The organism is Pseudomonas sp. BS3767 (assembly GCF_900099665.1).
GTDB classification, from domain to species: Bacteria; Pseudomonadota; Gammaproteobacteria; order Pseudomonadales; family Pseudomonadaceae; genus Aquipseudomonas; species Aquipseudomonas cerasi.
This window is the reverse complement of record NZ_FNCX01000001.1, coordinates 912,998-970,668: the sequence shown is the minus strand read 5'-3', so window position 1 is coordinate 970,668 and position 57,671 is coordinate 912,998. Positions and strand designations below refer to the sequence as shown.

The 57,671-nt window shown below is 57.6% G+C and carries 33 protein-coding genes and 2 pseudogenes (2 of these 35 running past the window's edge); 29 read left to right on the top strand and 6 right to left on the bottom strand.

Features of this window, described 5'->3' with window-relative positions; translation table 11 throughout:
- Both BLR16_RS03695 and BLR16_RS03690 read right to left on the bottom strand, forming a co-directional pair.
- Positions 1 to 416: the 5' end (the start) of a sensor histidine kinase gene (locus BLR16_RS03695; protein ID WP_003435881.1), read on the bottom strand. 760 nt of this gene lie to the left of the window's left edge; 416 of the gene's 1,176 nt are visible here — the first part of the coding sequence; its start codon is at positions 414 to 416; its stop codon lies off the left edge, out of view.
- Positions 417 to 421: 5 nt separating this feature from the next.
- Entirely contained in the window at positions 422 to 1,111 is a 690-nt protein-coding gene (locus tag BLR16_RS03690) for a response regulator (protein ID WP_003435879.1), read from the bottom strand.
- A 98-nt stretch (positions 1,112 to 1,209) separates the two neighbouring features.
- Here BLR16_RS03690 and BLR16_RS03685 point away from each other — a divergent pair, with 98 nt between their 5' ends.
- The 26 genes and pseudogenes from BLR16_RS03685 to BLR16_RS03575 all read left to right on the top strand — a co-directional run bounded on the left by BLR16_RS03685 (position 1,210) and on the right by BLR16_RS03575 (position 49,823).
- A complete protein-coding gene (locus tag BLR16_RS03685; RefSeq protein ID WP_074806044.1) occupies positions 1,210 to 2,682 on the top strand; it encodes an efflux transporter outer membrane subunit in 1,473 nt (490 codons plus the stop codon).
- A 19-nt stretch (positions 2,683 to 2,701) separates the two neighbouring features.
- A complete protein-coding gene (locus BLR16_RS03680) occupies positions 2,702 to 3,550 on the top strand; it encodes a MipA/OmpV family protein (RefSeq protein WP_003435876.1) in 849 nt (282 codons plus the stop codon).
- 16 nt (positions 3,551 to 3,566) lie between these two features.
- Positions 3,567 to 4,700 (top strand): efflux RND transporter periplasmic adaptor subunit, encoded by a 1,134-nt coding sequence (locus BLR16_RS03675; protein WP_054081054.1) that lies wholly within the window; start codon positions 3,567 to 3,569, stop codon positions 4,698 to 4,700.
- Positions 4,697 to 7,750 (top strand): efflux RND transporter permease subunit, encoded by a 3,054-nt coding sequence (locus BLR16_RS03670; protein WP_074806047.1) that lies wholly within the window; start codon positions 4,697 to 4,699, stop codon positions 7,748 to 7,750. The genes BLR16_RS03675 and BLR16_RS03670 overlap by 4 nt, the downstream gene beginning before the upstream one ends.
- Before the next feature lie 73 nt (positions 7,751 to 7,823).
- Positions 7,824 to 9,065, top strand: coding sequence for a M20/M25/M40 family metallo-hydrolase (locus BLR16_RS03665; RefSeq protein WP_074806050.1), 1,242 nt, complete (start codon positions 7,824 to 7,826; stop codon positions 9,063 to 9,065).
- A gap of 183 nt (positions 9,066 to 9,248) precedes the next feature.
- On the top strand, positions 9,249 to 9,611 hold the full coding sequence (locus tag BLR16_RS27850; protein ID WP_129402479.1) for a hypothetical protein: 363 nt from the start codon (positions 9,249 to 9,251) through the stop codon (positions 9,609 to 9,611).
- A gap of 68 nt (positions 9,612 to 9,679) precedes the next feature.
- Entirely contained in the window at positions 9,680 to 11,389 is a 1,710-nt protein-coding gene (locus BLR16_RS03660; protein ID WP_074806053.1) for a ShlB/FhaC/HecB family hemolysin secretion/activation protein, read from the top strand.
- A gap of 39 nt (positions 11,390 to 11,428) precedes the next feature.
- The gene (locus tag BLR16_RS03655; protein ID WP_244618916.1) at positions 11,429 to 28,420 is read left to right on the top strand and encodes a two-partner secretion domain-containing protein; all 16,992 of its coding nucleotides are present in this window, start codon (positions 11,429 to 11,431) and stop codon (positions 28,418 to 28,420) included.
- Positions 28,421 to 28,423: 3 nt separating this feature from the next.
- A complete protein-coding gene (locus tag BLR16_RS03650) occupies positions 28,424 to 28,939 on the top strand; it encodes a hypothetical protein (protein WP_074806056.1) in 516 nt (171 codons plus the stop codon).
- A 620-nt stretch (positions 28,940 to 29,559) separates the two neighbouring features.
- Positions 29,560 to 35,004 (top strand): annotated as a pseudogene (locus BLR16_RS03645) (hemagglutinin repeat-containing protein); the annotation flags it as partial.
- A 34-nt stretch (positions 35,005 to 35,038) separates the two neighbouring features.
- Positions 35,039 to 35,296, top strand: coding sequence for a hypothetical protein (locus tag BLR16_RS03640; protein WP_129402480.1), 258 nt, complete (start codon positions 35,039 to 35,041; stop codon positions 35,294 to 35,296).
- A 417-nt stretch (positions 35,297 to 35,713) separates the two neighbouring features.
- A complete protein-coding gene (locus BLR16_RS03635; protein WP_065349632.1) occupies positions 35,714 to 36,001 on the top strand; it encodes a hypothetical protein in 288 nt (95 codons plus the stop codon).
- Positions 36,002 to 36,055: 54 nt separating this feature from the next.
- Positions 36,056 to 39,205 carry a DUF637 domain-containing protein gene (locus BLR16_RS03630; RefSeq protein ID WP_092194100.1) on the top strand — a complete coding sequence of 1,050 codons (3,150 nt, stop codon included), beginning with the start codon at positions 36,056 to 36,058 and terminating at the stop codon, positions 39,203 to 39,205.
- Positions 39,205 to 39,537 (top strand): hypothetical protein, encoded by a 333-nt coding sequence (locus tag BLR16_RS03625; protein WP_065349634.1) that lies wholly within the window; start codon positions 39,205 to 39,207, stop codon positions 39,535 to 39,537. The genes BLR16_RS03630 and BLR16_RS03625 overlap by 1 nt, the downstream gene beginning before the upstream one ends.
- A gap of 166 nt (positions 39,538 to 39,703) precedes the next feature.
- A pseudogene (locus BLR16_RS03620) lies at positions 39,704 to 40,520 on the top strand (DUF637 domain-containing protein); the annotation flags it as partial.
- Positions 40,521 to 40,529: 9 nt separating this feature from the next.
- Positions 40,530 to 41,399, top strand: coding sequence for a DUF4225 domain-containing protein (locus BLR16_RS27840; protein ID WP_371123449.1), 870 nt, complete (start codon positions 40,530 to 40,532; stop codon positions 41,397 to 41,399).
- The gene (locus tag BLR16_RS03615; RefSeq protein WP_074806067.1) at positions 41,386 to 41,616 is read left to right on the top strand and encodes a hypothetical protein; all 231 of its coding nucleotides are present in this window, start codon (positions 41,386 to 41,388) and stop codon (positions 41,614 to 41,616) included. The genes BLR16_RS27840 and BLR16_RS03615 overlap by 14 nt, the downstream gene beginning before the upstream one ends.
- Before the next feature lie 167 nt (positions 41,617 to 41,783).
- Positions 41,784 to 42,116 (top strand): hypothetical protein, encoded by a 333-nt coding sequence (locus tag BLR16_RS27835; protein WP_074806071.1) that lies wholly within the window; start codon positions 41,784 to 41,786, stop codon positions 42,114 to 42,116.
- Positions 42,117 to 42,569: 453 nt separating this feature from the next.
- Complete coding sequence (locus BLR16_RS03610; protein WP_074806074.1) at positions 42,570 to 43,481, top strand: LysR family transcriptional regulator; 912 nt, start codon at positions 42,570 to 42,572, stop codon at positions 43,479 to 43,481.
- Between the two features lie 277 nt (positions 43,482 to 43,758).
- Positions 43,759 to 44,787 (top strand): aldolase catalytic domain-containing protein, encoded by a 1,029-nt coding sequence (locus tag BLR16_RS03605; protein ID WP_058396290.1) that lies wholly within the window; start codon positions 43,759 to 43,761, stop codon positions 44,785 to 44,787.
- A complete protein-coding gene (locus BLR16_RS03600; RefSeq protein ID WP_092194098.1) occupies positions 44,784 to 45,974 on the top strand; it encodes an isocitrate/isopropylmalate dehydrogenase family protein in 1,191 nt (396 codons plus the stop codon). The genes BLR16_RS03605 and BLR16_RS03600 overlap by 4 nt, the downstream gene beginning before the upstream one ends.
- Positions 45,958 to 46,677 (top strand): RraA family protein, encoded by a 720-nt coding sequence (locus BLR16_RS03595; RefSeq protein WP_074806080.1) that lies wholly within the window; start codon positions 45,958 to 45,960, stop codon positions 46,675 to 46,677. Before BLR16_RS03600 ends, BLR16_RS03595 begins: the two co-directional genes overlap by 17 nt.
- 34 nt (positions 46,678 to 46,711) lie before the next feature.
- Entirely contained in the window at positions 46,712 to 47,074 is a 363-nt protein-coding gene (locus BLR16_RS03590) for an antibiotic biosynthesis monooxygenase (RefSeq protein ID WP_003315407.1), read from the top strand.
- A 77-nt stretch (positions 47,075 to 47,151) separates the two neighbouring features.
- Positions 47,152 to 48,123 (top strand): NAD(P)H-dependent flavin oxidoreductase, encoded by a 972-nt coding sequence (locus BLR16_RS03585; protein WP_074806087.1) that lies wholly within the window; start codon positions 47,152 to 47,154, stop codon positions 48,121 to 48,123.
- A gap of 72 nt (positions 48,124 to 48,195) precedes the next feature.
- Entirely contained in the window at positions 48,196 to 48,969 is a 774-nt protein-coding gene (locus BLR16_RS03580; protein ID WP_074806090.1) for a hypothetical protein, read from the top strand.
- Positions 48,966 to 49,823, top strand: coding sequence for a DUF6282 family protein (locus BLR16_RS03575; RefSeq protein WP_074806095.1), 858 nt, complete (start codon positions 48,966 to 48,968; stop codon positions 49,821 to 49,823). The genes BLR16_RS03580 and BLR16_RS03575 overlap by 4 nt, the downstream gene beginning before the upstream one ends.
- A 50-nt stretch (positions 49,824 to 49,873) precedes the next feature.
- Here the strand turns inward: BLR16_RS03575 and BLR16_RS03570 are convergent, their stop codons facing one another.
- The 3 genes from BLR16_RS03570 to BLR16_RS03560 all read right to left on the bottom strand — a co-directional run bounded on the left by BLR16_RS03570 (position 49,874) and on the right by BLR16_RS03560 (position 53,674).
- Entirely contained in the window at positions 49,874 to 51,052 is a 1,179-nt protein-coding gene (locus BLR16_RS03570; protein WP_092194096.1) for an LLM class flavin-dependent oxidoreductase, read from the bottom strand.
- Positions 51,053 to 51,134: 82 nt separating this feature from the next.
- Positions 51,135 to 52,112: an LLM class oxidoreductase gene (locus BLR16_RS03565; protein ID WP_003364632.1), complete on the bottom strand. Its 978-nt coding sequence runs from the start codon at positions 52,110 to 52,112 to the stop codon at positions 51,135 to 51,137.
- Positions 52,109 to 53,674, bottom strand: a complete 1,566-nt coding sequence (locus tag BLR16_RS03560; protein WP_004413863.1) for an MFS transporter — start codon at positions 53,672 to 53,674, stop codon at positions 52,109 to 52,111. Before BLR16_RS03560 ends, BLR16_RS03565 begins: the two co-directional genes overlap by 4 nt.
- A gap of 159 nt (positions 53,675 to 53,833) precedes the next feature.
- On the opposite strand from BLR16_RS03560, the gene BLR16_RS03555 reads away from it, so the two are divergent.
- Together BLR16_RS03555 and BLR16_RS03550 are read left to right on the top strand one after the other, a co-directional pair.
- Positions 53,834 to 54,730 carry a LysR family transcriptional regulator gene (locus BLR16_RS03555; RefSeq protein ID WP_054081039.1) on the top strand — a complete coding sequence of 299 codons (897 nt, stop codon included), beginning with the start codon at positions 53,834 to 53,836 and terminating at the stop codon, positions 54,728 to 54,730.
- Positions 54,731 to 54,772: 42 nt separating this feature from the next.
- Positions 54,773 to 55,399: a glutathione S-transferase N-terminal domain-containing protein gene (locus BLR16_RS03550; protein WP_060707921.1), complete on the top strand. Its 627-nt coding sequence runs from the start codon at positions 54,773 to 54,775 to the stop codon at positions 55,397 to 55,399.
- A gap of 121 nt (positions 55,400 to 55,520) precedes the next feature.
- Here BLR16_RS03550 and BLR16_RS03545 read toward each other — a convergent pair whose 3' ends face one another.
- On the bottom strand, positions 55,521 to 56,849 hold the full coding sequence (locus BLR16_RS03545) for a sensor histidine kinase (RefSeq protein WP_024662335.1): 1,329 nt from the start codon (positions 56,847 to 56,849) through the stop codon (positions 55,521 to 55,523).
- 464 nt (positions 56,850 to 57,313) lie between these two features.
- On the opposite strand from BLR16_RS03545, the gene BLR16_RS03540 reads away from it, so the two are divergent.
- A protein-coding gene (locus BLR16_RS03540) for a M10 family metallopeptidase (protein ID WP_060707920.1) crosses the window boundary here: on the top strand, positions 57,314 to 57,671 show its 5' portion. The gene runs 1,250 nt beyond the window's last position; only the first 358 of its 1,608 coding nucleotides appear in the window; the start codon lies at positions 57,314 to 57,316; its stop codon lies off the right edge, out of view.

Sequence of the window (57,671 nt, the reverse complement as noted above, 5' to 3'; positions counted from 1 at the left end):
TTGAAGTCACCCTGGGCGACCTGACGTGCGCCTCTGGCAATCGAGGAGAACTGGCTGGAAAGCGGACGGGAAAACAGAAAGCCGAAGAATATGATGATCGGTATCGCGATCGACACCAGCGCTGCCAGCACCCACCATTCCTTGTTGGCAATGCCCGGCAGCAGGTTTTCGATCGGGTAATACTCGAAGAACAGTTCGCGCAGCTTGACCATGTCCAGGGTGGGCTCTGCCTGCAGCCGCAGGAACTCCATGCGCACGTCGGCCGGCATTGCCTGCAGGGTGAGCCAGTCAGAGACTGTGACGTGTAGCCACATGCAGAACGCGATGACGATGACCGCACCGACGGCGAGCATGCTCATGCGCATGCCGACCCAGTGCCACAACGGTTTTTGTCTGTGCCTGAAAAAATCTCGCATGAAGATCACCTGAACCGATAGCCGACCGAACGGACGGTGACCAGCACATTTTCCACGCCATGGATCTCCAGTTTGCGCCGAAGGTTATGCACATGCGCATCGACAACCCTGGCCAGCGCCTCGCTGTCGGGAAGGCAGATTTCCAGCAGTTCTTCGCGAGTGAAGGCCTTGGACGGCGTTTTCAGCAGCGTTGAAAGGATCTTGAACTCGGTAGGTGTCAGGTCGAGTACGGTCTCTGCGCCATCCTGACCTTCAATGATCGCGGTGACCGCATCCAGCTCCACCAGCAGGTTCTGGTAGCGCAAATGACGCTCGTTGTTGCCGTTCTGCTGGGAGCGCCGCAGAACCGCATGCACGCGGGCCACCACTTCTCGCGGGTTGTAGGGCTTGACCACGTAATCGTCGGCCCCATAGCGCAAGGCGCCGAGTTTTTCCGGTTCGTCGCCCATGGCGGTGACCATGATCACCGGCGTGTCGCTGCAGCGCCGGACGGCCGACAGCACGTCGGTACCACTGACAAGCGGCAGCATGACGTCCAGCAGAATCAGGTCGGGTTTCCACTGACGGTGCATATCGATACCGCGCTGACCGTTTTCGGCCAGCCCGACGTTGAAACCGTCACGACGCAGGTAAGCCTCGAGAATGCTGGCACTGTCGGCGTCGTCTTCAACGATAAGAATGCGTTTTCCTGACACGAGCGCACCTCTTGATCAAATCTTGATAATTCACGAACGGTTTGTTGAAAGTCGACGTTCAGGATGCTGTCCAGAGCCCACTGTCGCGGACAGATCCTATGCCGATGAGTACACCGCTGTCCAAGCGTATCCGCAACCGCCGCTGGCGTTGCCTGGCCATGCTGGCGAGCCTGACTCTTTCGGGCTGCTCGTTGATACCGGCCTATCAGCGTCCGGCGTTGCCGGTCCCGGTCGATCAGGCGTCCGCTGTGGTCCCGGCCTCGAATACCTCCAGCGCCGTCGTGCTCAGTGCCGACGAAGAAGCGCTGGCTGGCGAGTTGTCGCCAAAAGACGAACTGCGCCGGTTGCTGCAATCGGCCCTCGCGTTCAATCGCGATTTTCGTGTGGCGGTGCTGCGTGTGGAGGAGGCCAGGGCAATGCGCGGCATTACCCGCGCCGATCGCTTTCCGACCCTCGCTGCAGGTGTCGAGCGCGATCGTCAGCACTTCGATAATGCGGCCGCCGACGAGCGTTATGGCCAGGACATTTCCATCGCGTCGGTGGGCGTCTCTGACTTTGAACTGGATTTCTTCGGGCGCGTGCGCAGCCTGTCAGAGGCGGCGCGGCACGATTATCTGGCCAGCACCTACGGCCAGCAGGCGGCACGCAGTGCGTTGATTGCGGAAGTCGCCCGCGCCTGGCTGGCCGAGCGTCTGGCCGCTGCCGTGCAACAGGATGCGCAGGCGGTTCACGAGGCCCGGCTGATGCTGATCAAGACGGCCGAAGAGCAGCAGCGTCAAGGTGCGCTTTCGCTGGATGATCTGATGGCACAGCGCCTCGACACCCTGAGCGCGCAACAGCAGGTACAGGATGCGGCCAGCGATCACGCCAACGCGTCGCAGGCCTTGTTGTTACTCACCGGCTATTCGACGGTATTGCCCGTCAGCACGCCAGACACCCCTGCGCTCACCACCGCGCTGGTCGAGACGCCGTCCTGGCTGTCGAATCTGCCGTCTCAGCGTCTGCTGGAACGCTTTGACATCCGTCAGCGCGAAGAAGCCCTCAAGGCCAGCAATGCCAACATTGGTGCTGCCCGTGCGGCGTTCTTTCCGTCCATAAAACTCAGTACCGGCGTGGGCTTGCAGAGCGACAGCCTGCGCACCTTGTTCAGCAACGGCAGCGGGGCCTGGCTGTTTACGCCGCAGTTGAATCTGCCGCTGTTCGACGGCGGGCGTAATCAGGCCAACCTGGACCTTGCCAAGGTGCGTCAGCAGATCGCGGTGGCCGAGTATGAAAAGGCTGTGCAGAACGCATTCCGTGAAATGTCCGCTGTGCTGACCCGCCGTCAGCAGGCCCTGAACCATGTCCGCAACGAGGTCGAGCGGGTTGCGCTGGTCCAGGAAAAAGTGCGGCGCCTGTCCTTTGAACTCAATGCGGGCGCCGTCGAGCGCACTGCATTGCTGGTTTCCACTCTCCGTATTGCTGAAGCCGACGCAGCCGCTCGCCAGTCCCTCGATGCGCTGCAGCAAAACCGCATCGATCTGTTTCGAGTGCTGCACGGAGCAGAACCGACAACCCCACCCCAATCCTGAATGACACCGGAGTATCCCCATGAGCCCTGCAATCTCTCGTACTCACCTGCGGTCTGCGCTGCTTAAACCTGTGCTGACCGTGTTGATCACCTCTGCGGCCATGACCCTGGCAGGTCAGGCCTGCGCCCAGGACAGCACTGCCGAAGGCCAGTCGATGCTGGGTGACCGGTTCAACGTCAATTTCGGGCTCGGCATGGCCGTGCTGCCGCGCTACATGGGGGCCGATGAATACCGCAGTCAGGTGGTGCCCATGCTGACGGTCCAGCGCGGTATCTTCTTCGCCGACACCACGCGCGGTCTGGGGCTGCAATGGCAGTCGGATTCCGGGTTCGGTGCCAGCGCTGCACTCAATTACGATTTCGGTCGTACCGAGAAAAACAGTACGAATCGGCCTGGTTCCAACGAGCTGAGAGGGATGGGCACTGTCAAGGGCGCGACCGTTGGCGACTTCATGGTTTCCCAGCAACTCATGCCGTGGCTGTCCGTCAGTGCCGAGGCCGAACTGCGGGTGGCTGGTGAAAAACGTGGCAATCGTTACCGGTTGGGTTTCGAGGGCATCGCCTACCACAGTCAGACCGATACGGTGACCCTCGACATCGATGCGCACGCTGGTGACGGCCGTTACAACCAGACCTATTTCGGCGTGAGCCCGATCCAGAGTCAGCGCACCGGCTTCTCCAGTTTCAGCGCAGACAGCGGCATTTACGCCTACTCGGCGGCGCTCGCCTGGCAGCATACCTTCGACGCCCACTGGTCAACCGTCGCAAGCGTCGGGGTAACGCATTACACCGACCAGACCCGCGGCAGTCCGCTGGTCGAGACCGATGCCGAAGGCAGTGGCCTGATTGCCTTGAATTACGCTTTCTGAAGAGTTGAAGCCTGCCATGCGATTGAATCCTGATGCGTTTCCGGCCCTACGGCGGTGTGTGTCGCGCGCTTGCGGCGTCGTGCTGATCACTCTGATGATCAGTGGCTGCGGTGATAAACAGACGGCCAGCGTTCCGCCTGTCCGGGCTGTCAAGGTTGAGACGGTCCGGGCAGGAGAGGGCGCTGCGTTGCGCTTCATTGGCACCGTTCGGCAGCAGGATCGCGCCAGTCTGGCGTTTGAATCGGCAGGCACCCTGACAGAACTGCGGGCCGACATTGGTGATAGCGTCAAGCCGGGCCAGGTGCTCGCCCGCCTTGATCCGCAGCCTGCGCAATTGCGTCTGCAGGAGGCGCAGGCCGCTTTGCGGCTGGCTCGGGCTCAGGCGCTGGAGCGCCAGCGTAACTACCAGCGTCAGCAAAACCTGCTCGCAGCGGGCAGTGTCGCCCAGAGCGTGGTCGAGTCGGCCCACTCGTCCAGTGAACAAGCCAGCGCCGAGCTGATGCGCACGCAGGCCGAGCTGGACCTGGCCCGTCGCGAACTGGATCGCACCCGCTTGATCGCACCCTTTGCCGGGCGCGTGGTGGCCCGTCATGCACAACCGCAGAGCGTGTTGCCCGCCGGGCAGGTGCTGCTGGATATAGAGTCCGCCGCAGAGCAACAAGTGGTGGCGGCTGTTCCGTTGGCACTTGCCGAGTCGCTTGAGCCGGGCGACCTCGCCAGGGCCTCCAGCAGCGCAGACGGTACGGTAGGGTTTGATCTCGCCCTGGAAGGCATTTCGCCCCGCGCTGATGACGGGCTGGTCAGAACGGCTGTGTTCCGAGTGCTGCGGCCTGCCGGCAGGCTGCCCAGTGGCGTCACGCTGCTTGTGCAAATGCATCCCGCTGCCGACGCACAGTCGCTGTCGGTTCCAGTGCAAGCGTTAAGGATGGGTGCCAACAGCCACCTTGCTGAAGTCTTCGTTTACCAGGCGGGAGGAACAGTCGCCGTACGCTCCGTGACGCTGGGTATGGTCAGAGAAGGTCGGGCACTGGTCGTCAGCGGGCTGGTCGCAGGTGAGCAGGTGGTCACTGCCGGCACCGCTTTTCTGCAGGACGGTCAGCCCGTCACGCTGTTTCATTCAGACACTCGCCTGACCGGTGACGCGCAATGAACCTTACCTCCCGCGCCATGGGCGCAAGCCGCCTGACCCTGTTCGCTGCCTTGCTGATTTTGCTGGCCGGTGTTGTCACGTTTTTGAGCTTTCCTTCTCAGGAAGAACCTTCGGTGACCGTTCGCGACGCATTGGTCAGCGTGTCTCTGGAAGGGCTGTCCGCAGAGCGCACCGAGGAACTGCTCGCCAGGCCGCTCGAAGAGCGTATCCGTGAACTGGCCGAGATCAAGAACGTGCTCACCACGGTCCAGCCTGGCCGAGTGATCGTGCAGGTTACGGCGTATGACAACGTCAAGGATCTCGGGCTGCTGTGGCAACGGCTCCGGGCGAAGGTGAGTGAAACGAGCGGTGGTTTTCCGTCCGGCACCCAAGGGCCTTTTGTCGATGATGATTTCGGTCGCGTCGCCGTGGCTTCGATCGCGCTGACCGCGCCGGGCTTCACCATGGGCGAGATGCGCGGCCCGATCAAGCGCTTGCGTAATCAGCTTTATGAGCTCAAGGGCGTCGATCAGGTCCAGCTGTATGGGCTGCAGGATGAACGCATTTACCTCGACTTCAATCACCAGACGCTGGCCGCCGCCGGACTTTCTCCGCAACAGCTGCTTCAGCAACTGCAGGCCCGCAACCTGATCGCGACGGGAGGCAACCCGGTCATCGGGCAGCAGAGCACTACGCTTTCGATCAGTGGCGAGGTGCTTTCGCCGGAGCAGCTTCGGCAGTTCCCGGTGCAGTTGCCCAGTGGTCAGAAGGTCGCGTTGCAGAACCTGAGCAGGGTATCGGTGAGCCCTGTCGACCCGCCGGAAACCGAAGCGATCTATCAGGGAAAGAATGCTGTGGTACTGGCCGTTTCGATGCAGCCAGGCCTCAATGTGCAAACCTTCGGTGATGCCTTGCGCAAGCGACTCGCTGAGCTGGAGCAGCAACTTCCGACGGGTTTTACCTTGCACGTGGTGACCTTCCAGTCCAGCGTGGTCGAGCACGAGATGAGCAAGATGTATCACGTCATGGCCGAGACGGTGGTGATCGTGATGTGCGTGGTCATGCTATTTCTGGGCTGGCGCACCGGGCTGGTGGTCGGGGTGATTGTGCCCTTGACCATCCTCAGTACGCTGCTGGTCATGCGCGCACTGGGGATCGAGCTGCAGACGGTGTCGATTGCCGCGATCATCCTGGCGCTGGGCTTGCTGGTGGACAACGGCATTGTCATCGCCGAAGACATTGAGCGACGCCTGCATGCGGGGGAGGATCGACAGCGCGCCTGTGAGGAGGCCGGGCGCACCTTGATGATCCCTCTGCTGACTTCTTCACTGGTCATCGTCCTGGCGTTTTCGCCTTTCTTTCTGGGGCAGACCAGTACCAACGAATACCTGCGTTCGCTGGCGGTTGTGCTCGCCACGACGCTGATCAGCTCCTGGCTGCTCAGCATCACGGTGACGCCTCTGTTGTGCTTTTACTTCGCCAGGGTGCCGGCCGGCAAAGCGTCGGCGGATGATGCCGATGAGTATGCATCGCTGTTCTACCGTGGCTATCGCAAGGTCATCGAGCGTTTGCTGAATCACTCGCTGCTCTTCATCGCCTGCATGATGGGTTTGCTGGCGTTGGCGGTCGTGGTGCTGACCCGGGTGCCGTACGATTTTCTGCCGAAGTCGGACCGTATGCAGTTCCAGATTCCGCTGGTGCTCGAGCCCGGCAGCAGCTCGCGAGACACGTCTCGAGCGGTGCGTGATATCAGCCAGTGGCTGAGCAGCGATCAGGATGTGGAACACAGCATTGGTTATGTCGCCAGTGGCGGGCCGCGGATCGTGCTGGGCCTCAATCCCCCGTTGCCCGCGCCGAATATCGCGTATTTCACTGTCAGCGTGCGTGAAGGTGCCGACCTCGATGCGGTGATCGAGCGCACACGGCAGTTTATCCTCGCGCAGCACCCCGAAATCGAAGCGCAGCCCAAACGATTCTCGATGGGCACCACCGAGGCGGGGATTGCAGTCTACCGGGTCATCGGTCCTGATGAGGAAGTGTTGCGCGGTATTGCCCGACAGATCGAGCAGGCGTTGTCGGCGTTGACCGGAACCCTGGACGTGCACGATGACTGGCGGACCCGATTGCTGCGTTACGACGTTGTCGTCGATCCGTACAAAGCCCTGCAGGCCGGTGTTGCCACTCAGGACGTCGCCCAGGCCCTGCAACTGAGAAACAGCGGGCTGTCCGTGTCGTCGCTGCAGGATGGCGATACTGCTGTCGCTATTGTGGCACGCGAGCAGAGCACCCTGAGCAAACCGGGCAATGATCTGGACAGCACATTGATTTATCCGGCTTCCGGGGGCGCGCCGTTGATGTTGTCGGCCATTGCCACTGTCGAGCCCAGGGCCGAGGCATCGACTATTCAGCGGCGTAATCTGCAACGCGCAATCACGGTGGTGGGGCACAATCCGTCAATGACGGCGACCTCGATCGTCGAACAGTTGGCACCGCAGATAGCTGCAATCAGCCTGCCGGCGGGTTACCACATCGAACCGGGTGGCGAAATTGAAGACTCGGCCGAAGCCAATCAGGCGCTGTTGCAGTACATGCCGCATGCACTGGTCGCGATGCTGCTGTTGTTCGTCTGGCAGTTCAATTCGTTCCGCAAGCTGCTGATCGTCATCTCCAGCGTGCCCTTCGTGCTGATCGGCGTGGCGCTGGCGTTGGTGCTCACCGGCTATCCGTTCGGCTTCATGGCCACCTTCGGGCTGCTGTCGCTGGCCGGCATCATCGTCAACAACGCCGTGCTGCTGCTCGAGCGTATCGAGGCTGAGCGCGAGCAAGGCCTGGCGGTGCGTGACGCAGTGGTCCATGCCGCGATCAAGCGCTTGCGGCCGATCGTGATGACCAAACTGACCTGCATCATCGGGCTGGTGCCGCTGATGCTGTTTGCCGGCCCGCTCTGGGAGGGCATGGCGATCACCATCATGGGTGGCCTTGCGTTGGGTACGCTGGTGACACTGGGCCTGATTCCGATCCTCTACGCGCTGCTGTTCGACCGCTTCGAGCGCTGGCGCAAGGCGAGCTGAGCCATGACGGCCGGTGCGTGTGTAGGGTATGGTCCTGAGAAAACCTCGATGATCGAACACAAGGACGAAACACATGCGCTCATTTACCCGCTCGCCACTGGCCGCCCATCTCGCCCTGGCGCTTGCGTTGACAGCTCTTGCACCGGCGGCCATGGCCGAACCGCACAAGGCCATCCAGGCCGATGCCGAGCAATACAAGGACGAAGCCTTGAAGCTGCTGGAGCGTCTGGTGAACATCGACTCGGGTTCCGGGTATGTACCGGGCCTGACCAAGGTCAGCGACATCGCGATCGAAGAACTGAAAAAGCTCGGTGCCACCATCGAGCTCGTTCCAAATACGCCAGAGGCCAGCAACCACGTCATCGCCACCCTGAAAGGCACCGGCAAGGCGAAGATTCTGCTGATGGCGCACATGGACACCGTGTTCAAGGAAGGCTCCGCGGCCGAGCGTCCGTTTCACATCAAGGACGGGCGTGCCTATGGCCCAGGGGTGATGGATGACAAGGGCGGCATCGTTGCAGCTATCTATGCACTGAAGGTGCTGCACAACTTGAAATTCACCGACTACGCGCAAATCACGGTGTTGCTCGACGCCAGCGAGGAGACCGGCTCAGGCGTTGCTACCGAGCTGATCAAGAAAACCGCGAAGGAGCATGACGTCACCCTCAACCTCGAGCCGGGTCGTCCGGCCGACGGTCTGGTGGTGTGGCGCAAAGGCTCGGCAACCGCGCTGGTCGAAGTCAAGGGCAAGGCCTCGCATGCAGGCGTTGCGCCTGAGCTGGGACGTAACGCCGCGACCGAAGTTGCCCATCAGATCCTGCAACTCGGCAAGCTGGGTGACGAGGAGAAGAAAACCACCGTCAACTTCACCGTGCTCAAGGCGGGGGATCGCACCAACGTGATTCCCGATCAGGCCAGCGCCAAGGCCGATGTGCGCGCTGCCGTACCGGAAGAGTTCGACCGCGTCGAGCAGGACCTGGCCAGGGTGTCGGCCAACAAGCTGGTGCCCGATACCGAGGTCAAGACCAGTCTGGTCCGTGGCCTGCCACCGATGCCGCAGACCGCGCAGTCCGATGCATTGGTCGCGATGGCGCAAGGCATCTACGGCGAACTGGGTCGCACCCTGACCATCGAGGGCAGCGGCGGGGCGGCAGATTCAAGCCTGTCTGCCAGCGTGGGTACACCAACGCTGGACGGCTTCGGGATTGTCGGCGGCAATATCCATACGCCCGAAGAGTATGCCGAAGTGGGCAGCGTGGCGCCGCGGATCTACTTGCTGTCGCGAATGATCATGAAGTTGTCCGGGCAACAGTGATTCGATAGGCCTCCCGTGCGTGGCGCGGGAGGCTGTAGAGTCGATGACTCGCTTTTAAACAAATGCAGGGCTGCACACCTCGCGATACTGCATACAGCGGGAGACGGCACTGATTCTGGCATAGCGGTTCATTGTCGAGTGTTGGCCGACAACTAGTTGTTATTGCTCATCCCCGTTTTGCTCATGCGCCACACCACAGGGTTTGATCGAAACCTGCTGCCTCTGTTTTACACCCTGTCCATGCAAAAAAGGACCGTCGGCGCCGCTCCAGAGCCCTGGAAGGTCAGCATGCTTGCGCCTGTTTCCTTAGACCATAGTCATTTTACTAGTGTATCTGCGGCCTTGGCACGAGCCGGTTTTCGCGTGCTAGCCGATCAGCATTTCTGCATATATTTAATTATGACCTTAATACTATGTCGAAAAGATACGCTGTCCCCTATCAATACTAAGCACATGCCCCTTGGGCGCTGGCTAAAGGTCAGTGTTGTAAAAATCAACTTCAAAAAAGTTCAACAAATCGGATACAAGGTCGATACAAATATTTGACGCCGCTATGATGGCGTTCTAGTATTGCCCACCTTTTTGATATCAATATGCTACCGCAAGGACGCGCCGTGTATCCTCATGCCCTAAAACTGGCTTTGCTGCTACTGCTCGCCCTCGCGCCAGCTACCTTGCTTGCAGCCACTGCTCCCGCCAGTTTGCCAGGTGACCAGGATCTTATTCGTGACCGTCAGGATCGCCTGCTCGAAGAGCAGCGCCGCCGTCTTGAAGAACTCAAGGACCTGCCGGGCAAACAAGCCGCACCCGCTGCCCCGAGTTCTCCGGCCGATACACGTTGTTTTACCATCAATCGTATTGAGCTCAAGGGCGCCGACTCGCTGTCGGCCGCCGAGCGCGATGCGCTGACCAAGCCCTATATCGGCAAGTGCCTTGGTGTCGCGCAGCTCAATGAGCTGCTTAAAGTCATCACCGATCACTACCTCGAAAAAGGCCTGGTGACGACTCGCGCCTACCTGCCGCAACAGGACCTGTCGACAGGCGACCTGCAAGTGCTGGTCATCGAAGGCAAGCTGGAGCATCTGCGTGGCGATGCCGCCAGCGGCCTGTCGGCGCGTGAGCTGGCCATGACGTTTCCCGGTAAAGAAGGCCAGATGGTCAACCTGCGCGAAATCGAGCAGATGGTCGATCAGCTCAATCGCCTGCCATCCAATCAGGCGCAGATGGAACTGACCCCCGGCCAAGTCGTCGGCGGCAGTGACGTAGTGGTCAAGAACACTCCGCAAAAACCATGGCGGGCCAACCTGTCGCGTACCAACGAAGGTCAGCGCAGCACCGGCGAGCAGCAATGGAACGCTGGCCTTGAGTGGGATAATCCGTCGGGGCTGGCCGACCAGTTCAGCCTGCGCGGCGGCCACGATGCGATCAGCGATCGGCAGAAAGCCTCCCGCAACGCCTCGCTTGCCTACAGCCTGCCGTGGGGCTGGTGGACGTTCAGCTACCTGTACAACACCAGTGAATATCGTTCGGTGGCGCAGGCCTCGAACGTCAACTTCAAGCAGGACGGCGATAGCCAGAACCACCAGTTCAAGGCCGAGCGGGTCGTGTATCGCGACGCGCTGAGCAAGACCTCGCTCAATACCGGTCTGTCCTACCTGCGCACCAACAATTATGTCGAAGACAGCAAGCTGGCGGTCAGCAGCAATCGCATCACCGAGGCGCAGTTCGGTATCAACCATGGGCGGCGGGTTGGCTCGGCGTTCGTCAACATCGATCTGGGCATGCAGCAAGGCATCGGTGCACTGGACGCGCAGGGCAACCACGATCCTCGCCCGGGTGAGGCTGATGCACGGTATCGCAAATACACCGGCACCCTCAGCTACCTGCACCCCTTTCAACTGTGGGGCGAAAACCTGAGCTTCACCAGCTTGGCCACCGGGCAGCGCAGTGAGGATGTGCTGTTCAGCTCGCAACGCACCAGCCTGGGCGGATCAGCATCGGTGCGCGGTTACAAGGATGAGTTCCTGTCTGGCGACAGCGGTGGTTACTGGCGTAACGAGTTGCGCCTGACTCGCCCGGTCACCCTGGACTGGCTGCGCCCGGTGTTCGCCGAGTATGGCGCGGCTGCCGGTTACGACCAGGGTGTTATCCGCAACGATCGTTACAACGGCAGTCAGCATGGGCGCTTGTCCAGTAACTCGTTCGAGCTGTTTACGCGTGGCCAGCACGTTGCTGCCTCAGTGACGTTCGCTCACTCCCTGGAACGTCCCGATGTGATCGAGCGCGAAGCGCCGATCTATTTCCGTATGGACTTTTTCCTCTAATCACACCGTATTCAACCTACCTGTTCCGAGGTCATTTACATGGACGTTCACCAACTGGCTCTGCTTGCTCGTCAGCCTTCTGCTGTGCTGGTCGAGCGCCGGTCTTTCTGGGGAATGCCCAAGCGCGGCCTCGCGCTGATTCTCGCCAATGCGATGTTCTGGCAGCCGCTGCTGGTTCAAGCCGAAGGCATCGTGGTCAGCGGCACGAATACCAGCCTGAATCAGGCCGGCAATGGCGTGCCTATCGTCAATATTGCCGCGCCCAATGCCAGCGGCCTGTCACACAACCAGTATCAGCAGTTCAACGTCGACAGCCAGGGCGTCATCCTCAACAACTCCACCAACCAGACCCAGAGCACTCAACTGGGCGGCATCATCGTCGGCAACTCCAACCTGCGCGGCACGGCGGCCACCACCATTCTCAACGAAGTGGTGGGCGCCAACGCCAGTCAGCTTAGAGGCTATACGGAAGTGGCCGGGCAGGCGGCACGTGTCATCGTCGCCAACCCCTACGGCATCAGTTGCAACGGCTGCGGTTTCATCAATACCCCGCAGGTCACGCTGACCACCGGCAAACCGGTGCTGGATGCCAACGGGCAGTTGCAGCGTTTCAATGTGCAGGGCGGCAGCATATCCATCGACGGTGTGGGGCTGAACGCAGACAACGTCGACCAGTTCGACATCATCACCCGTAGCGCGAAGATCAATGCCGAGATACACGCCAAGCGCCTCAACATCATTGCCGGTCGCAACGATGTCGACGCACAGACGCTGAACCCCACCGCCTTGCCTGACGACGGCAGCGCCAAACCGGAACTGGCCGTCGACAGCTCGGCGCTGGGCGGCATGTATGCCGGTGCTATCCGTCTGGTGGGCACCGAGGCGGGTGTCGGCGTCAGGCTGGCTGGCGATCTGGCGGCCAGTGGCGGAGATATCCAGCTTGATGCCAACGGCCACTTGAGCATGATGCAGACCGCTGCCAGCGGTGCTGTGGCGGTCAAGGCCAACAGTGCCGAGGTCAACGGGCCGGTTTATGCTGGGTCGTCACTGGGCATGACCACGGCAGGTGATCTCATCACCCGGCAGAACGTCGCCGCACGCGATGCACTGACACTTTCCGCAGGCGGTCAGATCAATAACACCGCGGTGATCGAGGCGGGAGTCAATGCAGACAACAGCCGCAACACATCGGGCGATGTGACGCTGTCTGCCAACGGGCTGAACAACAGCGGCAGCATCACCGCCAGCCGCGCCCTGCAAGCCAGCATCAGCCAGACCCTGAACAATCAGGGGGCCACACTGAACGGTCAGTCGAGCACACGCATCGTAGCTACTGCCATCGACAATCGTCAGTCAGGCCGAATTTTGAGCCAGGGCGGCACTGTCGACATCAACGCTTCTCAGGTACTCAACAGCCAGAGCGGGCTGATCAGCAGCAATGGTACTATGACGATCACTGCGAGTTCGCTGGACAACAGCCAGCAAGGCAAGCTGTTCAGCAGCAGCGCTTTGTCCGCCCGTATTTCCGGGCCGTTGCTCAACCAGTTGGGGCTTATCAGCGCCAATGGCGATCTGCTGCTCAACGCGGCAAGCGTAGACAACCGCAGCGCGGAAATCTCCAGTCTCGGCAGTCTGACCTCGACCGTCAGCCAGTTCGACAACCGCGAAAAAGGCCGTCTGCTGGCCAACGGCGCGCTGCAGCTGACCTATGACCACCTGAACAACCAGAACGGCTCGGTCGCCGGACAGCAAGGCGTACAGCTGAATCTGGGGCAACTGACCAACACCGGCAACGGCAGTGTCTACGGCAAAAGCAACCTGAATGTGGCCGTCAACGGCGCTTTGGGCAACGATCAGGGCGTGCTGCGCAGCGACGGCACGCTGGCCGTGCGCACGGCCTCTTTGAGTAACAATAGCGGCAGCGTGACCAGTGCCGGCACGGCTACCGTCAGCACAACGGGCGCAGTCGCCAACCGTGGCGGACAGATTCTGAGCGATGCGGGCCTGACGCTTTCCAGCGGCAGTTTGGATAACAGTCAGAGTGGTCGCATTGCCGGCAATGGCGTGGTGCTCACCACTGGCGCTTTTGACAACCATCAGGACGGCCGCGTCACCAGTACCGGCGCGTTTCAACTGAACGCCGGGCTGGTCAACAACAGCGACGCCGGTCGCATCGCCAGCGCCATGGCGCTGACTGCCGTGGTTACCGGCCTTGATCAGACCAACGACGGCCGGCTGTACAGCAACAGCGATGTCAGCCTGGACCTGAGCAATGGCCTGTTGACCAACCAGGGTGGCCAGATCACTGCGCCTGGTCAGTTGCTGCTGAAAAACCTCACGGCGGTCAATAATCAGAGCGGCAAGATTTCCAGCGCCAACAGCTTCACGCTGGCAGCCACTTCTCTGGACAACACCGACGGTTCGATACTCAGCGATAAAGCGCTCGTTTTGCGCATCAATCAGTTGCTGACCAACCTTCGCGGTCTGGTCTCTGCGACCGGTCTTGATCTGACAGCGGGCTCACTGAACAGCCGCAATGGCGAAATATCCAGCCTTGGCAGTCTGACGGCCAACGTTGGCCAGTTCGATAACCGTGAAAAAGGCCGCCTGCTGGCCAGTGGCGCGCTGCTGTTGACTGCGGACGGCTTGAACAACCTGAACGGGATCGTTTCCGGTCAGCAGGGCGTGCAACTGAACCTGGGGCAATTGAACAATACCGCTGGGGGCAGCGTTTACGCTAAGGATGCGCTGAACCTGACGCTGGGCGGTGTGTTGCAAAACGATCAGGGCGTATTGCGCAGTGATGGCGCAATGGACCTCAAAGCAGCCGGTCTGGCCAACACCAACGGCAGTGTGAGCAGTGCCGGCACAGGTGCGCTCAATTTCAACGGTGCGGTGGTCAATCAGGGTGGGCAGATAGTCAGCGATGCACAACTGACACTCACCAGTGGCAGCCTCGATAACAGCCGGAGCGGTCGTATTTCCGGTAAAGGTCTGGTGCTCGGTACTGGAGTCTTCGACAACCATCAGGACGGCCGCCTGACCAGTACCGGCGCACTCCAGCTCAATGCCGGGCTGGTCGACAACAGTGATGCCGGTCGTATTGCCAGCGCCATGGCTCTGACTGCCGTGGTTACGGGCCTCAATCAGACCAATGACGGGCGCTTGTACAGCAACAGCGATGTCCGCCTGGACATGAGCAATGGCCTGCTGAACAACCAGAGCGGGCAAATAACCGCTCCTGGTCAACTGCTGCTGAGAAATCTGAACGTCGTCAATAACCAGAGCGGCAAGATCTCCAGCGCCAACGATTTCACGCTGGCAGCGACTTCGTTGGACAACACTGACGGCTCGCTGGTCAGCGACAAAGCGTTGATCGTGCGTATCGCTCAGCTGCTGACCAACCTGCGCGGGCAGATCTCCGCCAACGGCGTCACCCTGAGCGCCGCAGCGTTGGATAACCGCAACGCCGAACTGTCCAGTCTGGGCAGCCTGACGGCAACCATAGGCCAGTTCGATAATCGCGAAAAAGGTCGCCTGCTGGCCAATGGCGCGCTGCTATTGACCGCGGGCGGCTTGAATAACCTGAACGGGATCGTTTCCGGGCAGCAGGGCGTGCAACTGAACCTGGGCCAACTGAACAATACCGGTGGGGGCAGCGTTTTTGCCAAAAGCAGTCTTGGCCTGACCGTCAGCGGGGCACTGAAGAATGATCAGGGTGTGCTGCGCAGCGACGGTTCACTGACCGGGAGTGCAGCCTCGCTGGCCAACAGCGCGGGCAGCGTCAGCAGCGCCGGTGTTGCGTCGATCATTATCAATGACGGCGTTGTCAACCGGGGCGGGCAGATACTCAGCGACGCGCAACTGACACTCACCAGCGCCAGCCTCGATAACAGCCAGAGCGGGCGCATTGCCGGTAAAGGTCTGGTTCTCAGTACCGGAGCCTTCGACAACCATCAGGACGGCCGCCTGACCAGTACCGGTGCACTTCAGTTGAATGCCGGGCTGGTCAACAACAGCGACGCCGGGCGCATCGCCAGCGCCATGGCCCTGACTGCCGTGGTCACCGGCCTTGATCAGACCAACGACGGCCGGCTGTACAGCAACAGCGATGTCAGCCTGGACCTGAGCAATGGCCTGTTGACCAACCAAGGTGGCCTGATCAATGCGCCTGGCCAGTTGCTGCTGAAAAACCTGAACGTGGTCAACAACCAAGGCGGTGAAATCTCCAGTGCCAACGGTTTCACGCTGGCGGCCACTTCGTTGGACAACACCGAGGGTTCGCTGCTCAGCGACAAAGCGCTGATCGTGCGTGTCGATCAGTTGCTGACCAACCTGCGCGGCAAGATTTCCGCCAATGGCCTCAATCTGAGTGCTGCAACGCTGGACAACCGCAGCGCGGAAATTTCTAGTCTGAGCACCCTGACTGCCAACATCGGCCAGTTCGACAACAGCGCGAAAGGGCGCCTGCTGGCCAACGGCACAATGCTGCTGACAGCCGATAACCTGAATAACCAGAACGGCGTGGTTTCCGGACAGCAGGGCGTCCAGTTGAATCTGGGGCAACTGACCAACTCCGGCGGCAGCGTTTATGCAAAAAACACGCTCGGTCTGACGCTCACCGGTGCATCGAATAACGATCAGGGCGTACTGCGCAGTGACGGCACGCTGGACCTGAAAGCAGCTTCTCTGGCCAACACCGGCGGTCGAGTCACCAGCGCCGGTGCTGCCACATTGAAAGTCGATGCTGCCGTCGTCAACCAGGGCGGGCAGATCATCAGTGATGCAGGTCTGACGCTTTCCAGCGGCAGCCTGGATAACAGCCAGAGTGGTCGCATTGCGGGCAATGGCGTGGTGCTTACCACTGGCGCTTTCGACAACCATCAGGACGGCCGCCTGACCAGTACCGGCGCACTCCAGCTGAATGCCGGGCTGGTCAACAACAGTGACGCCGGTCGTATTGCCAGCGCCATGGCCCTGACCGCAGTGGTCACCGGCCTGAACCAGACCAACGATGGCCGGTTGTACGGCAACGGTGATGTCAGCCTGGACCTGAGCAACGGCCTGCTGACTAACCAAGGCGGCCTGATCAACGCGCCGGGCCAGTTACTGCTGAAAAACCTGAGCGTGGTCAACAACCAGAGCGGTGAAATCTCCAGTGCCAATGGCTTCACGCTGGCCGCGACCACGCTGGATAACACCAAAGGTTCGGTGATCAGCGACAAAGCCTTGATCGTGCGTGTCGCCCAGTTGCTGACCAACCTGCGTGGCCTGATTTCCGCCACCGGTGTCGAGCTGAGTGCCGCGACGCTGGACAACCGCAACGCGGAGCTCTCCAGCCTTGGAGAGCTGACCGCAACCGTTGGCCAGTTCGATAACAGTGGCAAGGGCCGTTTACTGGCCAATGGTGCGTTGCTGCTCAACGCCGACAGCCTGAACAACCAGAGCGCAGGTGCCGTTTCCGGCCAGCAGAGTGTGCAGTTGAACGTCGGGCAACTGATCAACACGGGCGGTGGCAGCGTCTACGCCAAAAACAGTCTGGGTCTGAAAGACACGGGCGTCCTCAGCAACGATCAAGGGACATTGCGCAGCGATGGCACGCTGGTGTTGAGCGCCACTTCTCTGGGCAATACTACCGGTAGTATCACCAGCTCCGGCAACTCGTCCCTGACGGTCGATGGTGCCGTGGTGAACCGTGGCGGGCAGATTCTAAGTGATGCAACCCTGACGCTGACCAGCGCCAGCCTGGACAACAGCCAGAACGGTCGTATCGCCGGCAAGGGCGTGAAGCTCGTCACCGGTGCTTTTGACAACCAGCAAGGCGGCCGCCTGACCAGTACCGGAACCCTTCGGCTCGATGCCGGGTTGGTCAATAACAGTGACGCCGGTCGTATCGCCAGCGCCATGGCCCTGACTGCCGTGATCACCGGCCTGAACCAGACCAACGATGGCCGTCTGTACAGCAACAGCGATATCAGCCTCGATTTAAGCAAAGGCATGCTGAACAACGACGGCGGTCTGATTACCGCACCGGGCCAGTTGCTGCTGAAAAATCTCAATGCAGTCAGCAACCGCAGCGGTGAAATTTCCAGCGCCAACGGCTTCACCCTGGCCGCGACGTCGCTGGACAACACCGCTGGCTCGGTGCTCAGCGACAAAGCGCTGATCGTGCGTGTCGACCAGTTGCTGACCAACCTGCGCGGTCTGGTGTCTGGCAACGGTATCGATCTGGCGGCCAATGAGCTGAATAACAACAGCGGCAGCCTGAGCAGCGATGCCGACCTGTTGGTAAACGTCACTGGCCAGCTGTCGAGCCGCAGCGGCGAGCTGACCAGCGCCGGTAACACGACCCTGAATGCGCTGAGCCTCGATAACGCCGCTGGCCAGGTGATGGCTGACCGGTTCCTGAAACTGGTGATCACTGAAACCATCGACAATCAGGCCGGAACGCTTGGCGCAGGGCAGGGTATCGACATCGGTGCTGCGAGTCTGGACAACCGCCAGTCCGGTGCACTGGTCACAGATGGCCAACTGACTCTGAAACTGACCGGCGCACTGGACAATCGCGCGGGTGGCAGCCTGCAAGCCAAAGGCTTGATGGACCTGTCGAGCAAGACGCTGGATAACCGTGGCGGCCGTATTGCCGCGCAGAACCTGCTGATCGTGCATAGCGACAGCGTCGATAACCGTGGCGGTGCGATTCGTGCCGAGAAAGGCCTGCAGCTGTTCGTCGATGCCCTCGACAATAGTCAGACCGGCCTGAGCACCACGCAAAAAGGCCTGATCAACAGCAATGCCGGTCTTGAACTGGTCGGCACGCGTCTGGACAACCAGAACGGTCTGCTCAACGCCGCTGGCCTGATGGAGTTGCAGGTCGACAGCGTTGTCAACGGCAACGGTCGTATCGCCAGCCAGGCAGACATGGTCGCCAATATCGGCAGTCTGACCCAGCAGGGCGGCGAGCTGGTTGCGCAGGGCAATCTGACCCTGACCGGCAAAGCCCTCGACAACCGGTCGGGCGGCCTGGTGGGCTCTACAAAAGCGCTGAAAATCGATGTTGCCGACATCGACAACAAGGCCGGTGAACTGTCCAGCCAGATCGGTGTGGACATCATTGGTCAGACGCTCGACAACAGTGACGGCGGCAAGGTCCTCGCCGGTACGGCGCTGGGGCTGAAAGTGGCGCGTGTGATCAACCTCAACAAAGGCCTATTGTTCGGTAACACCCTGCGTCTCGACGGTGCGCGGCTGGATAACGCAAGCGGTACGCTGGCCAGCCAGAAGGACATGAACATTGATGTGTCCGGTGCGCTGGACAACAGCGCTGGTCTGCTCAGCAGTGAAGCGGCGTTGACGATCAATGCCGCCTCGCTGCAAAACGCAGCAGGCAGCCTGTCCAGTGCCGATGCCTTGAGCGTCACCACCACCGGCGCTCTGGAGAACCAGGCGGGCTCCGTTACTACCGACGCCACGCTGACACTGACCAGCGCCAGCCTGAACAACAGTCAGGCGGGCAAACTGGCTGGCAAGGGTGCCACGCAGGTCACCACCGGCACCTTCGACAACAGCCAGGGCGGTCGCCTGACCAGCAGCGATACCCTGCAGTTGACTGCAGGCAAGGTCATTAACCAGAGCGCCGGACGTATTGCCAGTGCGCTGGCATTGACTGCCAGCGTCACCAGCCTCGATCAGCAGGGTGGTGAGCTGTTCAGCAACACCTCGCTGAGCCTCGACCTGAACAACGGCCAGTTGAATAATCAGGGCGGTTTGATCAACGCCCCCGGCGTGTTGCTGCTGAAGAATCTCAACGGCGTGGCCAACCAGAACGGCGAAATCTCCAGCGCAAAGGACTTTACCCTGAACGCCAACAGTCTCGATAACAGTGGCGGCAAACTGCTCAGCAGTCAGGCCCTGACGCTGATCGTGAACAAGGCCCTGAGCAACATCAAAGGTACGATTTCCGCCGCCGCGTTGAACACTCGCAGCGACAGCCTGGACAACACCGAAGGCTTGATCAGCAGCCGCGCAGCTCTGGACCTGATGGTCAATACCGCCCTGACCAACGTCAAGGGCACGCTCATTGGTGACGGCGATGTGAGTTTGACCGCCGCAACAGCCGATAACCAGTTCGGGCAACTGGCGAGCAAGCAAAACCTCGACGCGCGGATTGCCAATCTTCAACAACAGAACGGCCAGATGCTTGCCCAAGGCACATTGACCTTGCGTGGCGACGCGCTGGACAACCGTCAGAACGGTTTCATCGGCGCAACCCAAGCCCTCGGTATCAATGTCACCAGCATCGATAACCGTGGCGGTGAACTGTCCAGTCAGGATGAGATAACCCTGACCGGCCAGCAACTGAACAACAGCGACAGCGGTCAGGTGTTGGCGCAGAAAGCCTTGAATCTGAACGTTGCGCAGATCACCAACCGAACCAACGGTCTGCTCTCCAGCCAAGGCGGCTTGACGCTGGTCGGTAGCACCCTGGACAACACCGGTGGTGCGCTCAGTGCCCTCAAAGCCTTGGGTATCGACCTGTCTGCAGCATTCGATAACACTCAAGGCCTGATCAGCAACGAAGATGTCCTGACGGTAAAGACCAGCAGTCTGACCAATACCGCAGGCAGCATTTCCAGCGCTGGAAAACTGACCCTCGACAGCACCGGGGCAATCAGCAACCAGGGCGGCAAGCTTTTGACCGACGGCGCACTGGACCTGAAAAGTGCCAGTCTTGATAACAGCCAGAAAGGCAACATCAGCGGCAAAGGCCTGCTGACCCTGAAGACCGGGGATTTTGACAACAGCCATAACGGTCGCGTCAGCAGTAGCAATCGCCTGGACCTGACGACCGCGCAACTGACCAACAGCGATGGCGGCAGCATCGGCAGCAGCCAGGCACTGACCGCGAGTGTCAGCCGCCTGAGTCAGCAGGGTGGCAAGCTGTTCAGCAATACGTCCCTGAGCCTGGACCTGAACAACGGCCAGCTGGACAACCAGGGCGGTTTGATCAACGCGCCGGGCGCACTGCTGCTGAAAAACGTCAACGAGGTTCTAAACCAGAACGGCGAAATATCCAGCGCTCAGGCGTTCACCGTCAACGCTCAACAACTCGATAACAGCGGCGGCAAACTGCTCAGCAACCAATTGCTGACCCTGCGCATCGCCCGTGCGCTGACCAACGTCAAAGGCATGATCGCCGCAGCCGGTGTCGACACCACCGCCAATACCCTCGATAACACGGGCGGCACGCTGACCAGCCGCAACAACCTGGACCTGACTGTTACCGGCCTGCTCACCAACCGTGACAAAGGCCTGATCAACGCTGCTCAGGCGCTCAAGGTGGGCACCGCCAGCTTCGATAACCAGAACGGCCAGGTGCTGGGCGGCACCAGCCTGATCCTCAACGCCACATCGATCAACAACACCGCCAAAGGCCTGATCAACAGCACCGGCACCCTGAACCTGACGGCGGGCAGCCTGGATGCCGGCAACGGCGGCGAAGTGTCGGCTACTCGCGACATGACCCTGGTCCTCAATGCACTGTCGCTCAATGGCGGACGCGTGATGGGCGACGCCGGGTTGTCCATCGACATGCAAGGCAACGACCTCAACAACTTCGGCGGTTTGATCACGGCAGACGGTTCACTGGCCCTTAACCGCATTCGCGACCTGAATAACCAGTCTGGCGAGGTCTCCAGCGCACAGAGTTTCAGGTTCGATGGCCGCACCCTCGATAACAGCAGCGGCAAACTGATCAGCAGCAACGTGCTGACAGTCAACGCGACCAACCTGCTCAACCAGAACGGTCTGATATCCGGCTGGCAGGGCCTGAACGTCTCTGGCAACCGCCTCGATAACCGTACCAACGGCACCTTGTCCAGCCGCAACGGCAACCTTGTTACAACCCTGACCGGTGAATTGCTCAACGGCGGCAACGGTGCGTTGGTCAGCCAGAACACACTGAGCGTTACCGCTGACAGTCTCGACAACAGCGGCGGCATCCTCTCCAGCGGAACCGGCCAGACCCTGACCGTCGCGGGCCTGCTGAACAACAGCCAGAACGGCCTGATTGACAGTGGTGCAGGGCTGACCATCAAAGCCAATGCCCTGAACAACGCGGCCGGTAACCTGGCGGCCCAACAGGGTTTCAGCTTCGAAGGCAGCAGCCTCGACAACAGCGCCGGTAACCTGAGCAGCAAGGCCGATATGACACTCGACCTGCTGGGCAGCCTGACCAACACCAGCGGCAAGCTGGCCAGCGGCGGTAACCTGCTGTTGCGGCGCAGCGCGGCGATCAACAACCAGGCCGGGCAACTGATCAGCCAGAGCCTGATGACCCTCAACACATCCGGGCAACTGGATAACCGCAACCGCGGCACCGTTGCTGCCAACAACACACTGACAGTCGTCGCGGGTGGCAGTGTCCTCAACGATGCTGATGGCTTGATCTATAGCCAGAACGCCGATGCGCATTTGAATGCAGCGAGCCTCTCCAACGTTCGTGGCGCGGTCCAGAGCGTCGGCGCACTGGTTGTCGATGTCGCTGATACCGTCGACAACCAGAACGGCCGGATCATCGCCCAGGGCGGCGACCTGAACCTGACCGGTGCCAACCTCTACAGTCAGGGCGGAGTGCTGTCCAGCCTGCAAGGTCTGTTCACCGCGAACGTGAGCGGCGTGCTGAAAAATGGCTATGACGCCAATCGCCATGGCGGTGTCATCCAGGCGCAACGCCTCAACCTGACCGCGCTGGGCGGCTTCGACAACTACGGCGGGCGAGTCTCCGCACGCAGCGGCGAAGCGCTGATCACTACCCCCGGCTTCGACAACCGCAACGGCGGCCTGTACGCCAAAGGCCTGGTGCGGGTCAACGGTGGCAACTTCGACAACAGCGGCGACAACGACGGCCAGATCGCTGGCGGCCAGGTCGAGCTGAACCTGAGCGGCGCACTGAACAACCGCTTCGGCATCATCGAAAGTGACAGCACTCTGGCCGTGACCGCTGCCAGTCTGGACAACCAGACCGGACAACTGCGTGCGCTGGGCGGTGGCGGCGCCACAAACTTCCAGATCGGCAACCTGTTCGACAACCGCAACGGCACCCTGGAAAGCGCCAACAGCGACCTGACTCTCAACGCTGGCAACTTCCTCAATGGTGGCGGTTCGCTGCTGCATACGGGTAATGGCACGTTTGATATTTCTACGGCCAACGTCACCAATGCTGGCGGCAGCGTCGTTACCCGTGGTGGTTTGACACTGAGTGCCGATAGCTGGACCAACAGCAACGTTATTCAGGCCGGGCGTCTGACGGTGAATGTCGGCACCTTGAATCAGACTGCGGGCGGGCAATTGCTGGCGTCGAATTCGTTTAGTGGGAGTGGCGGTAACTGGACGAATGATGGGTTGATTGCGAGTGATGGTGGTTTGAGCCTGAATATCGGCGGTACCTACTCCGGCAATGGCCGGGTTAGCAGTCTAGGCGCAATGACTGTCGGAGCCGCACAGTTAAACCTTAGCACTGCAGCGTCGATTGCCGGCGGCAGTACAACGGGTGTCAATGTGGGCGGCCAATTGACGAACTATGGTCGTCTGACGTCAAGCGCTGATCTGATCATCAATACAGGCAGTCTCGCAAATTATGGCACTTTGGGCGCAGCTCAAAACCTGACCTTGAGCACTGCTGCGTTGACCAACAGCCAAGGGCTGATCTTCAGTGGTGCTGATATGCAGGTAAATACCGCGGCCCTGACCAATATGATGGGGGATTTCTACAGTTTCAGTAATCTCACCATTGGCGGCTATGGCACTACGCGCGCGGACCAAGTCTCGAACATTTCAGGTTCCATGGAGAGCGGTAGTAAATTCATAATTAGCGCAACTTCGTTTGAAAATCGAACGGTAGGTTCGGAGGGTATAAAGAACTTTGCAGTAGGCCGGACACTAGTCTCAGGTTTTATAGCCGTGCAGTGTCTAGACTGCAGCGGTGACCACTATTCAGTCAATTACGTTGCTCGGGAGAAATTCGACGCTGGGCAGGATAGCGATACCAGTGCGTCTGCATTGTTGACCGCTGGCAGCGATTTCACTTTTACCGGCAGCAGTTTCCTAAACAGCAAAAGTACCGTGAGCGCTCGGGGCAACATTTCGATCCAGGCGGACAATGTCAATAATATTGGTGCGATGAGCGGGATAGTTGAACGTACTCGTACGTATTACCAAGGTGGTGCTACGGACGGTACTGTTAAACGATTTTTGCCGACGGTTGACGAATACAACCAGCGGAACAACCCTGATTTTCCGAACGTTTATTACGTCAACGCAAATGGAGATTTGAAGCTCGGTGTTCCGTACTCCGCTATTTACACAGAAAGGGCCGGCAAAGGTGAGCGCACGGACTATAAATACATCGGTGTAAAAGATCTTGAGAGCGGCGAGATCGTAGGAAGCTATCGCTATCCACTAACCCTTGCTGGCTATGCGTGGGGCGTAACTCCTGCCTCACAATACGATCCGAAGAACCTCATGCAATTACCCTCAGCCTTGAGCGGACTGACGCTGGTCAGCGACGTCGAAGTCGCCAAAGACGGCAGCGGTAACGGCGGACGCAGTGCAGTCATTCAAGCGGGCGGAAACGTTTCCATCACTGCCAAACAGGACCTGCAAAATAGTGTCATCCACCAGGACTATGCAGGCAGCGCAGGCACCAGCAAGGTTCAGGACACGCGTACCTCCGGCACTGGTGCCACAGTTATCAGGATCAATGCCCAGCTCCCCCCAGACCTGGCCCAACAACAAGTCAACCCGTTAAGCCTGCCAGGCTTCAGCCTGCCCACCGGCCAGAACGGACTGTTCCGTCTGAGCGGCCAGACCGGCACCGCAGCCGCTGTCGCCCAACCCGTCGGCCTGCCACAAAGCTGGACCATGGGCGGCGCGGCCGTATCCGTCGCGCAACGCGAGTATACTGTTTCCGATGCGCAGGCAAGCACCATCCAGATCGGCTCGGTAGGCCAGATATCCAATGCCACCCGCCAGCTTGCTTCGGTGATACGACAAGGTGCTGGTGTGAGCGCCAACGCATCCTCCTTTGACGCCAGCGCACCAGGTGCCGCGCCCATAGGCGGATTTGTACTACCCGGTCATACCTCTGATTCCGTAGGTGTCACCAGTGTCGACAGCGTTACAGGCATTGCAACTGGCAATCAGGGTAGCGGCGCTTTTCTGCCTGTTCAGAACGCTGGCTCTACATCTGGCATTCCGCTCATCACTGCCGTTTCTTCCGGCAGCTCGGCTGCTCAGAATGCCGGAATGGTGCAAGGCGCTCAGGTCAACAAGGCCGGTCAGGTTGTAAATGGGACTCAGGGTAACCCGCTCAGTGCGGTCAATCAGGCTCCAACAGGTGCCCAGTCAGGCGCGACTGCCGCCGTTACCCAGGTTGTCGTAAATACTCAAGGTGGTCCGGTTATTGCCGCTGTTCGCGACCCTGTTGCTGCTCAGGGCAGCCCTGTCACTGCCGTTGTTCCGAGCACGGTGGTTACGCAGAATAGCCCCGTGAGCGTCTCCAGTACTCAGCCCGCCATAGTGGCGCAAGCCAGTGCAATCACGCCGCTCGTGTCTGCCGCAGCACAAACCGTTACCCGAGTGCAGGGCCTGCCCAGCAGTTCGTTTGTTTCCAAACCGCAAAAATACCTGATCGAAACCAACCCGGTCCTCACCGAACTCAAGCAGTTCATGAGCTCGGACTACCTGTTGGCCGGTCTGGGCTACGACCCGGAAGTCAGCGCCAAGCGCTTGGGCGACGGCTTGTATGAACAACGCCTCGTTCAGCAAGCAGTCGTGGCTCGCACCGGTCAGGCGTTCATCGACGGGCAAACCTCCAACGAGGCCCAGTTCAAGTACCTGATGAACAACGCCATCGCCAGCAAACAGCAGCTGAACCTGGCTGTCGGCGTATCGCTGAGTTCACAACAGGTCGCAGCGCTGACCCACGACATCGTCTGGCTCGAACAGCATGAAGTGAATGGCGAGAAAGTGCTGGTGCCGGTGTTGTATCTGGCACAGGCCGACAATCGCCTTGGTCCGACCGGGGCATTGATTGCGGGTAACGACGTCTCACTGATCGCCGGCCAGAACCTCGACAACGTCGGTACCTTGCACGCCGCCAACAACCTCTCGGCAGTCGCAGGCAACAACCTGATCAACACCGGCCTGATAGAAGCCGGCAACCGGCTCGATCTGCTCGCGGGTAATGATCTGATCAACACCGCTGGCGGCATCATCAAAGGTCGCGATGTTTCACTGACCGCGATCAACGGCGACGTGATCAACGAACGCAGCATCACCTCGATGGACAACAGTGTGCTCGGTCAGCGCCACAACGAGTTCGCCGACAGTGCCGCGCGCATCGAAGCCGCCAACGACATGAGCATTTCGGCAGGCCGCGACGTCATCAACAAAGGCAGCGTGCTGGAAAGCGGTCGTGACATGACCATCCAGGCCGGACGCGATGTCACCATCGCCCCGACCGAAGTCACCAACAGCCTGTTCTCCGACAGCAAACACAACAGCAGCGACATCACCCAACTGGGCTCCACCGCCAGTTCCGGACGCGACCTGACCGTTCAGGCCGGACGCGACATCTCCGTCATCGCCAGCCAGATCGACGCCAAACGCGACATCGCCATGGCCGCGACCGAAAACCTCACCATCAGCTCTGCGGCGGACGAAGAACACTCCCTGTCCAAAAGCAAAAAACTGACCCGCCAGGAAGACCACGTCAGCCAGGTTGCCGCCGATCTTGACGCGGGAGGCAGCGTTGCCTTGCAGGCTGGCCAGAATCTCTCCGTGATCTCCAGCCGTATTACTGCGGGTAAAGAGGCGTACCTGGTTGCCGGTGAAAACCTCGACATCTTGGCTGCGCAGGACAGTGATTATTCGCTGTATGACAAAAAGAAGAAGGGGAGTTTTGGGGCGAAGAAAACCAAGCGTGACGAAATCACTGATGTGAAAAACATCGGCAGTGAAATTACCACGGGTGGTGATTTGCTGCTGTCGAGTGGGGGAGATCAGAAGTACCAAGCTGCGAAGCTGGAGAGTGGCAAGGACCTGACGATTGAAAGTGGTGGTGCGGTTACGTTTGAGGGCGTGAAGGATCTGAAGCAGGAGAGTCACGAGAAGAGCAAAAGTGACCTTGCCTGGAATTCGAGTAAAGGTAAGGGCAACACCGACGAAACCTTGCGCCAGAGCGAGCTGGTGGCCAAAGGCGAGGTAGCGATCCGGGCTGTCGAAGGCTTGAAAATTGATCTCAAGCAGATCGACCAGAAGTCAGTAAGCGAGACCATCGATAGCATGGTGCAAGCCGATCCAAGCCTTGCTTGGTTGAAGGACGCGGAGACTCGTGGGGATGTCGACTGGCGTAAGGTCCAAGAGGTACACGAAAGCTTTAAATACAGCCATTCGGGTCTGGGCGCGGGCGCTGTGTTGGCCATTATGATCATCGTGACTGCTTTAACAGCGGGCGCAGCGAGTGCTGCATTGGGTTCAGCGGCCGGGGCCACAGCAGGCTCTGGTACCGCGATGGCCGCAGCTGGCACTTCCGCCGCCGGAGCGGCAACTGCTGCTGGGTGGGGCAATGTCGCGCTGACTGCCGTGGTGACCTCCGCCGCCAGCGGTGCTGCAGTCAGTACGATTAACAATAAGGGCAATCTAGGTGCCGTCGTCAAAGATATGACCTCTAGTGATGCCCTCAAAGGATATGCCATTTCTGGCGTCACGGCGGGCCTGACTGCGGGCTATTTCGATGATTGGACTGGCACCACGACGGACCCTTTGACTGGCAAAGTCACTACCAACCTTAGTACCTGGAAAGGGATTGGTCAGTTCGCGGCAAACCAAGGCTTACAGAACGGCACGTCAACTGCACTGAGCAAGATCATGGGCCAAGGCGGTGATTTGGGTGATGCGCTGCAAAGCACATTGTTCAATACCTTGGCGGCGGCTAGCTTCCATGCTGTTGGGGATTACGTTCCAGCTGCCGACGGCAGTCTGCAGAAGACCGTGGTCCACGCCATGGTCGGCGGGTTATTGGCCCAAGTCAGTGGAGGTGACTTCAAAACCGGTGCTTTAGCAGCGGGTGCTAACGAGGCCTTGGTGGCAGATCTCAATAAGCTCGTGAAAGCCGATCCGAATCTACTGAGCATGAGCTCGAAGTTGGTGGGTTTACTCGCCGCATCCACGCAGAGCGGAGCCGATGGTGAGAGCCTGAAAACAGCTTCATGGGTGGCGGAGAATGCTACCCAGTACAATTTCGGTGATCACCTGCCACCAGGTTTGGCCGCCTATGGGCAAGCGGCGACTACCCAAATGGAGTACATGCAAAACCAGGGAGCCTCACCTGAGCAGATGGCTGAGGCCGGAAGGGCGCTCGCGCGAGGTGAAGGATTTGAGGGTGTTCAGCCTGCGACCGAGTTCGTAAAGGCGTGGGGCGAGTTCATGGCCGGAGAGCTGTCTGGCTTTGGATTAGCGGCTATACTAGGTAAGGCCGGTTCATTGCTTTCAATCGGTGCAAAAGGCGCAGGTGCCGCTGAAGTGCCGGCTACTTCTGCAATTGCGCGTGTTGGGCTGAGAGACGATCTGGCCGACCAAGCAGGGATTCCGCGAAATATTGCTGAATCGCCGTCGAGCATGTGGGGTAAATCGATTGATGATATCAAGCAGTCGCTAACGCTTGATGGTGCAAGCGTTACGCCGAAAGCACCATTGGCTGGCACTTCAGGTAGAGCACAGGTCTTTAACGTTGAAGGACACCCGACAATAAAAGAGGTAGAGTTTCATCCGGGCGGTGGAACCCACGGTGATAGCCCGTACTATAAACTTGTTGGTACTGAGAAGATTGGCAATAAAGATATAGAAATACGGGTAATCGATCCGTCGCCTGATTTTAGTCCGGGCACTATTACGCGTTATCAACAATACTATGATACCCAAGGAAATCGTCTGAAATATGAGGGCGGTGAGTGGAAGGGGTGGAAGTGATCTATGAAAAATTTATTCCCTGATTTGTACTCTGACCTTGTTCCAGGTATGTCAGCAGCAGGATTTTCTTTAGGTGAATCGTTTTTCAATATTAGCGAAAAAATTGGGGTGGCTGAGTGGTACGGTCCGGAAGTACCTGTGCGTGACATTCTCCTTCAGAATAAATCTTGGGTCGGAATTAAGAGAAAGATTGGTTTTGGTGATGAGCTTTTATTTTCATATCGATTTATGAATGAGGTGGTCTCGCTGTACTTTGAAAATAGCGGAAGGCTTTATAGAATTGCTGTAGGTGAAGGGTATCGTGGAAAATTTAGTAGTGTCGGTGTGGGGGATGATCTTCGAAGCTTAGAGAGGGGGTTTGATGTCTTGTTTAATGATGCGGATGATGATTTTCTTCTAAGAAAAGACGGAAAAATATTGTCAGGTGTTAGTTTTGTTACGGACTACAGAGCCTCCTTAGAAGATGCGCCAGAACAAGTTATCAAGTTTATATCAATACATGACTGGTCCCTTCGATAAAAACAGTGGGCAGACCACGTTTTTTTATAAACCCATCAAAATAAATGTGTGTAAAAGCGACAGGCAAAGCTGCTACTCAGATCCTAGGCCGAGTACAGTCGCTATGGGGCCTGGTTGGACGATGATGAGTTTTTTGCCAGAAGCTACTTGTGTAGTTGAGCCTAGAGGGAAAATATATGTTAACGCGAATACTGCAAATCCTTAACGTAAATTGCGTAGTCAGACGGAATTGGACGCCTTAGGGTTGAGGGTTGTACAGAATAATGACGCTTTAGATTCGCGATTTTCCGGCCAGACATTTGTGTAGTCAGATGGAGTGGCAACGGTTAAAGTTTTTTTTGGCAGAGTCTTAATCAGCAGATATTTTGCTTTGGCTGATATCCGGCGCATTCTAGCGCCGGTATGTTCAGTTGCTTTTTCACCCTATAGCCATCAATAATGGCTACATGGATACTGCGACCTGTCGTTATTGCAGATGCCATCGCCGATGCCACTTGAATCAGCGCGCTGAGCTAAATCGAAAACGGGGGGTGGCAGCGACTGCCGCAGGCACCAAAGTTGTTAATACCCCGACGGTTGTAGATCCGCTGATTACTTAGGCCAGTCAGGTCAGCGCCGCCACTCAAACAGTCGCTCAAGCCAGCTCGATTACGCCGGTCGTTTCTGCCGCAGCGCAAACGGTGACCAGAGTAGAAGGGTTGCCAAGTAGCTCGTCCGTTTCCAAACCGCAAAAATACCTGATCGAAACCAACCCGGTCCTCACCGAACTCAAGCAATTCATAAGTTCGGATTACCTGCTCGCAGGCCTGGGCTACGACCCCGAAGTCAGTGCCAAGCGCCTGGGCGATGGCTTGTATGAGCAACGCCTCGTCCAGCAAGCAGTCGTGGCCCGCACCGGTCAGGCGTTCATCGATGGACAAACCTCCAACGAGGCCCAGTTCAAGTACCTGATGAACAACGCAATCGCCAGCAAGCAGCAGCTGAATCTGGCGGTCGGCGTATCGCTGAACTCACAACAAGTCGCAGCGCTGACCCACGACATCGTCTGGCTCGAAGAGCATGAAGTGAATGGCGAAAAAGTGCTGGTGCCGGTGCTGTATATGGCTCAGGCCGACAATCGCCTTGGCCCGACCGGTGCATTGATTGCCGGTAACGACGTCTCGCTGATCGCGGGGCAAAACCTCGACAACGTCGGCACCTTGCGAGCGGCCAATAACCTGTCGGCTGCTGCTGGAAATGATCTGGTCAACAGCGGCCTGATAGAAGCTGGTAACCGTCTGGACCTGCTGGCGGGTAACGACCTGGTCAACAAGTCCGGGGGCATTATCGCCGGACGTGATGTGACACTGACCGCCCTGCGCGGCGATGTCATCAACGAACGCACGGTGACCAGCCATCAGAGCGCTGCGGATGATGCGACTTGGCGTCAGGACTTTGCTGACAGCGCGGCACGCATCGAAGCGGCCAACGACATGTCCTTGCAAGCGGGTCGTGACGTGAAAAACACCGGCAGCGTATTGCAGGCTGGTCGTGATTTGAGCATCTCTGCGGGCCGTGACGTCGCTATCGACTCGGCCCAGACCGAGAACGGCCAGACACGCGGTGCGAACTCCAGTAATTCCAGCATTACGCAACTGGGCTCCACGGTCAGCGCCGGACGCGACCTGACGGCCCATGCCGGCCGCGACATCAACGTGATCGCCAGCAGCATCGACGCCAAGCGCGACATCGCGATGGCCGCGACGGAAAACCTGACCCTGTCCTCGGCGGCTGATGAACAGCATTCGTACGGCAAGAGTAAGAAAGTGACCGAGCAGGAAGATCATGTCAGCCAGGTGTCTGCGGACCTGAAAGCGGGCGGCAGTGTGGCTTTGCAGGCAGGGCAGAATCTCGACATCATCGCCAGCCGCATCAATGCGGGCAGCAACGTTGCTCTTGATGCTGCGCAAGATTTGACCATTGCATCAGCTCAGGACGAAAGCTCGTACTTCTATGCCAAAAAGAGCAAGGGGTCGTTCGGACGCAGTAGTAGCAAGCAGCAGGAAAGCTACGACAGCAGCAACGTGGCGTCGGTAATCAATGCAGGGCAAGACCTCACCATCAATACCACCAAGGCTGCTGACGGCAGCGTCAGCATCAACGGTGGGCATGACGTCAGTATCATTGGCAGCCGTCTTTCGGCAGGCAATGACCTGATTCTCGGCGCCACTAACGATGTGACCGTACTCTCGGGTGTCGATGAGCTGGGTGCTTACAGCCAGAAAAGTAAATCCGGCTCTTTTGGCGTGTCCAAAAGTGGAAAAAGCGAGCTGAAGACCAGCTCTACCCAAGTCGCCAGTGAACTGAATGCCGGCAACGATGTGGTAGTGGCTTCAGGCAAGGACATCACACTGCGTGCCAGCAACATCGGCGCAGGCAATGATGTGGACCTCCGAGCCGGGCTGTTGGATAAAACCGGCGACATCAATCTGCTCTCTGCCAACGACGAAGCCTCCAGCCACAGCAACGAGTACAAGAAGAAAACCGGTCTTTCAGTGTCTGGCGGATTCCTGTCCATCTCATCGGCTAAAGAAGCTGGTGGCCAAGCGCAGAGCAGCACCAGTGTAGGCAGCCAGATCAATGCTGCAGGAAATGTAAGTCTGCAGACCGAGCGCGACATCAATGTTATCGGCAGCAGCGTCAACGCAGGTGCAAACGTCAGTCTGAATGCGGGTCAGGACGTCAACATTCTGGCCGCACAGAGCACCAACTCCAATCAGGACTGGGAGAAGAAAAGGCAGTCGGGCATTGGCGTGTCTTCCAACGCCAATGGCGTGACGTTCTTCGCAGGCGTTGATCGCACCAAGGAAAACAACCGCCTTGAGCAACAGAGCGCTGCCGCCAGCCAGGTCCGCGCGGGTGAAGACCTCACGGTCAACGCCAAGCGCGACATCAATCAGGTAGGTTCTGACCTTCAGGCGCTCAATGACATCAATCTGACTGCCGGGCGCAACATCAAGATTGATGCCGCACGTGAATCCAGGACAGTTGAACAACAACGTGAAAACTCACGCAATGGCCTGAGTGCGAGCATTGATCACAACTATGGCAGCACCAAGGACGCCATCAGCGGCGCAGGCAAGGGGGAGGACGCCACGAGCAAGGGATCGAGCACGCTCAAGGCAGTAGACAGCACCTCGCAGTTCCTGTCTGGCCCGACGGGCGATGGAAAGTTCGGTAACAGCAAGCAGGGCACCAGCCAGCAAGTGGTCGAAACGACCAACCGCGCCTCGACGCTGGACGCAGGCAACAACCTGAACATCTCCGCGAGCAACGACGTTCAGATCAGCGGCGGCCAATTGCAGGCTGGCCGCGACATAAATATCAAAGGCCGGGATGTCACGCTTGATGCCGCCAAAGGCAGCTACAGCCAGGAAACCAGCGAGCAGAAAAGCTGGAGTGGTATCCACGGCAGCAGCAGTGGCGGGTTCAAACTTGGCGTGGGCGGCAGCAGCGGCACCGCCAAAGGTGATCAGAGTCAGGAGGCCTCGACCGTTACTACGTTGCAGGCAGGTCGTGACGTCAACCTCAAGGCCAGCAATGACCTAAATCTGATCGGCACGCAGGCCCAAGCAGAGCGAAACATCAGTCTGAATGCCGGCAACACCCTCAATATCAAGGCAGCACAGAACGACAGCTCCACCGAAAACACCCGTAAAAATGCCGGCGGGGAGGCTGGTATCGCCATCGGTCCGGGAGGTATCGGTGTTTACGCCAGCGTCAACATCGGCAAAGGCGACTTGGAGCGCGAAGGCAAACAGCAGCAGGAAGCGTACCTGTACGCCGGTAATCAGCTCGGTTTCACCAGCGGGCAGGACACCAACATTGCCGGTGCGACGCTGCGCGGCAACGATGTCGTCGGACGCGTAGGTCGCGACCTGAACGTCACATCCCTGCCGGACACCGGGAAAGTCGAAGGCAAGGAATTCGACCTCAGCGCAACTGTCGTGGCTGGCTTTGGCGGCAGCGTCAGTGGCTCGGTCGGTTACGGCCAGACCAACGGCTCCAAGAACTGGATCGAGGAACAGACCAGCATCACGGCCAAAGACAAGGTCGACATCCGCACCGAGAACCACACCCAACTCGACGGCGCACTGATCGCCTCCGACAGCGGCAATCTCAAGCTGGATACCAACACGCTGGGTTACAGCGACATCGCGGGCAAGGACAAGGAACACGGTTACTACCTGAACGTTGGTGGCTCGTACGGTACCAGCGGCAGTACCACGCAGGACTCGACTCAGGTAGGCAAAGGCGATGACCAGAAAAACGGTTGGAGCGTCGAGGGCTGGAACTACAATAAGGATCGTGAACAGATCGTCCGGGGCACCGTGGGTGCAGGCGATGTGGTGGTGCGCAGTGATACGGCGGGTAAGGACTCAACAGCGGGCTTGAATCGTGATGTCGACAAGGCATACGAGATCACGCGTGATGATGAACATCGGACTGATTTGTATGTGACGAAGAGTTCGTTGGAGGCGGTCGCGGATCCTTCTGGGACTGTAAATGCCTGGAAAACTGCTATACAGAGTTATCCCGGCAAAACTGTGGACTTGTTAAATGCTGCGAGCACTCTCCTGGCTGGGACAGTGTCTTCCGCTGAGCAGGTTTGGAAAAATATCCAGGCGCAGAGTGTTTCTATAAACGACGTACCAGACTCCGTAAGGGAGCAGTTCGGAGACGAGTTGGCGCTTAACCTGACCAAAGCTTTTGTGCAAAACGGCAGGAACGTTGAGGATATTAACAAGCTGTCACAGGACGATATTGCAGTCATACAAAGTTTTAGCAGCCGTTTTTCTGAATTTAATGTTCAGCAGGCCGCTTGCAACGCTGCCGGCGGGTGCAGTGATGGCTTTAACGCTGATGCAGATCCTATTCATTACAAAGATAAGGATGGCGTTAATAAGATGGTATGGCTGCAAGATGCAAATTCTGATACTCCAGGAGGGAAATTGCTGGAGCAGGCCGAGCGTCTTCAGCGTTATCTAGATAAATTGCCTGTCGAGCAAGCCGAACTTCTTGGGTTGGGCGTTCAAACGGTAATGGGTCCTGCAAAAATGGCACTGGGAATGGCCGGCAGTATCGTTCTGAATAAACTGTTTGGTGACAAGATTGCTGCTGCCAAAGACGCGATGGCTAAAACAGTGGCAAGCGATTTGAGTGGGAAGGATCGAGACGATCTAGTAAGCAGTGATAATAAGCTCAAGGAACTTTATGACGTTGATGCGAATGCTCAGAAAGGAGATGTTTACGTACGCGGTGCGACCACGCTGATTAATATTGCATTGGGCACTGCTGTTGCGTCTACGGGTGTCGCAGGCGCCGCAATAATCAAAGGCGTGGGAACGGGATCAAGCGTTGCTGCAAGCAGGCCAATTGATCCTGTGAAAGTGACCATTGATGCAAACTGGAACAAGGCATCCAGGCCAATCAAAACTCCCGACGCAGCACCGCAGGCAGTGGCAGGGGCAACGAAGGCCTCAGATCAGACAGCACTTCCTTCGTACTACCGCGAGGACAGCTCGGCCGGTGCCTCTTTCAATAAAACGGGTGGATTACCAGAAGGCTACCGTCGCGTGGTTAACACCCGCACCGGGAACGTCGAGGTTGTTGGTCCTGATGGCTCGCTCTATTTTGAGGTGGCGGGGGGGGGACTCAAGCCCAAGGCAGGGGGTAATCTTGCTGCTTTGGTGAAGGCTGAGCGGGACATTGATGGTGCAAAAGGCGTTCCCTCTATTGCTGATTCCGGCGCAAGCAGCGCGGCTAATGCTGCTAGACTCAAAATGCAAATGGTTGCTGAGCAGGCCGCCGGAGCAAGGGCTCCTACACAGATCACTAGCTATTCAAATCACGCATTAGAACAATTTGCAGGAAGGGATGGTGGTATTGGTGTAAGCGAGTCTGCACTCAGTGGCGCTTGGTCTAGCCCTCTAAAAATTGAATATGTCCCTTCAAAGTACGGTCCAACTTTTAGGTATACGGAACGGATGCAGTCATCGTGGTCAATACTGAAGGTAAAATCGTGACAGGTTGGGGGAAATCGGCTTCGGGGACCGGGAAATGAGCTGCCTCCTAACAAGCGCCCAATTGCAGCTCTTATTTTCCTTATGCTTTATGGCGGGTCAGTACCAACTCGCACTGGCTGAGAAATTACCTAATGGTTCATTATCATTAAGTGAGGTAGACGATCTTTGCGAGTTGATTTCTAATGAGTTTTTGCTGAACGGTATAGAGGAGAGCTTCGAGCCGAATAGTTATGGCCTTGAGCTAGAACTGCTTCTAGATGCGGTCAATAGAGGTCGTGGTCAAGGCCGTTAGAGTTCTGTGATTTTTTTGGCTCCTCTGTTTGTACAAAAGAAACTGCTAATACCGCATTGAAGCTTGGCGAAACCCAAACTATTAATGATGTAAGCATGGCTAGTGTCGGGAGATGGATGTCTCCTGATGAACTGGCACAGATGCAAAGTAGTAACAAAATTGTTCAGGGAGGCGGCGGGCAAACCTTTATCTGAACTAACGGTGCCGCTGATTTTAAGGGGGTGCGTCTAAAGGTTTCGTCTATGTCGAGTTTGATATTCCAAGTGGTGGATTGTTGCAGGGTGGTAAGGAAGGTTGGTATAAAATGATTGGTCTGGACGCAAGTAAACCCCAGTAGTATTTTCTTAATAAACAGGGTGGGGAACATCTCCCTGAGGTAAAAAATATTACTGTGCTAGATAGTAAGTGAGAGGGGTTATGGATGCTTTTCAGTTTAATAAAGAAGTTAAGTCTCTATTGAAAGGCTACGCCGTAGAGTATTCAACATTCGCCAGTGGGGATTTTGGTAACCTTGAGCGGATAGGGCTGGAAGGCTTTAACAAGCTGGCGACCGTAGAATTTTGGTCTGAAGGCTGGATAGGTATTGATATATATGACCGTGCTTGTGATGAGCAGGTCATGAATATTTTGCTTTCTCCAGAGGAAAAAGATCTTGTCCCTAAAGGATTTGAAAAGCTTCTGGATATATTAAATCGAAATAGTTAATAAGTATCTTCGGAAACTCAGGGTGCTTATTTATCTGTAGATCCCAGCCTCGATTTGACACCGGCCCTGCGCCGGTGTTGTTTTATCTGCTTACTGCAAAACCTCCCTTCCTTTGCTGCGCGCTTTAGTCGTGGCCTGAGCGATCAGGGCATCAAGCATCTGCGCAACGAATTTCTGTATCTGGCACAGGCCGACAATCGCCTTGGCCCGACCGGGGCATTGATTGCGGGTAACGACGTCTCACTGATCGCAGGCCAGAACCTCGACAACGTCGGTACCTTGCACGCCGCCAACAACCTCTCGGCAGTCGCAGGCAACAACCTGATCATCACCGGCCTGATAGAAGCCGGCAACCGGCTCGATCTGCTCGCGGGTAATGATCTGATCAACACCGCTGGCGGCATCATCAAAGGTCGCGATGTTTCACTGACCGCGATCAACGGCGACGTGATCAACGAACGCAGCATCACCTCGATGGACAACAGTGTGCTCGGTCAGCGCCACAACGAGTTCGCCGACAGTGCCGCGCGCATCGAAGCCGCCAACGACATGAGCATTTCGGCAGGCCGCGACGTCATCAACAAAGGCAGCGTGCTGCAAAGCGGTCGTGACATGAGCATCCAGGCCGGACGCGACGTCACCATCGCCCCGACCGAAGTCACCAACAGCCTGTTCTCGGACAGCAAACACAACAGCAGCGACATCACCCAACTGGGCTCCACCGCCAGTTCAGGGCGCGACCTGACCGTTCAGGCCGGACGCGACATCTCCGTCATCGCCAGCCAGATCGACGCCAAACGCGACATCGCCATGGCCGCGACCGAAAACCTCACCATCAGCTCTGCGGCGGACGAAGAACACTCCCTGTCGAAAAGCAAAAAACTGACCCGCCAGGAAGACCACGTCAGCCAGGTTGCCGCCGATCTTGACGCGGGAGGCAGCGTTGCCTTGCAGGCTGGCCAGAACCTCGCCGTGATCTCCAGCCGTATTACAGCGGGTAAAGAGGCGTACCTGGTTGCCGGTGAAAACCTCGACATCTTGGCTGCGCAGGACAGTGATTATTCGCTGTATGACAAAAAGAAGAAGGGGAGTTTTGGGGCGAAAAACTTCAAGCGCGATGAAGTGACCGACACGCGCAATATCAGCAGTGAAATCACTACAGGCGGTAACCTGACGTTGGCAAGTGGCGGCGACCAGCGTTATCAGGTTGCCAAACTGAACAGTGGCAACGACCTGTTGATCAACAGTGGCGGCGCAATCGATTTCGAGGGCGTGAAAGACCTCCACGACGAAAGCCACACCAAGAACAAAAGCAGTGCAGCGTGGTTCTCGACAAAAGGCAAAGGGGCAACCGACGAGACCTTTCGCCAGAGCGAACTGGTGGCCAAAGGCGAAGTTGCCATTCAGGCCGTTAACGGTCTGCGCATTGATGTGAAACAGGTCAATCAGCAAAGCGTAAGCCAGAGCATCGACGCAATGGTCAAGGCTGATCCGCAACTGGCCTGGATCAAGGATGCCGAGAAACGAGGTGACATCGACTGGCGTCAGGTCAAGGAAATCCACGAAAGCTTCAAGTACGACAACTCGGGCCTTGGGCCTGCTGCGCAGATTGTTGTCGCCATCCTGATGGCGGCGGTGATGGGCCCAGCAGGCTTTGGTTTAAGCGCTGGTATTGGCGGCGCTGTAGCAACCAGCGTTGCGACGACGGCGGTGACGAGCACGATCAACAACAAGGGTAATCTTGGCGCCGTGTTCAAAGACGTGACGTCTTCCAACGCCATCAAGGGATACGCCATGGCGGGCGTCATGGCAGGTTTCGTACCGACCATCAATCCGAAAAATCTGGGCTTGGACCTTGCGAGTGTTCAGACCGTTGCGACTAAGGTGATCACCGAATCTGTGATCAAGACCGCGATCATGGGCGGGAGTTTCAAGGATAACCTTGGCTCTTCCATCGTCAGTACGGGAATCGCTACGGGTGGCGCCATTGCCGCAGGCAAGATCGGTGATTTCACTCTGTTCGATGAGGGCAAACTCACCAAAGTCGGCATGCATGCCGTGCTTGGCGGGTTGATGTCCGAGGCCATGGGCGGCGATTTCCGAACGGGTGCCTTGGCCGCTGGCGCGAATGAAATGGTTGTCGATTATCTGGCGGAGAGGATGCTGCCAAGTGATTTAGACAAAAACTCCCAAGCGTATCAAGCAGGTGTCAGCAAGCTGATGACTGCCTCGCAGTTGATCGGTGCTCTCACTGCTGCCGCAACGGGCGGGGACGCATCGGCAGCAGCGGCGGTGACGGCTAACAGTACGCAGTACAACTACCTTGCCCATAACCAGTTGAAAGAGGCAGCCGAAAAGTTAAGGAAATGTGCCCCTGCCGAGTGCGATTCGATTGTGGCCGCTTACAAAAAAGTGAGCGAGGATCAAACGATTGAAGCGATCATCAATTGCAGGTTCGACGTTTCCCTGTGTAAACCGTCCTCAAGGGATGTTGCTAACACGGTAGCCGATCTTTCGAGTGTCTACGATGCTTTGGGTGATGGTTCTAAGTACGCCAAGGACTCGCTGCAGATCCTGATCAATGAGAACCTGGAATTTCAGGAGACCTTGGCAGTTGCGACGACCGGTGCTAGCGCGCAGGCCGTGGCAGAAACACTCCAGGCCAAGCTCAAGCTCACGCCCGAAGAAACTGTTGAGTTGGCGGAGGCCATTGGGGGAGGATTAGCAGCCGCTGCTGGTGGGGTGGTCGCATTCCGCAGGGTGCTTGCGAAAGCGTCAACCCGGCTTGAAAGAGATGGTGGTTCATCTGTAAATAAACCTGTTGTAGATCGCACCGTTGATACTCTTCAGGATGCTGGCAAGCAGGAGTCATCAACGGCGGGGATGAACGCAGGTGCTGCTAGGCGATTGGATTATGAGGGAGCGCCCTATCACGGTAAAGTTGACAATGCGGTAAAAAGCCGGGCCCCAGTCAATGGTCAAGATGCTTTGGATACTTCAATTCAAGTCAAAATTACTTCTCCTCGTCGGGTTGGGATCGATTATGATTCTGGTGAGTTTGTTGTTTTTGATAAAACATTGGATACGACTTATAACGGACATGTTCGTTCTTGGGGGGACTTGCACGCAGATATGCAACGGGCTTTGCAGCAGGCAGGCATGGTCGATTGGAAAGGTAAGATTTTAATTGGCGGAGATAGGTGATGAATTATAAAAACTCTCCTGTTTATGACAGAAGCACTGTTGAAAAAGCTTTGGATTCAAAGGAAATAAAATCTGTTTGTGAGGCATTGTTGTCAATTGCTTTTTATGATCCAGACTGGGAGTGGGCGCAGAGAAAGTTTTTGGATGGGCTTGAAAGTAGCAATCCTGATATTAGGGGGTTGTCGGCAACTTGCCTAGGGCATGTCGCTAGAATTCATCAGAAACTAGATAAAGTTAGGGTGATTACGGCCTTTCGTGATCATTTAAATGATAGCGCGATTTCAGGGCAGATAGAGGATGCACTGAGTGATATTGATATGTTTGTAAAGTAATTTTTTGACTCTTGATTGGCTCTGCAGAGTGAATGATATAGTTAGCGCGTCAAGTGAAATGGCGTGTCGTTTAGCCTTTGAGCTTATATAGGACTGCTGGCGTGATATGAAAATATGAGTAAATGGCGGTTGCAGGAACCGAGTACAACATGGTCGTTGAGTTGACCCGACCGGTGCATTGATTGCCGGTAACGATGTCTCGCTGATCGCCGGCCAAAACCTCGACAACGTTGGCACCTTGCGTGCGGCCAATAACCTGTCAGCGGTTGCCGGTAACAATCTGGTCAACGCCGGTCTGATAGAAGCCGGCAACCGGCTCGATCTGCTCGCGGGCAATGAGCCTATGGCAATGGGCGCGGTAGGTGCATCCACAGGGGCAGCAGTCACGGCAGGTACTATGGGTGCCAACACGGCAGCGTTCCTCTCTGCAGGCGCGGGCGCTGTTGCAGCGGGTGCCGCTACCAACGCAACGGTCAGCGTTATTAATAACCGCGGAAACCTCGGGGCGGTAGTCAAGGACGTAACGTCTGCGGATGCTCTTAAAGGGTATGCCATTTCAGGAGTGACGGCGGGTCTGACGGCTGCGTATTTTAATGATTTTACGGGTACTCATAGTGATCCGAACACCGGCAAGATCGTTGGAGCCAAGCTCTCGACTTGGGAAGGCGTGGGTCAGTTTGCTGGTAATCAGGTTCTGCAGAACGGGACGTCTACGTTACTGAGTAATGCTCTTGGCAAGGGCGGCAGCGGCAGTGATGCACTCAAGACTGCGTTGTTCAATACCTTGGCTGCGGCGAGTTTCAATGCAGTGGGTGACTATACCTACGGCAAATTTGCGGAGGGTATGCCTCCCAAGTCACGCAATGGTGGGAGGACTGCTGTCAAAGGCTACAGGCGGAGATTTCAGGACTGGTGCGTTAGCTGCAGGTGCCAATGAAGCCTTGGTTGTGTCTTTGGAGAGTTTGGTCCAGAACGATAAAACTCTGCTTCCTATGGCTTCACAAATTGTTGGCGTTTTGGCAGCAGCTTCATCTGACGATGCCAACGCGGGCTCAATTGAAAAAGCTGCTTGGATTACTAAAAATGCCACGATGTATAATCGGCAGTCCCATGAAGATGAAGAAATGGCTAAGCGTGACGAGGTGAAGAAAGGAGGGTTCACTAAGGAGAATTTGGACAAAGCATCGTGTTATGTAATTAAGTGCTGGGCACAGTATGATCGGGCTAGTCCGGAATATCGAGATAGTATGATAAAAGAGTCTGACGTTGCAGGGCTTGGTAATGAGCTTATGTGGGTTGATGCCCAGCAGGAGAAGGGACTGTTCAACTATAGCTATATCGATGCCGCTAAAGATCTAGCGACTCGCGATGTTATTCCTTTGGGTACTGAAACGGGGTCTATTGTAACTGGTGGGATTAGTGTGGCCTCAGGGTATACTTTATGTGGAAGCGGAGTAGGTTGCGTCTTCGGTGCTCCGATGGTTGCATTTGGCGCTGGTAATGTCGTAGAAGGCGGTACGGGTATTTACAACCACTTTTATGGTGGAGGTGAAGGGTATAATCCTGTAAAAGAGGCATTCTCCCTTCTTCCTGGTAATCTGGGGGGCGTTGTCTACAGTAGCGCCGATTTTGCTCTTTCGCTGGGTGCTGGGCTAGTGAAGGTTCCTTTAAAAATGGGCTTGGCTGATGGTCTGAATAGGCCTAAGTCGATGTTTGGAGTTATGGTGAGTGGCGTGGATAATAACTTCTTTTTACCAGCTATAGGGGCTACTCCTTATGGCACTGCGATGGGTATGTATTTCTATAGTCTCGCAGGAAAAGGAAATAGCATCTATAAAGAGGTTTCTGATGAAAAGAAATAAGTATTTCTATTTTTTGTTTATGTCTTTTGCCTTGCTAAGCATGGTTTTAGGTGTGAGTATATTTTTTGCAATTATAATATCCGCTCTTTTCTCGGTTTTATTTAAGGCCGACTCGGCTTGGGTGTATTATGTGGTTGGTGGGCCTCTGGCTATTCTGTTCGCGACTTTTTGGACTATTAAGCGCTGGGCTTTTGTGAAGGCTTTTGTGACGGAATGAATTATCTCCGAAAGGAATATTTGCCGTTCCTCGTCACAAGGGTAGGACATAGCTCGGTGACGGAAAACCGCAGACAGTTGAACAATTTTGATCGTCTTTTAGCGGAGAGGTTGCAAGGAAAGCTGCTGCTAGCGTTGACTAAGTCCAGCCAAGTGTGAGCATTGCCAATGGTTGTATTGAAATGCCCACGCGAAGAAGTGGATGCTCTTGCTAAAGAGTCGGTTGAGTGCATCACAAGTTCTGACCCACTGGCATGCCGTAGAAGGGTGCAAGATGAATATAAGGCCTTGAACGATGGCAAAACCGGTGCGGGGCTGCAAGGTTGCAACGCGCCTAGGGAGGGCGCGTGTAATAATCAATACACGCCTGTCAAAAGTGGCTTTGCTCAGCTCGATTCGGTTGCGTTAAACGCCGAAGAGAAAGATGTTCTAGCTCATTTTCAGGACTTTAATCATGACGATGAGCGAGTGGCTGACCATGCGTGGTTGCAGTCATTTTGAAATGGGAGGTGGCTGTTTTTCTTGTTAACCGTATTAGTTTGTCCGTATTTCAAGAATTTTCATGATTTTTATAGGGTGTTTCGTCAGGCGCAAGCAGACTTGGAAATAACTCTTCTTGACCAAAATGTATTAGATCGCCCTCCGTAAGGCTTTGATCAATAGTTTTGGTTGGCGTTCTTATCCATTCTGAAATGATTCTGCCTTACCTCTGTTTAAGAGATGTCACCCTAGCAACCCCCCCCCCCACTCCGGACACCCCCGTCCCAAATCATCCGACCCCCACTCCGCAATACCCACCCCCTAATAACCTAAACTACCCAGCGGCACCCGCTCGCTGTCCGGGCCTGAGGAAGTTGTCAGCCTTATCCTTATCGTTCTACGCACCTGCCAATACTCGGTTTAAAACATAACAAAACTACCTGTTCGCACGAACCGCATAAGGATAAGGCTTGGATGACAATAACTCCAGTGGATGGATCGGCTTCCTTTGATGTTAACAACCTGTTCAGAAAACCCAGGATCTGTTTTGACTGGGAGGACCTGCGTTACTTCGTGATGTTTTCCACGGTCAGTTCCCTGAGTGGCGCTGCAAGGATGCTGGGTGTGGAGCACGCCACGGTGTCGCGGCGTATCGCTTCGCTGGAAAGGTCTCTGAATGTAAAGCTTGTCGACCGTCGCAAGCGTTTGTATGAACTGACTGATGAGGGACGGCGTGTGGCGGCGATCGGGCGACAGATCGAGGCGCAGACCCAAGCCGTTGGCCGTCTCGCGGTTGCGGCTCAGGTGGTGCAGGGTGTGGAGGTGACCATCAGCGCGCCGCCGTCGGTGGCGGTCGAGAAGCTGGTACCGCGGTTGGGGGCGTTTCGGGCGATGCATCCCGGAATTGTGTTGCGCTTGTTGGGCGATCACCAGTATTCGTCGTTGTCCAGTTGCCAGTCTGACCTGTGCATACGGTTTTCCAAACCTGTTGAAAGCGGCATTGTCGCGCGGCGGATTGGCACGGCTTCCTTTTCATTTTATTGCGCACGTTTTTATCTGGAGCAACGTCCTCCGGAGCATTATGAGTTTATTGCTTATGACAATGAACTGATGAGTGACAATCAGAATGGTTGGCTGAGGGATATCGTCGGTGATCGACCCTTTGTGCTGGAGGCCAAAACGGTGGAGTTGCAAATTCGTGCTGCCGAAACCGGTGTGGGTATCGCGTTACTGCCCAGTTTTGCCGTAGAGGGTAATGATCGTCTGTGCCAGGTGGAATTGTCGGCTCCGCTGGAAGTCGATGTCTGGCTCGGTGTGCATGAAGACTTGCGCGCGGTGGCTTCCATCCAGGCTGCCATGAATTATGTGGAAAGCTGTTATCGCTAGCCAGGCCTGAGTTCGCGCTGGCCATGTTGACGGTAAACAGTCTTGTTGTGAAAAAATTCCCATCCCCTCATCAAATATCGACAGTTTACAAGTTCGGCTGTTTTGACGAGGATCAATACCGAGTGGAGCAGTTCATGACTCGAAACTCCGAGACGTTAAGGTGTCGGCTCGGCAAGGTTTGTTAGATGGCGCGCTGTTGGATAATTATAAAAACTCAAGCAGTGGCAAGATCATCTCAAGCACCCTGATGACACCCTAAGGACAGCAGGAGATTCTCATGGCCGACGTAAAAATTCTCGACGTTACATTGCGTGATGGTGGTTATCGGAACAACTTCAACTTCACAGAAGATCAGGCGCAGATAGTGGTCGCTGGTTTGGCCAGTGCGGGTGTCGACCTCTGCGAAATTGGTTATTGCAAAGGATCCTTCGCCCCGAAAGGCGAGCACGGTCTGACCAGTGATGTAGGCGCAGGCTTCATTGAAAAGATTGCGCAGGCGGCCAACGGCCGTATCGAACTGGCCGTCATGGTTCACCCCAGAAACATCACCACGGATGACTTCGCCATGCTCAAGGAGCAGGGCGTTTCGATGATCCGCGTCTGTTTGAGGCGCGATCAACTGGATGAGGGGCTTGTGACCTTGTCGCTGGCTCGCGATCACGGCTTCAGTGTCAGCGCCAATGTGACGCATGTGACTTCGCAGACGCCAGGCAGTGTGCTTGATACGGCGGTACGCGCGGAGGGGGCTGGCGCGGATATCGTTTGCTGTGCGGATTCCAATGGCCATATGTTGCCAGCCGATGTAGATCGACTGTTCAGTCGTCTCTCAAGTCGACTATTGGTGCCGCTGGGCTTTCACGCCCATAACAATATGTCGTTGGCGCTGGCGAATGCAGTGGCGGCTATAGAAGCCGGCGCTGAATACATCGACACGTCCATATGTGGCATGGGCAAGGGAGCCGGCAATCTTCACCTGAGTATGCTGGTTGCCTACCTGGAGCGTACCAGCGTCAGTCATGGCTATGACCTGGTGAAGGTGATGGAACTGTCGGAAGCCACGGCCCGTGCGGTACCGCACAACAATATGCCCAGCCCGCTGATGGATATCATTCTGGGCACTTACAACTTCCCCTATGACAGCAGTCAACGCGTACGGGACACCCTCGAGCGCTTTCAGCTGACTTCCGAGTATCGAGCGATCGAGGTCATGCATCAGCAGGACAAGGTGGCGCGTCTTGCGCCCCGAGCTGTGTTACCGACTATTGCCACCGGCTTGCCGAACAGCGTAAAGGGAGTCGCACTATGACCACTCAACCGCTCCGAAAGCGCATCTGTGTATTGCCCGGTGACGGGATCGGCATTGAAGTCATGGCGGCGGCACTGCCGGTGATTGCGGCGTTGAACCTGCCATTCGATCTGATTGCGGCTGACATCGGTTGGGAATGCTGGAGGGCCGAGGGGGAAACCGTTCCGGCCCGTACTTGGGAGATCATGGCCAGTTGCGACGCGACATTGCTTGGCGCAATCACCAGCAAGCCTCTGGCAGAGGCCGAAGCAGAGTTGCCACTGGCGCTTCAGGGCCAGAACCGCCGCTATGTCAGTCCGGTCATTCAGCTCAGGCAGAATCTCGACCTGTACGCCAATGTCCGCCCGGTCAATGACATGACTGGCGAAAACAGATTTCGCTTTGTGGTGATCAGGGAAAACACCGAAGGGCTTTATGCGGGGCTGGACTTCGGTTGTATCCCGGATGCACTGGTGCCGCTGCTCGAAGAGCGAGAAGCCCTCGGCGCGGCGTGGCAGCGAGAAGGGCAGGATGATGCGACGGTGACGTTGCGCCTGCAGACGCGAAGTGGCCTGACGCGTATTTTCGAATACGCCTTCGAGTACGCCCGCAAGAATCATTTCACGCGGGTCACGTTTGTCGACAAACCCATGGTCCTGCGGCACAGCAGCGCCTTTGCACGGGGCATCTTCGAAGCAACAGCTCTGCGTTATCCGGACGTGACCGGGGTCATCGAAAACGTCGATGCGGTTGCCCTGTGGATGGTGCAACGTCCCGAGCGCTTCGGGGTGATCGTTGCCGAGAACATGTTCGGCGATATTCTTTCCGATCTCGGCGCCGGAGTCATGGGAGGCCTGGGGTTTGCGCCCAGTGGCAACTTCGGCAATTCAGGTGCCTATTTCGAACCGGTACACGGCAGCGCGCCTGCTCACGCGGGTTTGAACAAGGCCAACCCCGGCGCGATGTTCATGGCCATCGCGCTGATGCTGGAGCATTTGGGGTTCCCGGACGAGTCGGCGTGTATCAGCCAGGCCGTCAGCCTGGTTTCTCGCACATCCACACGCACGTATGACCTTGGCGGTTCCCATACCACGGCTCAAGTGGGCGAAGCGATCGTTCAGCAGTGCATCGAGTTGCAGTCCCGCACGTTCGGGTATGGCAACGAACAGGTTGCAGCACAGGGAGAATGTCATGTCAGCGCACTTTGAAGCTGTACCCATTGCGCAAGCCGTGCTGGAGGCATGTGAACATCTCGACACGGCGTCCTTGTCTGACGCGCTGGACAGCCTGGGGATCGACGGCGGGCTTTCGGGGATTGCCTCGCAAGTACCTGGCACTCGTTGCGTGGGCATCGCGTTTACCGTGCAGTACGAGCCGGTCGATGCATCTGCGGTCTTCAAGGGTGCTGCCAACTATATCGATCATGTACCGGCCGGTGCGGTGATTGTTTCCTCAAACAACGGACGCCAGGACTGCACGGTATGGGGCGACATCATGACCCACTTCGCGCTGACAAACGGTATCAAGGGCACCGTGATCGATGGCGTGGCACGCGATATCGATACGGTCATCGAGTGCCGTTACCCATTGTTCAGTCGTGGACGTTTCATGCAGTCGGCAAAGAACCGCGCTCAACTCCAGGCTGTACAAGTGCCTCTGCTCATCAATGGCGTGACGGTCCGGCCCGGCGACCTTCTGGTGTGTGATGGCAGCGGCTGTGTTGTGATTCCCCAGCAACTGGCTGTCGAGGTCGTACGCCGTGCCCAGGCGGTCGAGCAGACAGAGCGCCGCATCATCGAAGCCATATCGGCTGGCTGGACGCTGGAAAAAGCCCGCAGCACCTATCGCTACGACCAGCCCTGGCTGACTGACGCTGAAAAAATCAGCGTCGCGATGCCTTCGCAGGCGTGAACCGAGCTGCCTTCCCACTTGAATGGAAATGATGATGAAAATGGAATTGTTCGACGCTCAATCCGTCACCGATGACAACGCGGTTTATCTGATCAATGTCGTACAGGTAAACGAGGGGGCTCAGGATCTGGCCATTCAGATTCTTGAAGAGACGGTCAGTTACGTGGCGCGCACTTACAGTGCCTTCAAATGGAGCCGGCTGATGAAAAGCATCGACGGCAAGACCGTTATCAATCAGGCGCAATGGAGCGATCGCAGCCAGTTCGAGTCGCTGTTTACCGACGCAGAGTTTCTGTCGCGCTACTCCCGGTTGAAAGAAACCGGCACCTGGGAATATCACCTGTACAACGTGGCCGAGTACATCACCCCTGAAATTGCCTTACAGAAGGCCGGCTAAGCCACGACCGGCAGAAGAGGGCGGCGCACAGGCCGCCTTCGTCTGATATTCACTCGGATTTGCACAGGGATTATGCGATGACCACGATCAATACAGCACTGACCTCTCTTCTGGGCATTGACCACCCGCTGATTCTGGCGCCCATGGGCGGCGCTTCCGGTGGGCGTCTGGCGGCTGCGGTTTCCCGTGCCGGTGGCCTCGGCCTGGTGGGTGCCAGTTACGGCGACCCGCAATGGATGGCACGTGAACTGGAGATGATGCGAGAGGTGCAGCAGCCTTGGGGCGTCGGGCTGGTCATGTTTACCGTGGCCAAACAGTTCGAATTGCTTCATCTGGCGCTGGAGTATTGTCCGGCGGTGGTTGCCCTGTCGTTTGGTGATGTACGTCCTTTCGTCCGGCCCATTCAACAGGCCAGCGCCAAAGTCATCGTTCAGGTGCATGACGTCGATCAGGCGCTTGAAGCGCTGGACGCCGGTGCCGATGCGCTGATCGTGCAAGGTGCCGAGGCGGGTGGTCACAGTTTGCGCCGCGCTTCATTGCCGCTGTTTCCGGCGGTCCGCGACGCGGTGGGTGAGCATGTCGTGCTGATCGGTGCCGGTGGGATCGCCGATGGGCGTGGCATGGCTGCTGCGCTGGCGCTGGGCATGGACGGCGTGATGATGGGCACGCGCTTTCTGGCTTCGCAGGAGGCACTGCCTTCCGAACGGGTAAAACAGCGACTGCTGCAGGCGGTCGCGAGCGATACGGTGCGAACCCGGATCTTCGATCAGGTACGCGGCATCGACTGGCCCGAGGGCTACAGCGGACGTGTGATCGGCAATGACTTTTCCGCTAGCTGGGTGGGTGAGGAGCAGGCTTTCGCTGCCTCAGCCGGTCAACTGCGCCTGGACTATGAAGCCGCGCTGGCGGCCGACGATGTCAGTATCCGGGCCATCTGGGCAGGCGAAGTCGCGGACCTGATCAAGGAGGTGCTGCCCGCACAACTGATTGTCGAGTCGACTTTGCGCGGGTATGCCGCCAGTGTCGAACGCCTTCGCACGACCCGCTGAGCCTTCACGATGGAGCAACGACCGGACCCGCTCGACAAGGCGGGTCTTGTCATTTTTGCAGGAGCAAAAGCCATGAGTCATTGCATCACCTGCCAGACCTTCGGTATCGGGCAATCAAGCGTATTCATTCTTTCACCGGTGATGCCGGTCTGGGACGAGGGCGGGTTTGCCCAACCGCTGATCGAGTATTTCACCGCGGGCGGTTTTCAGGTCACGGTGTTTGATTCCCTGTCGCTGGCCGTCGTGCCGCGTGAGGGTTTTGGCGCATTTGCCGAGCGCTGGGCCAGCGCACTCGAGCCTTGGGGGATACCAGATGTACTCGTCGGCGTGGCCTTGGGTGGTGCGTTGGTACAGGCGTTGGCAGGCACTTCATCAATGCGGTCGACGCCTGCATTGTTGCTGCTTTCTTCTCCGGCCAAAGCCGATGCGTTGCTGGATTCCAGGCTGGGACGTATGGCGGATCTGGCAGAACAAGGGCATGTCGAGCAAGCCAAACGCCTGCTGGACGATCTGGTGTTGCCTGAAGGCCAGAAACACGAGCACCCGTCCGGCAGCGAGAATGACGCAACGCTTTCAACCCAGGGTCAGCGTCTGACCTTGGGGTTCCGGCTACTGAGCGGTCTGGATGTCAGTGAGTGCCTGCTCGATTTCAAAGGGCGTGTGCTGAGCGTGTTTGGCGGGAAGTCGCAACTGGTTGGGGCGCGTCATGTGCTGCATACCAAATGCCACAGACAACGCTCACTGTGTGTGCCGGATGGCGGGATGCGCCCGCTGGTGGATGATCTGGACCGGGTGCTGGAGAGCATCGATACATTTCTGATCGCCAGAGCGGAGTGTGTGCAATGAGTCGGATCGAGGAGCCAGGCTTCATTGATGTGCATTACCACGCCAATCCTGACGCGTTCATTCGCCGTCATGGCGCGATAGAGGCGGGCAGACGCTACGCTGCGGTGCAGGGCCGGGTCGTATTGAAAAATCACCTGGGGTGTACGGCGGCCCAGGCATGGGAAGCACGCAATCAGGGTTTTCCGGTCAGCGGTTCTGTGGTTCTGAACGAGATTGCCGGCGGCATCGACTACCGTGTAGTCGAGCGCAGTCTCTGTTTGCGCGGCGATGAACCTGGACGTTTCATTGTTCACTTGCCAACCGTCACAGGCAGAACGCATACCAGCACGCTGGCCCGCAACCTGAGCCATCCGCTGTTGCGGGACAAGCCCATCAAGCCTGCCAGAGTGACATCGGAGAACGGCCGCCTGACGCCACAGGCGCAGGATATTCTGAAAATGGCACGTGACTATCCGCTGGTGATCTCGACCGGGCATGCTGATGCCAATGAAGTCAGGACGTTGATCGACGAAGCGCTGCGGATCGGCGTGCCGAGGTTGATGCTCAACCAGCCTGCCAATCCGTTGACCGGTCTAGACGCGGCCGAGCTTGCGCTGATCGGCAAAGAGCCATCGGTCTACATCGAGCAGACCGCACTGACGTACCTGCTGGGCTATCAGGACCGGCAGGATTTCAGCGATGTGTTGAGTCATGTCGGCAATGTGGTCTACAGCTCGGACCTGGGGCAGACCAGTCAGATCGATGTCCACGAGTGGCTGTCGTTGAGCGGGCAGTGGTTCGATGCGTTCGGCTTGAGCGGCGAGCGCCGCACCGAGGTGACGCTGTTGAATCCGCAACGCATGTTGGCCCTTTAAACTGTTCGGATAAGGCCGCCCTGGCTAGCACTGCCAGGGCGGCCTGGCCATCAGGCTACTGCTGCGGACACCTTCGAAGCAATCGCCTCCACAACTCTGGATTCACGCAGGCCCGCGTCTTCCATCAGCGGCAGTGTTTCTCTCACGAAGTCCTTTATACCCTCGTGGTAATCGAGCCACGTCAGGGCAATGCCGTCGATCCCCCAGTCAGAATACTTCCTGAACAGCTCCACGATCTTCTCGGGTGTGCCCACCAGGGGCACCCCGGCGAATCCGGCCTTGAAGTGGAAACGGAAACGCACGGCGTCTTCGGGGGTGAAAATGCCGGTCTGGATACCCAGCTCGCCGGTGATGATGTCGCAGCCCTCATCGTCACCCAACTGGTTGGCGTAATAGTCCAGGTAAGCGTCTGCTTGCTCCTGCGTGTCTTTCTGCACCACGTAGCCATAACACCATATCTTTATGTCACGACCGAACTTCTGTTTCGCCAGGTCCTTGTAGGATGCAATCTGCTCTCGCACCGCTTGTTCACCGTCCAGATGTTTGACGATCAGGAATGCGGCATCGCAATGTTCTGCGCAGAACAGTTTGCCGCGCGGCGAGCCTCCTGCGTTGATCAGGTAGGGCTTATTCAGGGGTTGTGGCTGCGAGATTGCGCCGCAGATGTTGAAATACTCGCCTTTGAAGTCGAACGGGGTCTGCTGTTCCCAGGCATTTTTTGCAATGTGCAGCCACTCTTCTGCGTAGTCGTAGCGTTTGTCGTGCTCCATCATGTGACCGCTGAACATGCGCATTTCCGCGCCATACCAGCCGCAAAGGATATTCAGCCCGAAGCGCCCGCCGCTGATGTGGTCGATGGTCACCGCCTGTTTGGCCGCGAACAGCGGGTGTACGGTGGGCAGGTGCGAGGTGGTGAAGACCGCGATCTGACTGGTCAGGGCTGCAATCCCGGCAGCCCAGGTATAGGTCTCGAAACAGACACCGCCCGTATTGTTGGTACCGCCGAAACCTTTCCAGCGGCCTACCGGTATGAAGGCTTCAAACCCCGCATCGTCGGCAATCCGTGCGATTTCCAGGTTGCCAGCCCAATCGTCTCCGCGCAGGCGTTCAGGCGCATTGGTGACGGTGCAGCCACCCTCGGTATTGGTGGAGAAAACACCCAGCTGTATCTTGTTCGGGCTGCTGCGCATCGGGTTGGTTTTTATCGGATAGGATTTTTCAGCGCGCATCGTGACCTCCCAGGTCGGTAGTTGAATCGTTCGTCCTTGCTACATCCTGAACCTGCGGTGGCCGTGCCGATGAAGTATTCGGTCAGGCATGATCACCCCGGCGGGTCGGGAAGTACGGCAGCACACACTCTTCCAGCTCTTGCAACACTTCTGTGGCCGGACGCCTCAGGGGCTTGAGGTTCAGCGCCACATGCGAAACCCCCTGTTCCCGCTGACGCTGCCACAGGGCGATGAGGGCGTTGCGCCCGGTACTGATTCCGCGTCCGACTTTCATCGGCGCGTCCTTGTTCTCGTCGAGGTCGAAGAACGTCGCATAGCCGTAGGGCTTGAAGTGTTTTTGCTCATTGGCACTGCGCCAATGATTGATCACTTCAGGCAAGGTGTCGAAGCCGCTCTGATGCCATATCCAGCCATCCATGTGATTGGCCAGCCATTTGATGTCCTGCTGACAGCGGCCGATGGCAAGCATAGGCAGCCGCCCGAAAACCGGTTTCGGCAGTAGATCCAGCGTGCCATTGAGTTGCCCGTAATGGCGCGATCTGAACACTGGAAAAGACTGCTCGGTCACCGCGTGCAGCAGTTCGACGCCGTCTCTGAAGCGTTCCGCGCGGGTGTCGAAATGCTCGCCGAACGCAGGATATTCGCCGGGCCTGTCCCCCGTCGACACACCCAGCAGGAAGCGTCCCTCGAGCAACACGTCCACGCTGCACGCCTGTTTGGCGACCATCAGCGGATTACGCAGCGTCAATATGATGCCTGCCGTGCCGATGCAGATTTGCCGGGTGACGGCAGACAGCAGCGCGGCGTAGACAAAAGGATCGAACACCTGACCGGCGTCGCCGAACCCCGGGTCGAGAAGCGGTACGTCACGCAGCCACAGCGCGGCGAAACCGGCCTTGTCGGCCTGAATGGCCAAGGCCAGATGGTCTTTCATGGTCGGTGCTGCGGAGTCGGGGTAGCCCTCCAGAGGCGCGATCAGCCCGAACGTGAGGTGACCTGGCGCGAACACCTTTGCAAAGGCTGGATGCCGCTTTGCGCCTGATATTTCATAGGGACTCACTTGATTTCGCCCGCCAGTTCAAGCGTGTCGGAGGCCACTATGGGCGGTTCTTCATGAGCGCGGACGCGACCAAGCAGCGCAAAGACCGCCACGGCCGTCAGCACGGTGGCGGCGCTGAGAATGAACAGCAGATTGCGGAACGCGGTGGCGTACTGTTGGTGCAGCAGTTCTGCCTGGCCGGGCAGAAGACCGATCGCATTCTGCAGGTCGCCCAATGCGGCGCGGTTGGCAGCGTTTGTCACCACATCAGGCGCGACACCCGTCAGGGCATCGAACAGGCCCCACTGAATGAACGTGGCGAGCAGTGCGCCTGCGATCGCAATGGCTATGCCGTCGGCAGAAACGCGTACGGCATTGAAGATGCCGGTAGCCATACCGGCGCGTTCCTTTTCAACCACACTGATCGCCATGCCATCCATCAGCCCCCAGGGCAGACCGATGCCGATGCCGATCAAGGCCATCGGCAGCAAGGCGGTTTTGATTGCTCCGCTGTCCAGCGCCAGCGCGAGCCACAGCAGACCGACAGCCACCAGCAGCAAACCGATACCGGACAGTAGCCCGGAGGTGAAACGACGTGCCAGTTGTGCGGCAAGCATCGGTACGATCAGCAGGGGCGCGGCCAGTGCGGTCATCATCTGTCCGGTTTCCAGCGCGCTGAGACCGTCGATACCAATGAAGCGCGCTGGCAACATGATGATCAGCACGACAAAGAAAAATGCCGGACTGGCTGCAAGAATCTGCACGCCGAGAAAGCGCGCGCTATTGAACAGTGACAGGTCCAGCATGGGACGGGCAACGCGCCGCTCCACGGCGATGAATATCCAGAACAGCAGCAGTGAGCCAATGATGCCACCCATCACCAGTGGATCGCTCCAGCCCTCTTCAGGGGCGAGCAGGATTGCGTAAGTGAACAGGGCCAATGCTGCGGTAAAACTGATTGCGCCCGGCCAGTCCATACCCGTGGCGTCGGGATCCTTTGATTCGGTGGCGCTGAACAGCACTAGCAGGAACCCCGCGACGCCGATGAGTGCAGTCGCATGAAATGACCATTTCCAGCCTGCCGAATCCACCAGCGAACCGGCTGCGAGTGGGCCGAAGGCCAGACCTATGCCGAAGGTGGTGCCCAGCAGGCTGAAGACTCGGGTGCGCTCGGCGCCATGAAAGGTCTGGGCAAGCGACGACATCGCCCCGGCGAACGCTGCCGCGCCGCCCAGGCCTTGAACCAGTCTGAGCAGGTCGATCTGGACCACGGAGGAAGCTGCCGGAATGGCGAAGGTGGAGAGCACGAATATCGCCAGCCCGATCAGCCAGACGCGTTTTCTGCCGTAGATATCCGTCAGGCTCCCGGCGGCCATCATGGCGCTGCCATAGGTCAGGATGTAGGCGTTGATGACCCAGGTCAGCTCGACCGCTGATCCGCCCAGCGCCTGGTTTATCGAAGGCAGAACCACGGCAGGGCCGGTGAAGCATAACGGGATCAGAATGCCGGTCAGGCAAGCCGCGAGCAGTTGCCCCCATCGTCCCGCAGTGGGTTGTGTTTGGACCCGATGTGCTGTGGTCATGTGCAATGTCCCTGTGAAGCGTGCCCGGGTTTTGCTGTGATGCACGCGTTTTATCCAAGAGCGATTGCCCTGCCGGGAGATTAGGGGTTGCGCCCGCAAACAAAAACAGGCTTATGTTCCGAACGTATAGGACAGGGTTGTCCTGAATAGGAGTGGGTATTGGAATCGCTCGGAAGCATTGCCGTGTTCGTTCTGGTTGCCGAAACACGGAGTTTTACCCAGGCCGGAAAACGCCTGGGCATCTCTTCGTCGGGTATCGGCAAGAGCATTGGCCGTATGGAGGAGAGCCTCGGTGTACGGCTTTTTCATCGCAGTACGCGCAGTATCGCCCTGACGCTGGAAGGCTCGATATTCCTGGAGCGTTGCCGACGCATTCTGTCGGAGCTGGAAGCGGCGGAAATGGAGTTGATCAATGCCAGGGATCTGCCCAGGGGCAGGTTGCGGATCAGTCTGCCGTTGGTCAGCGGACTGGTCATGCCGGTGATCATCGACTTCATGCGCACCTACCCCGATATCGAACTGGATATCGATTTCTCGGACCGGATGGTCGATATCATCGAGGAGGGCTTCGATGTCGTGTTACGCACCGGAGATCCCGTCGACTCGGGCCTGATGTCGAAGCGGATGGGCAGCTTCCAATTGCGCATTGTCGGCGCTCCGGACTATTTTGCCCGGCATGGTATACCCCGGCATCCTGGCGACCTGAGTCAGCACGCCTGCCTGTTGCACAAGTTTCCCTCCTCGGGAAAGTTCGAACACTGGCCGCTGTGTCGTGAGCCAGGCGTCGATGATCTCGAGTTACCTCAGGCCATGGTGTGTAACACCACCGAGATTCTGGTGGACGTTGCGCGGGCCGGGTTGGGCATTGCCTGTCTGCCGGACTTCATGATTTCATCGGCCGTCCGCGACGGCGAGCTGATACCTGTCCTGGCTGATTACACGGTGCATACCGGAACGTTCAGATTGCTCTGGCCGTCCAGCAAGCATCTTTCGCTGCGCCTGCGAGTCTTCATTGATTTCATGCACGCCCATTTGTTTGCTCCTCCATCAGTATGACTGTACGGAGCGAGCCTGCAGCACCTGGCAAGGAGCACTGGCATGTACACGCTTTTCGGCACGGAACGTTCGGGTTCAGCGGCTATCGAGATAGCGCTTCAGCGCTGCTCGGTACCTTTTACAGTGTGCAACGCCTGTGGATGGGAGGAGGGGCCAGGCAAGGAGGCGTTGAGGCGGGTCAACCCGTTGATGCAAGTTCCCACGTTGGTGCTCGCCGATGATTCGGTACTCACTGAAAGTGCTGCGATCCTGATCCATCTGGGCCTGGAGTACCCAGGTTCCGGGCTTCTGCCTGGCGATTCCGCGCAGCGTGCTCAAGCGCTTCGCGCGCTGGTTTACATGGCAGCCAACTGCTATGCCGCCATCGGGATCATTGATTACCCGCAGCGCTGGCTGACGAGTGCCGACGATGGGCTGGAGAGGCTGCTCGAAGCGGGCGCCCGGAGGCGGTTGCATCAAAACTGGGAGACGTTTGCCGACCTGTTTGCTGATGCCGGGGTTTGGCGTTGCGATTCACCCGGCGCAGTGGAGATTCTGGCCTCTGTCGTGACGCGATGGAGTGGCGCCCGGGAGCACCTGCATAACGCCCGACCGGATTTTCATGCGCTGTTGTTACGGGTTGACGCTGAGCCGTTGGTCAACGCGGTCATAAGACGCCATTGGCCATGAAACACCCGACGTTAATGATGAAGCAGGTTATAAAATTAAAAGGGCCGAACATTGAATGTTCGGCCCTTTTTAATTCAAGGCGTGCCTGAAGTAACCACGCCTCGCTGGCGATGAGCCGTTGTTAATGTTCGGTTATATGGGCTGGCGCGTTGGTTGCACTGATCGGCCCCAGTATTCTCAAATAGAGATGCACCGTAGTACCGCTTCCCGGTGCTGTTTCGACGCGTGCGCCTCCGCCGGCATTTACCGCGAACTCCTGCACCTGAACAAGGCCGAGCCCGGCACCCGGGTCGGCACTTCTGGTTGTGAAGAACGGTTCGAAGATCTGCTCCTTGAGCTCGGCTGTCATGCCAGGCCCGTTATCGTTCACGCTGAGTACCAGATAATCGCCTTCCGGGAATTGCGGGTCTTCCTTGATGGACTCCAGCCGGGTCGAGATATGCACCTTGCCGGGGCCTGAAATTGCATCACGCGCATTGCTCAGCAGATTCAATAAGGTGGTATGCAATTGCGCTTCTGCGCACAACACGCCCCAGCCTCGGGCGGACAGGTCGAATGAAAGGTCCAGCGTGTCGCCTGCCGAACGCAACAGAAGGTCACGCGCGGCATCGATCCGTTCGCTGACATCGATACAGATCAGTTCGGGACCGTCATGACGAACGCTGTTGAGCAGGCGAGTCACCAGTTGGCGACCGTGATCCACTGCTCGCAGTCCGGTATCGCTGAGCGTCTCGACGTCGGTAGGGCGGCGTGAGCGCATGCGGATCAGTTGCAGGCTGGCACTCAGTGCCTGGAGCAGGTTGTTGAAGTCATGAGCGATGCTTGCCGTGAGCATGCCCAGCGAAGACACCCGTTGCGACTGGCGCAAATTGCGCTCCAGAGCCAGGCTTTGGCTCTGTGCGCTTTCGAGCCCCAGCGCCAGTTCGGCGGCGTGCTGGTCACGTTGCTCCGAGACCAGGCGGTATTGCATCAGGGCTGCGGTTTGCCGTGCCAGTGCCAGCAGGGCACGACGTTGCTGTTCGCTCAGTACGCGCGGCCAGATGTCGATCACGCAGACGGTGCCCAGCGCATGACCGGCCTCGGTACGAATCGGCGCACCTGCATAAAAACGGATGTAGGGAGGCCCGAGCACCAGCGGACTCTCTCTGAAGCGAGGGTCAGTGGTTGCGTCTTCCACCACCAGCACATCGGAAGGCTGCAGGATGGCGTGGGCGCAGAATGCCAGGTCGCGATGCGTCTCCTGCACGTCCAGGCCGATGCAGGCCTTGAACCACTGGCGTTCTCGGTCAACCAGCGAAACCAGCGCGATGGGCGCGTCGCACAATGTGGTGGCGAGCAGCACAATGTCGTCGAAGTCTTGCTCGGGAGCACTGTCCAGTATCTTGAGATGCTCAAGAGACAGGACTCGTTCTTCCTCGCTGGCGGGGAGTGGCGCAGGGTGGTGGGTCATGGGGCGCACCGCGATCGGATGAAATTGGGTCTTATGATGCCTATGATCCATAGAGTGCAGCAAGGTATACGCCGCATAAATCAGCTCGGCGTGCGCAGGTTTGAACGATGTCCCCTTTATTCAGCCTCCCCCCTCGACACGCAGTGAAGCAATCCTGCGCAATCGAAGGGCGTTCCGATCGTGTTCGAATACCCTCGAAACAGTCACTTCTTACTGTCTTGGCTGGTGCCCCGAACCCTATATGGCGACGCGCCATTAAATGGCACTTGTAATAGAAGTTAAAGTTCACTCGTCATAAGAAGTTGGCAGGTATTGAGAGTAATGAACCGGCCGTTCTGAACGCTATTTTTGTAACTTATTATGTCCATATTATGTGTGCTGTGTAATAAACTGCTGTTCGGTTTTTGCGCTGGCAAAGATCGTTGGCCTATCACTAACGTCTGTATTCTTCAGGAGCAACGCCGATGCCCGGCCCAAATGAATCAAGTCCTGCCGAACTCTTGCCCGAGGGGGCTGCCGACGACCGAGTTACCAGTCTGCTATGGGGGCCATTCTGGCTCGGGGATTCGTCCGGCACCCATCTGACATACAGTTTTCATAAGGCCGACTCTGTCTATGCCACTGACTACAGTCGCTCTCAGGAACCCGGCGACGCCTATTCGTTGACCGACGCCCAGGCGGCAGCCGCAAAAAGCGCACTGGATGCCTGGAGCGCGGTGGCTGATATCAAGTTCACCGAGGTTCAGGACACCCCCGATAATGTCGGAGACATTCGCTTCGGCGGCTTCAAGGGCCTGCAAGGCACCGAGTTTGGCCAGGCTT

What these genes read in the sequence shown, in the direction of transcription:
- BLR16_RS03685 (WP_074806044.1), top strand. Translation starts at nt 1,210, where the DNA reads ATGCCGATGAGTACACCGCTGTCCAAGCGTATCCGCAACCGCCGCTGG.
- BLR16_RS03680 (WP_003435876.1), top strand. Translation starts at nt 2,702, where the DNA reads ATGAGCCCTGCAATCTCTCGTACTCACCTGCGGTCTGCGCTGCTTAAA.
- BLR16_RS03675 (WP_054081054.1), top strand. Translation starts at nt 3,567, where the DNA reads ATGCGATTGAATCCTGATGCGTTTCCGGCCCTACGGCGGTGTGTGTCG.
- BLR16_RS03670 (WP_074806047.1), top strand. Translation starts at nt 4,697, where the DNA reads ATGAACCTTACCTCCCGCGCCATGGGCGCAAGCCGCCTGACCCTGTTC.
- BLR16_RS03665 (WP_074806050.1), top strand. Translation starts at nt 7,824, where the DNA reads ATGCGCTCATTTACCCGCTCGCCACTGGCCGCCCATCTCGCCCTGGCG.
- BLR16_RS27850 (WP_129402479.1), top strand. Translation starts at nt 9,249, where the DNA reads ATGCGCCACACCACAGGGTTTGATCGAAACCTGCTGCCTCTGTTTTAC.
- BLR16_RS03655 (WP_244618916.1), top strand. Translation starts at nt 11,429, where the DNA reads ATGGACGTTCACCAACTGGCTCTGCTTGCTCGTCAGCCTTCTGCTGTG.
- BLR16_RS03650 (WP_074806056.1), top strand. Translation starts at nt 28,424, where the DNA reads ATGAAAAATTTATTCCCTGATTTGTACTCTGACCTTGTTCCAGGTATG.
- BLR16_RS03640 (WP_129402480.1), top strand. Translation starts at nt 35,039, where the DNA reads ATGAGCTGCCTCCTAACAAGCGCCCAATTGCAGCTCTTATTTTCCTTA.
- BLR16_RS03635 (WP_065349632.1), top strand. Translation starts at nt 35,714, where the DNA reads ATGGATGCTTTTCAGTTTAATAAAGAAGTTAAGTCTCTATTGAAAGGC.
- BLR16_RS03625 (WP_065349634.1), top strand. Translation starts at nt 39,205, where the DNA reads ATGAATTATAAAAACTCTCCTGTTTATGACAGAAGCACTGTTGAAAAA.
- BLR16_RS27840 (WP_371123449.1), top strand. Translation starts at nt 40,530, where the DNA reads ATGGCTTCACAAATTGTTGGCGTTTTGGCAGCAGCTTCATCTGACGAT.
- BLR16_RS03615 (WP_074806067.1), top strand. Translation starts at nt 41,386, where the DNA reads ATGAAAAGAAATAAGTATTTCTATTTTTTGTTTATGTCTTTTGCCTTG.
- BLR16_RS27835 (WP_074806071.1), top strand. Translation starts at nt 41,784, where the DNA reads ATGGTTGTATTGAAATGCCCACGCGAAGAAGTGGATGCTCTTGCTAAA.
- BLR16_RS03610 (WP_074806074.1), top strand. Translation starts at nt 42,570, where the DNA reads ATGACAATAACTCCAGTGGATGGATCGGCTTCCTTTGATGTTAACAAC.
- BLR16_RS03605 (WP_058396290.1), top strand. Translation starts at nt 43,759, where the DNA reads ATGGCCGACGTAAAAATTCTCGACGTTACATTGCGTGATGGTGGTTAT.
- BLR16_RS03600 (WP_092194098.1), top strand. Translation starts at nt 44,784, where the DNA reads ATGACCACTCAACCGCTCCGAAAGCGCATCTGTGTATTGCCCGGTGAC.
- BLR16_RS03595 (WP_074806080.1), top strand. Translation starts at nt 45,958, where the DNA reads ATGTCAGCGCACTTTGAAGCTGTACCCATTGCGCAAGCCGTGCTGGAG.
- BLR16_RS03590 (WP_003315407.1), top strand. Translation starts at nt 46,712, where the DNA reads ATGAAAATGGAATTGTTCGACGCTCAATCCGTCACCGATGACAACGCG.
- BLR16_RS03585 (WP_074806087.1), top strand. Translation starts at nt 47,152, where the DNA reads ATGACCACGATCAATACAGCACTGACCTCTCTTCTGGGCATTGACCAC.
- BLR16_RS03580 (WP_074806090.1), top strand. Translation starts at nt 48,196, where the DNA reads ATGAGTCATTGCATCACCTGCCAGACCTTCGGTATCGGGCAATCAAGC.
- BLR16_RS03575 (WP_074806095.1), top strand. Translation starts at nt 48,966, where the DNA reads ATGAGTCGGATCGAGGAGCCAGGCTTCATTGATGTGCATTACCACGCC.
- BLR16_RS03570 (WP_092194096.1), bottom strand. Translation starts at nt 51,052, where the DNA reads ATGCGCGCTGAAAAATCCTATCCGATAAAAACCAACCCGATGCGCAGC.
- BLR16_RS03560 (WP_004413863.1), bottom strand. Translation starts at nt 53,674, where the DNA reads ATGACCACAGCACATCGGGTCCAAACACAACCCACTGCGGGACGATGG.
- BLR16_RS03550 (WP_060707921.1), top strand. Translation starts at nt 54,773, where the DNA reads ATGTACACGCTTTTCGGCACGGAACGTTCGGGTTCAGCGGCTATCGAG.
- BLR16_RS03545 (WP_024662335.1), bottom strand. Translation starts at nt 56,849, where the DNA reads ATGACCCACCACCCTGCGCCACTCCCCGCCAGCGAGGAAGAACGAGTC.